43 protein-coding genes and 2 riboswitches (1 of these 45 cut by a window edge) are annotated in these 41,076 nt (G+C 63.0%); of the genes, 10 read left to right on the top strand and 33 right to left on the bottom strand.

Features of this window, described 5'->3' with window-relative positions; genetic code table 11:
- The coding region (locus ACLHZ1_RS02155) for an IS3 family transposase (RefSeq protein ID WP_427260772.1) at positions 1 to 812 on the top strand (812 nt) is incomplete at its 5' end.
- A 71-nt stretch (positions 813 to 883) separates the two neighbouring features.
- Here ACLHZ1_RS02155 and ACLHZ1_RS02150 read toward each other — a convergent pair.
- On the bottom strand, positions 884 to 2,260 hold the full coding sequence (locus ACLHZ1_RS02150; protein ID WP_427260770.1) for an alanine/glycine:cation symporter family protein: 1,377 nt from the start codon (positions 2,258 to 2,260) through the stop codon (positions 884 to 886).
- Between the two features lie 105 nt (positions 2,261 to 2,365).
- Positions 2,366 to 2,474: riboswitch (glycine riboswitch) on the bottom strand.
- A 506-nt stretch (positions 2,475 to 2,980) separates the two neighbouring features.
- On the opposite strand from ACLHZ1_RS02150, the gene ACLHZ1_RS02145 reads away from it, so the two are divergent.
- The gene (locus tag ACLHZ1_RS02145; RefSeq protein WP_427260769.1) at positions 2,981 to 4,132 is read left to right on the top strand and encodes a type III PLP-dependent enzyme; all 1,152 of its coding nucleotides are present in this window, start codon (positions 2,981 to 2,983) and stop codon (positions 4,130 to 4,132) included.
- Between the two features lie 67 nt (positions 4,133 to 4,199).
- Here the strand turns inward: ACLHZ1_RS02145 and ACLHZ1_RS02140 are convergent, their stop codons facing one another.
- From ACLHZ1_RS02140 to ACLHZ1_RS02110, 7 genes are all read right to left on the bottom strand, one after another.
- The gene (locus ACLHZ1_RS02140) at positions 4,200 to 5,165 is read right to left on the bottom strand and encodes a calcium/sodium antiporter (RefSeq protein WP_427260768.1); all 966 of its coding nucleotides are present in this window, start codon (positions 5,163 to 5,165) and stop codon (positions 4,200 to 4,202) included.
- 144 nt (positions 5,166 to 5,309) lie between these two features.
- The gene (locus ACLHZ1_RS02135; protein WP_427260767.1) at positions 5,310 to 5,783 is read right to left on the bottom strand and encodes a peroxiredoxin; all 474 of its coding nucleotides are present in this window, start codon (positions 5,781 to 5,783) and stop codon (positions 5,310 to 5,312) included.
- Between the two features lie 69 nt (positions 5,784 to 5,852).
- A complete protein-coding gene (gene yfcD, locus ACLHZ1_RS02130) occupies positions 5,853 to 6,341 on the bottom strand; it encodes an NUDIX hydrolase YfcD (RefSeq protein WP_408792395.1) in 489 nt (162 codons plus the stop codon).
- Between the two features lie 152 nt (positions 6,342 to 6,493).
- Positions 6,494 to 7,237: an amino acid ABC transporter ATP-binding protein gene (locus ACLHZ1_RS02125; protein ID WP_408792397.1), complete on the bottom strand. Its 744-nt coding sequence runs from the start codon at positions 7,235 to 7,237 to the stop codon at positions 6,494 to 6,496.
- 12 nt (positions 7,238 to 7,249) lie between these two features.
- Positions 7,250 to 8,344 (bottom strand): amino acid ABC transporter permease, encoded by a 1,095-nt coding sequence (locus ACLHZ1_RS02120; RefSeq protein ID WP_427260766.1) that lies wholly within the window; start codon positions 8,342 to 8,344, stop codon positions 7,250 to 7,252.
- A 67-nt stretch (positions 8,345 to 8,411) separates the two neighbouring features.
- A complete protein-coding gene (locus ACLHZ1_RS02115; RefSeq protein ID WP_427260765.1) occupies positions 8,412 to 9,599 on the bottom strand; it encodes an amino acid ABC transporter permease in 1,188 nt (395 codons plus the stop codon).
- Between the two features lie 63 nt (positions 9,600 to 9,662).
- Positions 9,663 to 10,682, bottom strand: a complete 1,020-nt coding sequence (locus ACLHZ1_RS02110; RefSeq protein ID WP_427260764.1) for an amino acid ABC transporter substrate-binding protein — start codon at positions 10,680 to 10,682, stop codon at positions 9,663 to 9,665.
- Positions 10,683 to 11,056: 374 nt separating this feature from the next.
- On the opposite strand from ACLHZ1_RS02110, the gene ACLHZ1_RS02105 reads away from it, so the two are divergent.
- On the top strand, positions 11,057 to 11,272 hold the full coding sequence (locus ACLHZ1_RS02105) for a DUF1107 family protein (protein ID WP_111873885.1): 216 nt from the start codon (positions 11,057 to 11,059) through the stop codon (positions 11,270 to 11,272).
- A 55-nt stretch (positions 11,273 to 11,327) separates the two neighbouring features.
- On the opposite strand, the gene ACLHZ1_RS02100 is transcribed toward ACLHZ1_RS02105, so the two are convergent.
- The 15 genes from ACLHZ1_RS02100 to ACLHZ1_RS02030 form a co-directional block, all read right to left on the bottom strand.
- Entirely contained in the window at positions 11,328 to 11,645 is a 318-nt protein-coding gene (locus ACLHZ1_RS02100) for a DUF2845 domain-containing protein (RefSeq protein WP_427260763.1), read from the bottom strand.
- Positions 11,630 to 12,643: an ABC transporter permease gene (locus tag ACLHZ1_RS02095; protein ID WP_427260762.1), complete on the bottom strand. Its 1,014-nt coding sequence runs from the start codon at positions 12,641 to 12,643 to the stop codon at positions 11,630 to 11,632. The genes ACLHZ1_RS02100 and ACLHZ1_RS02095 overlap by 16 nt, the downstream gene beginning before the upstream one ends.
- A gap of 28 nt (positions 12,644 to 12,671) precedes the next feature.
- Positions 12,672 to 13,553 (bottom strand): ABC transporter ATP-binding protein, encoded by an 882-nt coding sequence (locus ACLHZ1_RS02090; protein ID WP_427260761.1) that lies wholly within the window; start codon positions 13,551 to 13,553, stop codon positions 12,672 to 12,674.
- Between the two features lie 116 nt (positions 13,554 to 13,669).
- Positions 13,670 to 14,281 (bottom strand): FKBP-type peptidyl-prolyl cis-trans isomerase, encoded by a 612-nt coding sequence (locus tag ACLHZ1_RS02085; protein ID WP_041993599.1) that lies wholly within the window; start codon positions 14,279 to 14,281, stop codon positions 13,670 to 13,672.
- Positions 14,282 to 14,525: 244 nt separating this feature from the next.
- Positions 14,526 to 15,251, bottom strand: coding sequence for a copper homeostasis protein CutC (locus ACLHZ1_RS02080; RefSeq protein WP_427260760.1), 726 nt, complete (start codon positions 15,249 to 15,251; stop codon positions 14,526 to 14,528).
- 43 nt (positions 15,252 to 15,294) lie between these two features.
- A complete protein-coding gene (locus tag ACLHZ1_RS02075; RefSeq protein ID WP_427260759.1) occupies positions 15,295 to 16,197 on the bottom strand; it encodes an ROK family protein in 903 nt (300 codons plus the stop codon).
- Positions 16,198 to 16,303: 106 nt separating this feature from the next.
- On the bottom strand, positions 16,304 to 16,762 hold the full coding sequence (locus ACLHZ1_RS02070) for a GNAT family N-acetyltransferase (protein WP_427260787.1): 459 nt from the start codon (positions 16,760 to 16,762) through the stop codon (positions 16,304 to 16,306).
- Positions 16,763 to 16,803: 41 nt separating this feature from the next.
- Positions 16,804 to 17,610, bottom strand: a complete 807-nt coding sequence (locus ACLHZ1_RS02065) for a M48 family metallopeptidase (RefSeq protein WP_408792410.1) — start codon at positions 17,608 to 17,610, stop codon at positions 16,804 to 16,806.
- Positions 17,611 to 17,756: 146 nt separating this feature from the next.
- Complete coding sequence (locus tag ACLHZ1_RS02060; RefSeq protein WP_427260758.1) at positions 17,757 to 18,731, bottom strand: PstS family phosphate ABC transporter substrate-binding protein; 975 nt, start codon at positions 18,729 to 18,731, stop codon at positions 17,757 to 17,759.
- A gap of 184 nt (positions 18,732 to 18,915) precedes the next feature.
- Positions 18,916 to 20,226: a phosphate regulon sensor histidine kinase PhoR gene (gene phoR, locus ACLHZ1_RS02055; RefSeq protein ID WP_408792412.1), complete on the bottom strand. Its 1,311-nt coding sequence runs from the start codon at positions 20,224 to 20,226 to the stop codon at positions 18,916 to 18,918.
- A 124-nt stretch (positions 20,227 to 20,350) separates the two neighbouring features.
- Positions 20,351 to 21,040: a phosphate regulon transcriptional regulator PhoB gene (gene phoB, locus ACLHZ1_RS02050; RefSeq protein WP_041993586.1), complete on the bottom strand. Its 690-nt coding sequence runs from the start codon at positions 21,038 to 21,040 to the stop codon at positions 20,351 to 20,353.
- Between the two features lie 95 nt (positions 21,041 to 21,135).
- Positions 21,136 to 21,552: a VOC family protein gene (locus ACLHZ1_RS02045; protein ID WP_427260757.1), complete on the bottom strand. Its 417-nt coding sequence runs from the start codon at positions 21,550 to 21,552 to the stop codon at positions 21,136 to 21,138.
- A 154-nt stretch (positions 21,553 to 21,706) separates the two neighbouring features.
- A complete protein-coding gene (locus ACLHZ1_RS02040) occupies positions 21,707 to 22,429 on the bottom strand; it encodes a MaoC family dehydratase (protein WP_427260756.1) in 723 nt (240 codons plus the stop codon).
- Between the two features lie 483 nt (positions 22,430 to 22,912).
- Positions 22,913 to 23,848: a 23S rRNA (adenine(1618)-N(6))-methyltransferase RlmF gene (gene rlmF, locus ACLHZ1_RS02035; protein WP_427260755.1), complete on the bottom strand. Its 936-nt coding sequence runs from the start codon at positions 23,846 to 23,848 to the stop codon at positions 22,913 to 22,915.
- Positions 23,849 to 24,006: 158 nt separating this feature from the next.
- Positions 24,007 to 24,495, bottom strand: a complete 489-nt coding sequence (locus tag ACLHZ1_RS02030) for a C40 family peptidase (RefSeq protein ID WP_427260786.1) — start codon at positions 24,493 to 24,495, stop codon at positions 24,007 to 24,009.
- Positions 24,496 to 24,793: 298 nt separating this feature from the next.
- Between ACLHZ1_RS02030 and ACLHZ1_RS02025 the strand changes: the two genes are divergently transcribed.
- Entirely contained in the window at positions 24,794 to 25,486 is a 693-nt protein-coding gene (locus ACLHZ1_RS02025) for a 4'-phosphopantetheinyl transferase family protein (protein WP_427260754.1), read from the top strand.
- 15 nt (positions 25,487 to 25,501) lie between these two features.
- Positions 25,502 to 26,350 (top strand): tetratricopeptide repeat protein, encoded by an 849-nt coding sequence (locus tag ACLHZ1_RS02020; RefSeq protein ID WP_427260753.1) that lies wholly within the window; start codon positions 25,502 to 25,504, stop codon positions 26,348 to 26,350.
- Positions 26,351 to 26,531: 181 nt separating this feature from the next.
- Here ACLHZ1_RS02020 and ACLHZ1_RS02015 read toward each other — a convergent pair whose 3' ends face one another.
- Entirely contained in the window at positions 26,532 to 26,774 is a 243-nt protein-coding gene (locus ACLHZ1_RS02015) for an Lpp/OprI family alanine-zipper lipoprotein (protein WP_041993569.1), read from the bottom strand.
- Between the two features lie 223 nt (positions 26,775 to 26,997).
- Positions 26,998 to 27,651 (bottom strand): 3,4-dihydroxy-2-butanone-4-phosphate synthase, encoded by a 654-nt coding sequence (gene ribB / locus ACLHZ1_RS02010; protein WP_427260752.1) that lies wholly within the window; start codon positions 27,649 to 27,651, stop codon positions 26,998 to 27,000.
- A 102-nt stretch (positions 27,652 to 27,753) separates the two neighbouring features.
- A riboswitch (FMN riboswitch) is annotated at positions 27,754 to 27,901 on the bottom strand.
- A gap of 183 nt (positions 27,902 to 28,084) precedes the next feature.
- On the opposite strand from ribB, the gene purU reads away from it, so the two are divergent.
- Positions 28,085 to 28,921, top strand: coding sequence for a formyltetrahydrofolate deformylase (gene purU, locus ACLHZ1_RS02005; RefSeq protein ID WP_408792421.1), 837 nt, complete (start codon positions 28,085 to 28,087; stop codon positions 28,919 to 28,921).
- A 120-nt stretch (positions 28,922 to 29,041) separates the two neighbouring features.
- On the opposite strand, the gene ACLHZ1_RS02000 is transcribed toward purU, so the two are convergent.
- Both ACLHZ1_RS02000 and cls read right to left on the bottom strand, forming a co-directional pair.
- Positions 29,042 to 30,310: a DUF945 family protein gene (locus tag ACLHZ1_RS02000; RefSeq protein WP_427260751.1), complete on the bottom strand. Its 1,269-nt coding sequence runs from the start codon at positions 30,308 to 30,310 to the stop codon at positions 29,042 to 29,044.
- Between the two features lie 75 nt (positions 30,311 to 30,385).
- Positions 30,386 to 31,867, bottom strand: coding sequence for a cardiolipin synthase (gene cls, locus ACLHZ1_RS01995; protein ID WP_427260750.1), 1,482 nt, complete (start codon positions 31,865 to 31,867; stop codon positions 30,386 to 30,388).
- A gap of 96 nt (positions 31,868 to 31,963) precedes the next feature.
- Between cls and ACLHZ1_RS01990 the strand changes: the two genes are divergently transcribed.
- A complete protein-coding gene (locus ACLHZ1_RS01990) occupies positions 31,964 to 32,506 on the top strand; it encodes a DUF1439 domain-containing protein (RefSeq protein WP_408792425.1) in 543 nt (180 codons plus the stop codon).
- Here the strand turns inward: ACLHZ1_RS01990 and ACLHZ1_RS01985 are convergent.
- Positions 32,501 to 32,950 carry a GNAT family N-acetyltransferase gene (locus ACLHZ1_RS01985; RefSeq protein ID WP_427260749.1) on the bottom strand — a complete coding sequence of 150 codons (450 nt, stop codon included), beginning with the start codon at positions 32,948 to 32,950 and terminating at the stop codon, positions 32,501 to 32,503. The genes ACLHZ1_RS01990 and ACLHZ1_RS01985 overlap by 6 nt on opposite strands.
- Before the next feature lie 283 nt (positions 32,951 to 33,233).
- Here ACLHZ1_RS01985 and ACLHZ1_RS01980 point away from each other — a divergent pair, with 283 nt between their 5' ends.
- A complete protein-coding gene (locus ACLHZ1_RS01980) occupies positions 33,234 to 33,905 on the top strand; it encodes a lytic transglycosylase domain-containing protein (protein ID WP_427260785.1) in 672 nt (223 codons plus the stop codon).
- Between the two features lie 64 nt (positions 33,906 to 33,969).
- Here ACLHZ1_RS01980 and aqpZ read toward each other — a convergent pair whose 3' ends face one another.
- From aqpZ to ACLHZ1_RS01965, 3 genes are all read right to left on the bottom strand, one after another.
- Positions 33,970 to 34,659: an aquaporin Z gene (gene aqpZ / locus ACLHZ1_RS01975; protein ID WP_408792428.1), complete on the bottom strand. Its 690-nt coding sequence runs from the start codon at positions 34,657 to 34,659 to the stop codon at positions 33,970 to 33,972.
- A gap of 285 nt (positions 34,660 to 34,944) precedes the next feature.
- Positions 34,945 to 35,466 (bottom strand): crossover junction endodeoxyribonuclease RuvC, encoded by a 522-nt coding sequence (ruvC, locus tag ACLHZ1_RS01970; protein WP_041993544.1) that lies wholly within the window; start codon positions 35,464 to 35,466, stop codon positions 34,945 to 34,947.
- A gap of 117 nt (positions 35,467 to 35,583) precedes the next feature.
- Positions 35,584 to 37,251, bottom strand: coding sequence for a sigma-54-dependent Fis family transcriptional regulator (locus ACLHZ1_RS01965; RefSeq protein ID WP_427260748.1), 1,668 nt, complete (start codon positions 37,249 to 37,251; stop codon positions 35,584 to 35,586).
- Positions 37,252 to 37,485: 234 nt separating this feature from the next.
- On the opposite strand from ACLHZ1_RS01965, the gene exaC reads away from it, so the two are divergent.
- Positions 37,486 to 39,003, top strand: coding sequence for an acetaldehyde dehydrogenase ExaC (exaC, locus tag ACLHZ1_RS01960; protein WP_427260747.1), 1,518 nt, complete (start codon positions 37,486 to 37,488; stop codon positions 39,001 to 39,003).
- 53 nt (positions 39,004 to 39,056) lie between these two features.
- Here exaC and ACLHZ1_RS01955 read toward each other — a convergent pair whose 3' ends face one another.
- The gene (locus ACLHZ1_RS01955; RefSeq protein WP_427260746.1) at positions 39,057 to 39,851 is read right to left on the bottom strand and encodes an AraC family transcriptional regulator; all 795 of its coding nucleotides are present in this window, start codon (positions 39,849 to 39,851) and stop codon (positions 39,057 to 39,059) included.
- A 96-nt stretch (positions 39,852 to 39,947) separates the two neighbouring features.
- On the opposite strand from ACLHZ1_RS01955, the gene ACLHZ1_RS01950 reads away from it, so the two are divergent.
- Complete coding sequence (locus ACLHZ1_RS01950) at positions 39,948 to 40,835, top strand: DMT family transporter (protein ID WP_427260745.1); 888 nt, start codon at positions 39,948 to 39,950, stop codon at positions 40,833 to 40,835.
- Positions 40,836 to 40,930: 95 nt separating this feature from the next.
- Here ACLHZ1_RS01950 and ACLHZ1_RS01945 read toward each other — a convergent pair whose 3' ends face one another.
- A protein-coding gene (locus ACLHZ1_RS01945; protein WP_427260744.1) for a carboxymuconolactone decarboxylase family protein crosses the window boundary here: on the bottom strand, positions 40,931 to 41,076 show its end. It continues 259 nt past the right edge of the window; only the last 146 of its 405 coding nucleotides appear in the window; its start codon lies off the right edge, out of view; its stop codon occupies positions 40,931 to 40,933.

Raw genomic sequence — 41,076 nt, 5'->3', positions numbered from 1 at the left:
CAACGCTGCTGCATCTCGCCGGGTTGCCACGCAGCACCTTCTACTGGCAGGTGAAATCGGGTACCCGCACAGTGACCTATGAGCATGAAGCGCAACGGGTCAAGGCGCTGTTTCATCACCACAAGGGACGCTATGGTTATCGGCGGATCACCCTGGCGCTGCGCAATGAGGGATGCCCTCTCAACCATAAAACCGTGCGTAAACTCATGCGAAAACAGGACCTTGCCTCTAACCTGCGCCGCAAGAAATATCGGTCGTACAAGGGGACGTACGGCCATATCGCCCCGAACCTCTTGCAGCGTGATTTTCACGCCGATGCCCCGAATCAGAAGTGGGTCACCGATGTGACGGAGTTCAATCTCAAAGGGCAGAAGCTGTACCTGTCGCCGGTGCTGGACTTGTATAACAGCGAGATCATCGCCTGGCAGATGGCAACGCACCAGGGAATGCTGTTGATGGACAAGATGCTGGATGAGGCCCAGGCGAGATTACAGCCAGGAGATGCGCCGGTGCTGCACTCGGATCAAGGCTGGCAATATCAGATGGCCAGCTATCGGACGCGATTATCGTCAAGGGAGGTGAAGCAAAGCATGTCACGCAAAGGGAACTGCCTGGACAATGCGGTGGTAGAGAACTTCTTTGGGCTGCTGAAGAGCGAATGCTGGTTCAACGAAGAATACGAAGATACAGAGCAGTTGAAGCGTGCGGTGGATGAATACATCCACTACTACAACCACGAGCGGATCAAAGTAAAACTAAACGGCCTGAGCCCGGTACAGTACCGAACTCAGGCCATGTCATCCGCCAACTAATGTGTCCAATAAATGGGGTTCACTTCACCGAGGTCGTGGCTTTTTCATTTCCGCGTGGTGTAGAGGCAGGGTCAGGCCGTCTGCGGCTCGGACTCGGGCTCTCTATCCCGGTCCCGACGGAAGTAGGCCCGGGTCTCGGCGATCACCACATGGCGCAGGCCGATGAGGCCGATGAGGTTGGGCACCGCCATCAGGCCGTTGACGATATCGGCCAGCAGCCAGATCAGATCGAGATGGAGGAAGGCCCCGCTCGCCACCAGCGCCAGATAGACGAGGCGATAGGGTTTGATGGCTTTCACCCCGAACAGATACTCGGTGCAGCGCTCGCCGTAGTAGTTCCAGCCGAGGATGGTGGTGAAGGCGAAGAACAAGAGGCCAGTGCTCACCAGATACTGGCCGATCCAGGCATCCAGCCCCTGGGCGAAGGCGGCGCTGGTCATGGCGGCGCCGCTGAGCTCGCCGCTCCAGGCCCCGGTCACCACCAGGGTCAGGCCGGTCATGGTGCAGATGATCAGGGTATCGAAGAAGGTGCCCGTCATGGAGACCAGCCCCTGCTCCACGCAGGAGTTGGTCTTGGCCGCCGCCGCCGCGATGGGGGCCGAGCCCAGACCCGACTCGTTGGAGAAGACCCCCCGCGCCACCCCGGACTGGATCGCCAGCATGATGCCGGCGCCGACGAAGCCACCGGTGGCCGCATGGCCGGTGAAGGCGCTGTCGATGACCAACATCACCGCCTCGGGCAGGGCGCCGGCGTTGTTCACCAGCACAGCGGCGCAAGCGAGGATGTAGAAGATGGCCATGAAGGGCACCACCTTGCTGGCCACGCTGGAGATGGACCGAATGCCTCCCAGGGTCACCAGGGCCACTGCCAGGGTCAGCACCACGGCGGTCGCTTCCCGGGGCACCGAGAAGGAGAGGCTCATGGCGTCTGAGATGGCATTGACCTGGGGGAAGGTGCCGATGCCGAAGAAGGCGACGCCAATGCCGAACAGGGCGAACAGCCTGGCGAGCGGCCTGGAGCCGAGCCCCTTCTCCAGGTAGTACATGGGGCCGCCAGCCATCTGGCCGTTGGCGTCGGTCTGGCGATACTTGACCGCCAGCAGGCACTCGGCGTACTTGGTGGCCATGCCGAACAGGGCCGCCATCCACATCCAGAACAGGGCGCCCGGGCCGCCGAGCTTGATGGCGGTGGCAACCCCGACAATGTTGCCTGTGCCTATGGTGGCCGAGAGCGCGGTGCACAGCGCGGCGAAGCTGGAGACGTCTCCCTGTTGCCCCTGGCCCTGATCGCGGCCAAACACCAGCCTGAGGGCGAGCGGCAGCCGCACCAGTTGCAGCAGGCCGAGGCGAAACGTGAGATAGACACCGGTCCCGACCAGCAGGATCAGCAGGGGCGGGCCCCAGATAAAACTATCGATGGCGGTTAACGCCGAGTGAATTGATGACATGCATCCTCCTTAAAAAACATAAATTAAGGAGGAGAAGGATGATCTTCCCAAATAGCCGTGCTCGCCAGAGGCGATCGGATGCGGGCAAGGCCCGGGTACAACCATCCCATCCCCTCTGTCCTTTTGCCTGAGAGTTTCCGGCCTGAATATCATGGATAAACAAGGCCTTGCTCCTTCGGCGCCCGATTGAACGGGTCTCTCCAGAGTATCGTCCAGTAGCAGTCCACACCGGTTGCCCGGTACCTGAAAGATTCACTTCTTCGGTGGATGGTTACCCATCGCTCTCCTGCTACCTTCATCCGAACTAGTTTTGGATTAGGAAGCGGCATAGTAATCCAAAATATTGTGAGCTGTCTCGCAACAATCCCATTTTTTCGCCCTTGGCCCCCACATCCGGCCAAACGTAAATAGATTGTTAATTATCAGATGGTTAGACCGCTTCTCATCAGAGCCCGCCTCCCCCCTCTTCCTCCTCTCTTTTTTCCTAGGATATCAATTTTCCCTTTCGTCTCGACCAGAAAAACTTGCCGACATAGCCAATCAAAATGCTTGCATGACAAGTCAATAAACCGATAATTGCGCGCATATCCAAGCAGTAACCATGGATGTTATGCAGCCTGCTGGATAGGTCCCTTCCGGACCGCTCGCCTGAGCCGGCCGTTGCCGTCTCAACAAACCAAGGCTAGGGCAGACCCGCCCCCTAAGGATGATCAAAAGACAATGAAAGAGACCCTTGTGGCACAAGATTACCGCCAGCTGGTTGAACAATTCGGATCCCCCCTGTTGCTGCTCGACAAGGCCGCCGTGCGCCGCCAGTATCGGGCCCTGTCTGCCGCCCTGCCCGAGGTGCGGTTGCACTATGCACTCAAGCCCCTGCCCCACGAGGCGGTCGTTTCCGTGCTCAAGGAAGAGGGAGCCTGTTTCGATCTGGCCACCAATGGCGAGGTGGATCTGGTGCGCTCACAAGGGGTGCGGCCGGGCCGCTGCATCCACACCCACCCCATCAAGCGCGACAGCGATATCCGCTATGCGCTGGAGTATGGTTGCACCGTCTTCGTCTACGACAATCCTCTGGAGCTGGAGAAATTCCTGCCCTACAAGGACGAGGTGCAGCTGCTGCTGCGGGTCAGCTTCCCCAATCCGCACACCAAGGTCGATCTCTCCAAGAAGTTCGGCTGCACCCCGGAGCAGGCCCTGCCGCTGCTGCAACTGGCCCAGGCCAAGGGGATCAAGGTGATGGGACTCTCCTTCCACGTCGGCTCCCAGGTGCCCAACAGCGATCGCCACGTACAGGCCATCGATGCCTGCCGCGACATCATGGAGCAGGCCTGGGCGCTCGGGCTCAAGCCCTGGGTGCTGGACATCGGCGGTGGCTTCCCGGTCGACTATGATGGCGGCGAGTTCGACATCGACGGCTTCTGCGCTCCGATCCGCGCCGCCCTGGCCAAGCTGCCCACCACCGTGCAGAAGATTGCCGAGCCGGGCCGCTTCATCAGCGCGCCGGCCATGACCTCGGTCGCCAGCGTGATGGGCAAGGCCCACCGCGGCGACAAGATCTGGTACTACCTGGACGATGGCCTCTACGGCAGCTACAACGGCCAGCTCTACGATCACGTCACCTACCCGGTGAGCACCCCCTATGCCCGCGGCGAGCTGCACAATGCGGTGCTGTCCGGTCCCACCTGCGACAGCGTGGACGTGATCCGCGACGGCATCATGCTGCCCGACCTCGAGATCGGCGAGCTGGTGATCGGCAGGGTGATGGGCGCCTACACCTGGGCCTCGGCCTCCACCTTCAACTTCTTCCCCAAGGCCAATATCCTGATCCTCGACAGCGCGGCCCAGGGCCAGAAGCTGGTGGCCGTCGCCTGAGACGGACCGGCCCATAGCAAGAGGGGGAGCCAATGGCTCCCCCTCTTCGTTTCACTCATGGCGCGGATCAGAACTGGCTGGCCAGCAACCAGCCGGTGTAGCCGATGAAGACGCAGAGCAGCAAGCCCCCTTCCACCCGGTTGATGCGGCCCTGGCCCTTGCGGCCCAGGCACATCACCAGCAGCAGCAGGGTCAGCCCCATCATCAGGCTCCAGTCACGGGAGAGCACGGCTGGGTCCACATCCAGGGGCGCGATGCCGGCGGCGATGCCGACCACCGCCAGGGTGTTGAACAGGTTGGAACCGAGCACGTTGCCCAGGGCCAGGTCATGCTCCTTCTTCTTGATGGCCATCAGGGAGGAGGCCAGCTCCGGCAGCGAGGTGCCGATGGCGACTATGGTCAGCCCGATGACGAGGTCGCTGATGCCAAAGGCCTGGGCTATGGTCACGGCGCCCCACACCAGCAGGCGGGAGGCGCCGACCAGCAGCACCAGGCCGACGATCAACCAGAAGATGGCCTTCTTGAGCGGCATGGCCTCGCTGTCTATCTCCACGTTCACGTCTTCGTCAAGGGCATCTCCCTTGCCGGTGATCCCGGCCCAGATGGACCAGCCCATCAGCACCACGAACACCCCCCCCAGGATCAGGGCGTCGGTGCGCCCCAGGTGGCCGTCGATGAGCAGGGCCCCCGAGAGCAGGGTGATGCCGAGCAGGATGGGGATCTCCTTGCGCACCACCTGGGAGGAGACGGCGATGGGGCTGATGAGGGCGGTCAGGCCCAGGATCAGGGCGATATTGGTGATGTTGGAGCCATAGGCATTGCCAAGGGCCAGCCCGGGGTTGCCTTGCAGGGAGGCGAGGGCCGAGACCACCATCTCGGGGGCCGAGGTGCCAAAACCGATGATCACCATGCCGATGAGCAGGGGCGGCATGCCGGCGTAACGGGCGGTGGCGGCGGCACCATCGACAAACTTATCCGCACTCCAGACCAGCAGGGCCAGTCCGGCAATCAGGGCAACAAAAGCCAGGGTCATACGTCTTTTTTCCAGTCGGGGTTGAGCTTGGGGGCGCCGTGGTCATCACGGCATCAACAGGGGACGCCGGCCCTGAGGCCGTGCCGGCGCCAGTGTAACCGAGCAAAGCCGGTTTTCAAGGGCTAACTCAGCCCTGATTAACCGTCACACCAGGGCGAGCAGGCTGGCGGCATCCGAGACCTCGAACTTGCCCGGCGCCTCGACCCGCAGCGCCCTGACCACCCCATCCTCGGCGATCAGGGCAAAACGCTGGGCCCGCACGCCGCCAAAGGCCCCCGTCTCCTTCTCCAGTCCCAGGGCGCGGGTCCAGCCGGCATCGCCGTCCGCCAGCATGGTGATGGCCTGCGCCCCCTGGGCGTCCTGCCACGCCTTCATCACGAAGGCATCGTTGACCGAGAGGCAGTAGAGGGCATCGACCCCCCGGGCGTTGAACTCGTCCGCCAGCACCACATAACCGGGCAGGTGGGCGTTGGAGCAGGTGGGGGTGAAGGCGCCGGGCACGGCGAACAGCACCACCTTCTTGCCCGCGAACAGCGCCCGGGTATCCAGGGTCTGCTTGCCCTCGTCCGTGATGAAGGTGAATTCGCCCGCGGGCAGTGACTGGCCAATGGCTATCATGATGGGTCTTCCTGACGGTGAATGATGACTCGCAGTCTACCCCAGATGCGTGCGCCGTGCAGGCTAGACTCAGGCGCCGCCCCTCGCCTGCCAGTGGGCGAGGGCTATCAGGGAGTCGGGGGTGAACTCGGCGGCCCGGCTGGCGATCTCCGTCAGGCTCATCCAGTGCACGGCGCTCACCTCCTCGGCCTGCAATTGCAGCGGCCCCTGGTAGCGGCAGCTGTAGAGGTAGCCCCACACCCGGTAGTGGCTCCCTTCGGCCAGGAAGCGACCATGGTCATGGAGCGCCACCCCGTAGACGCCCAGCTCTTCCCCCAGCTCGCGCAAGGCGCTGGCCAGGGGGGGCTCCCCCACCGTCATGACACCGCCAGCGCAGGCGTCCAGCATGCCGGGACAGAAATCCTTGCCGAGGGTGCGCCGCTGCACCAGTATCTGATCCCCCTCCCCCAGCACCAGTATGTAACTGGCGCGATGGCGCAGATTCTCCCGGCGCACCCGCGCCCGATCCGCCACTTCGATGACATTGTCCTGTTCATCGACTACATCGACCCACTCCATTGCCGCTCTCCGAAACATGCTGCTGACGCCGCAGTATACATGGCGCGGCCCCTGGCCGGATCCGCCATCGTCCCCCTTTTCCTCGCCCTCATGGGCCAGTGCCGGCCATGAAAAAGGCGCCTGTCGGCGCCCTCGTGATCACCATGCCCGCCTCAGTTGTGCAAGATCTGGGACAAAAACAGCTTGGTGCGATCGGATTGGGGATGTTCGAAGAAGGCTTCGGGCTCGTTCTCCTCGATGATCTGGCCCCTGTCCATGAAGATGACCCTGTCGGCCACCTGCTTGGCAAACCCCATCTCATGGGTGACGCAGAGCATGGTCATCCCCTCGTTGGCCAGCTCCACCATGACATCCAGCACCTCCCGCACCATCTCGGGATCCAGCGCCGAGGTCGGTTCGTCAAACAGCATCACCTGGGGATTCATGCACAGGCTGCGGGCGATGGCCACCCTCTGCTGCTGACCGCCGGAGAGCTGCCCCGGGTACTTGAGGGCCTGCTCCGGGATCCGTACCCGTTCGAGGAAGGTCATGGCGATCTGCTCCGCCTCCCGCCTCGGCAGCTGCTTGACCCAGATGGGCGCCAGGCAGCAGTTCTCCAGCACCGTCAGGTGGGGGAACAGGTTGAAGTGCTGAAACACCATGCCCACCTCGCGCCGCACCGTCTCTATGTTCTTGAGATCCGAGGTGAGCGCCATCCCCTTGACCAGGATGTCACCCCGCTGATGCTCCTCCAGCCGGTTGATGCAGCGGATCATGGTGGACTTGCCGGAGCCAGAGGGACCGCAGATGACGATCTTCTCACCCTTGCTCACCCTGAGGTTGATGTTGCGCAGCACGTGGAACTCGCCATACCACTTGTTGACACCCTTGAGTTCGACCACATAGTTGTTTTCCATAATCGACAGCTCCTAACGCTTGTGGCCCGTGTGCAGCTTGCGCTCCAGGTAGATGGAATAACGGGACATGCCAAAACAGAACATCCAGAAGATCAAGGCGATGAACACATAAGCCTCGGTGGAGAAACCGAGCCATTGCGGATCCGCCAGCGCCACCTTGGAGATGGCCAGCAGGTCGAACAGGCCGATGATCAGCACCAGACTGGTGTCCTTGAACAGGGCGATGAAGGTGTTCACCAGGGAGGGGATGGTGATCTTGAGGGCCTGGGGCATGATGATGAGCCCCATCACCTTCCAGTAGGAGAGCCCGAGAGCATCCCCCGCCTCGTACTGCCCCTTGGGGATCGCCTGAAGGCCGCCGCGCACCACCTCGGCCACGTAGGCCGACTGGAACATGATGATGCCGATCAAGGCCCGCAGCAGCTTGTCAAACTCCACCTCTCCCGCCACGAACAGCGGCAGCATGACCGAGGCCATGAACAGCACGGTAATGAGCGGTACAGCGCGCCAGAACTCGATGTAGACGGTGGAGAGGCTGCTGATGATGGGCATGTGGGAGCGGCGCCCCAGCGCCAGCAAGATGCCGAAAGGCAGAGCCACGGCGATGCCCACCACCGCCAGCACCAGGGTCAGCATCAGACCGCCCCAGAGGTTGGTCTCCACCTGGGATAGCCCCAAGCCGCCATGGAGCAGCACGAAGGCGATGCAGGGAAACACCAGCAGGGTAAAGAGTGCCAGCCAGCCCTTGTGCGGCGTTCTGGGCCAGATCAGCAGTGCCAGCAAGCCCGCCATGCCAGCAAATACGATGTTGACCCGCCAGCGCTGATCCACCGGATAGAAGCCATAGATGTACTGGCCGAAACGGCTCTCGATAAACAGCCAGCAGGCCCCTTCCTGGCCACAGTCGGCCCGGCTGCTGCCACTCCAGGTCGCGGAGATCAGGGCCCAGTCGATCAGATGCCAGATGGCGGGCAGCAGCAGATAGAGCAGCGCCAGGGTCACCAGACCATTCCACCAGTTGGGAAACAGGTTGGCCCTCAGCCAGGCCAGCAGGCCGCGCCGACCCGAGGGTGGCGGCAGTGCCTCTTGCAACTCATTGACGTACATGGCGCCCCCCTCTCATCTGCCGAACGAGGCCAGAGGCGATGCCTTGGATGCGTGTCATGGGATCTCCTCAGCGCTCCACCAGCGCCATCTTGCGGTTGTAGATATTCATCAGGATGGAGGTGCCGATACTGATGACGAGATAGACCCCCATGGTCATGGCGATCACCTCGATCGCCTGCCCTGTCTGGTTGAGGGTGGTGCCCATGAAGACGGACACCAGATCCGGGTAGCCGATGGCGGTCGCCAGGGACGAGTTCTTGGTCAGGTTCAGATACTGGCTGGTGAGGGGCGGTATGATGACCCGCATCGCCTGGGGGATGACCACCAGCTGCAGGGTTCTCGAGGTGGAGAGCCCGAGGGCCGAGGCCGCCTCCGTCTGGCCATGGCTGATGGCCAGGATGCCGGATCGCACTATCTCGGCGATGAAGGCCGCCGTGTAGATGGTCAGCGCCAGCAGCAGGGCCACCAGCTCGGGCAGCACCGTCAGGCCACCACGGAAGTTGAAGCCCTGCAGGGTGGGCAGGCTCCAGCCTATGGGGCTGCCCGCCAGCCAGAAGGTCACCAGCGGCAACAGCAGGATCAGCGCCAGGGAACTGAGCCAGACCGGAAATGCCTTGCCGGTCAGCTCCTGGCGGCGATGGGCCCAGCTGCGAACTCCCCAGCTCAGCAGCAGCGCCAGCAGCAAGGCCCAGAGCACGTAGCCAAACCCCTCCTCAAACAGGGGCTTGGGCAGGTAGAAGCCTCGCACGTTGAGAAAGGCCAGCTCCCCCAGGCTCACACTGTCTCGCGGCGACGGCAGGGTGCGCAGCACGGAGAAGTACCAGAAGAAGATCTGCAGCAACAGGGGGATGTTGCGAAAGGTCTCGATATAGACGGTGGCGATGCGCGACACCAGCCAGTTGTTCGACAGGCGAGCCACCCCGAGCACGAAGCCGAGCAGGGTCGCCAATATGATCCCCAGCGCGGAGATCAGCAGGGTGTTGAGCAGGCCGACCAGGAAGGTGCGACCGAAGGTGTGGGTCTCATCGTAGGGGATCAGGCTCTGCAAGATGCCGAAACCGGCCGTGTTGCCGAGAAAGCCAAACCCTGTGGTGATGCCGCGGGCTTCCAGGTTGGCCAGGGCATTACTGATGATGTAGAACAGGAAACCGAGGACAGCCGCGACGGCCAGACACTGGAAGATCAGCGCCCTTACCTTCGCGTCATACCACCAGCGGCCCTGTGCTTTCCTCTGGTCGTGCGGATGTGACGCCATAGGGATTTACTCCGACAAAGCCAAGGCAAGAGGGAAAACGGGGGGCCTTGGCCCCCCGCACAGCTAGCGAATGGGGGGGGCGTACATCAGGCCACCCTGATTCCACAGCGCATTGATGCCGCGATCTATCTTGAGGGGAGATCCGGCCCCCACGTTGCGCTCGAACACCTCGCCGTAGTTGCCGACCTGCTTGATGATGTTGTAGGCCCACTTGTCATCCAGGCCGAGCACGCCGCCCTTGGGATCCTCGAGCCCCAGCAGACGCCGTACATCGGGATTGGTGGATTTGAGCATCTCATCCACGTTGGCACTGGTGACCCCGGCCTCCTCGGCGTTGAGCAGGGCATTCATGCTCCAGCGCACCACCTTGAACCAGGGTTCATCCCCCTGGCGCACCACGGGTCCCAGGGGCTCCTTGGAGATCACCTCCGGCAGCACGATGGCGTTCTCCGGCTTGGAGAGCTTGATCTTGAGGGAGTAGAGCTGGGATTGATCCGAGGTCAGCACGTCGCAGCGCCCGGCTTCGAATCCCTTGACGGTCTGATCCGAGGTATCAAACACCACGGCGCTGTATTTCATGCCGCCATTGGCGCGGAAATAGTCGGCGAGGTTGAGTTCGGTGGTGGTGCCGGACTGGATGCAGACGGCGGCGCCATCAAGCTCCTTGGCGCTCTTGACCCCCAGGGCCTTGGAGACCATGAACCCCTGGCCATCGTAGTAGTTGACCCCGGCGAAGGTGAGACCGAGGGAGGCATCCCGGGTCAGGGTCCAGGTGGTATTGCGCGAGAGCATGTCCACTTCACCGGACTGCAGGGCGGTGAAGCGCTCCTTGGCGGTCAGGGAGACATACTTGACCTTGCTGGCATCCCCGAGCACGGCGGCGGCGACGGCGCGGCACACGTCCACATCCAGCCCGGTCCAGGTCCCTTTGGCATCCGGGTTGGAGAAGCCGGGCAGGCCGTCCCCCACCCCGCACTGCACGAACCCCTTCTTCTTGACCGTGTCCAGGGTCCCTTCGGCCAGGACGTTGGCTGACGCCAGCGACAACGCAACCAATACACCAAGCTTATGTATCTGTTTCATATCACTCTTCCCTGTGGTTCGACTCGAACAGGCATCAGCGCAACCCGCCGATGACCCTCTCCCTTTCCTCACTTTTTTGCAGCTTATCCAGCCCGAAAAAAGCCTGTCAATCGGTGCAAACCGGCACAGAAATGGTGCAACAGCACAACATCACTCCCAGGTTCGATATACACCTTATGAATAAAAAATAGACCCATGTTGACCAAATAACATACCGAACTTTCCCTGCCAAACCCTGTGGATATTTTTCCCGCTATTTTTGCCCTGCCCCATAAGTGGGCAGGTTTTTTATTACAACTGACTCATATGATTCATATTTTTGTCATGGCGCGACGCCATAGTGTGCCCTGTCCAAACGAGAGGGTATGGTCGTGATGAAGGTGTTCAAGAGTTTGTCCCCCCGCCAGATAGCGCGATACGTGAAGAGTTTTCACCGCGGCAGTTTCATGGTCGAGGAGATGGGCCAGTTTGAATTTACCGGGGGCGAGATCAATCTGGAGAGCCTGAGTTGCCGGCAGACCTTGAGCCTGGCGATGAGGGTCAACCGGGCAGTTCGCAGCCTGCGTCAGGACAGCCAGCTGTTGGGATAACTTCCGCGAGTCTTATTGGTCCTTTGCTTCCATCTGATTTTTTTCGGCTCGCCGGTCACTGACCGCGCGGGCCATCTTCTATGGCGGTGATCACCCCGTTCTCGACGGTGACGAACTGCATGAACTGGCTCTTGCCGAAGTTGTAGGTCCAGCGTTCGGCATACTTGACCGTCATGCGCACGCCAAAGCCGTTCTCCTCATAGCGGGTCAACTCCTCCTTGAGCATGGGCTGGCCACAGCGCACCAGCAGCAGGGCCGTGCTGTCCCCCTCGGTCAGCAGATCGCCCTTGCAGCGCAGGGTGGCGGCGTCGGCGGTGAGCGTCAGGGCAAGACACATAGCAGAGATCATCAGTCGTTTCATGTGGCGTTCCATCTGAACAGGGCGGCACCCAGGGTGACGCAGACCAGGGTAAACAGGGCGATCTGGGCCAGGGGGCTCGCCACCTCCTGCCAGCCGGCCCCTTCCAGCATCACGGCCCGCGCCGCGGCGATGATCTGGCTCAGCGGCAAGCGGTCCGCCACCCCTTGCAACCAGGGGGGCGCCCCTTCCAGGGAGAACCAGACACCGGACAAGAACATCATGGGCAGACTGATGAGATTGAGCAAACCGCTGGCCAGCTCTTCATTCTGAAGGCGGGCCGCCACCAGCAGACCCAGGGACGCCATGGCCGCCCCACCCAGCAGGGCGATGAGCAGCAAGAGCCAGCCAGAGCCGAGCAGAGGGGCCCCCAGCAGCCAGTGGGCGACCAGAAACACCAGCAGACTCACCACCAGGGTGATGGCAAGGCGCGACAGCAGCTGGGCGCAGAGAAACTCGGCGGCGCTGAGCGGGGTCGCCCTCAGCCGCTTGAGCACCCCGTTCTTGCGGTATCGCACTATCACATAGCCCACGCCGAACAGGCCCGAGAACATCAGGTTCATGCCGATCACTCCGGGCAGCAACCAGTCCCCATAGCGTATGGCCTGGCCGGGCAGGGTATCGCGCACCAATGGGGTCAGGCTGTGTCCCTTGAGCAGGTACTCGGCCAGCCCTCCCCCCGGCGAGTCCGGATTCACCCAGTAGTTGCCCCCGGCCGGGTTGAGCAGCAGATCCAGCTGATGGTGGCGCACCTTGCGCTGGGCCGGGGCCAGGCTCTCGTACTCCACCAGCCTGAGCTGGGGAATGGCCTCCAGGGCCTGATAGGCGGGAGGCAGGGGCCCCACCACCCCGAGCTGCAACAGGGGACGCTGATTGCCCGAGAAAATAAGGGAGAACCCCAGCACCAGCAACAGAGGCACCAGCAGATTCCAGGCCAGGGCGGCCCGGTCGCGCACAAACTCCAGATTGCGGGCATGGAAAAGCGCGCCGATGCGCCTCAGGCTGTCGCTCATCTCGGACTCCTCTGTGTCAGGCCCTGGTTCATGCGCCGCTCCTCAGGCTGTGGCCGGTCAACTTGAGGAAGAGATCCTCCAGGTTGGGGGAGCGGATCTGCATGCCGGTCAGGGGCACCTGCAACGCCAGCAGGCGCGGCATCAGGCTCGCCACGTCGGGGCAGACCAGCTCCACCTGCCCCCCCTGCCGGGTGCAGGGCAGCCCCAGACTGGCCAGGGCGGGGTGATCGGACAGGCGCACCAGCACCCCCTCGAAATGCTGGTCCAGCAGGGCCTGGGGGGTATCCAGGCTGAGCAGATGGCCATGGTCGACGATGGCGATGCGATCGCACAGCTGCTGCGCCTCGTCCATGTAATGGGTGGTCAGCACTATGGTCTTGCCCTGGGCCTTGATGGCCTTGACCCTGTCCCAGAAATGGTGCCTGGCCTGGGGATCCAGCCCAGTGGTGGGCTCGTCGAGAAACAACAGCTCGGGATCCCCCAGCAGGGCCAGGGCCAGCAGCAGCCGTTGACGTTGGCCGCCGGAGAGGCGACGACTGTCCCGATCGACGAAATCCTCGAGGGCGCAGAGGTGGATCAGCAGCTCGAGGGGCAAGGGCCGGGGATAGAGGCGGGAGAAGAGGCGCAGGGTGTCGCGCACGGTCAGGAAATCCTGCAGCGCCGTGTGCTGGAACTGGATGCCGATGCGCCCACGATAATCGGCCCCCGGCGGCGCCCCGTGAAACAGGATGCGGCCGCTGTCCGGGGTGAGGATCCCCTCCAGCAGCTCTATGGTGGTGGTCTTGCCGGCCCCGTTGGGACCAAGCAGGCCGAAACAGCTACCCGCCGCTATGGCAAAACTGAGCCCATCCACCGCCTTGACCCCGGCGAAATGCTTGACGAGATCGACGACCTCTATAATGGCTGGCATGGCTTCCTCCCCTGGCTCGTTCGACTATAACGAAAAGCGGAGATCCGTCCCATCTTTGCCGCGGGCCAAAAACAAACGGCGACCCCAGAGTCGCCGTTTGCAGCAAGCAGGCTGGATCACAGGATGTCCAGCAGCTCCACTTCGAATACCAGGGCAGAGTACGGCGGGATGGAGCCGGCACCACGGGCACCGTAGGCCAGATCCTGCGGGATGAACAGCTTCCACTTGGAGCCAACCGGCATCAGTTGCAGCGCTTCGACCCAACCGGCGATGACGCCGGTGACCGGGAACTCAGCCGGCTCGCCACGGGCGACCGAGCTGTCGAATACGCCACCGTCGGTGAAGGTACCGTGGTAGTGCACGCGCACGGACTGACCGGCAACCGGTACGGCGCCATCGCCTTTAACCATGACTTCATACTGCAGGCCGGAATCGGTCACCTGCACGCCGTCGCGCTTGGCGTTATCGGCCAGGAAGGCTTCGCCTTCGGCGGCGGCGGCCTTGGCAGCCACTTCCTGCTCGGCCTGCATGCGGCTGGTGATCACCTGGAAGGCGTCATTGATATCGTCGCGGCTGACCGCGAACTCCAGACCGTTCAGGGCATCTGCCAGACCCTGTTGCAGGGCGGGGATATCCAGACCGGCGAAGGCTTGCTGTGCCAGTTGATCACCCATGTTGCGGCCGATGCCATAGCTGGCCTTCTGTTCGATAGAGTCGTATTGGGACATTGAGATTCTGCTCCGGGTCCATGTGTCAAAAGAGCGGGAATGATAACAGAGTTTTTACCCGGGTGCTGCCGTCAGGGCGCCCGCCCTGCCTCGGACCCAGCCAGCCCTCTCTCAGTCCCGATCCAGCAGGGCCCGCACCGCCGCCACCTTGGCGCCGTCGGTGATATTGACCCGGCCATCGTCCGAGGTCCCCATGTTGACGCCATGGCGAAGATCGGCACCATGCCGCCACGCCAGTCCTTTCTCAGTCCCGGTCCAGCAGGGCCCGCACCGCCGCCACCTTGGCGCCGTCGGTGATATTGACCCGGCCATCGTCCGAGGTCCCCATGTTGACGCCATGGGGTACCATGCCGCCACGCCAGCCCATGCCGGACATATGAACCTCGTTCACCCCGGTGAACTCCAATATGGTGCGCACATTGTCGGCATTGACCCCGGCCCCCGGCATCAGGCTGGCCCGCCCCGCCAGGGCCTGGGCCATGGCCTGCAGCGTCTCCAGCCCCGCCAGGGCGGTCGGGGCATGGCCGGAGCTCAGGATGCGTTCGCACCCCGCCCCCACTATCACCTCCAGATCCGCCCGCCAGTCGCTGCACAGATCGATGGCGCGGTGAAAGGTGACCCCCAGGGGACCGGCCGCCGCCACCAGTTGCCTCAGCCTGTCTCCGGGCACCCGCCCTTGCGGGTCGAGCAGGCCGACCACCACCCCCTGCAGGCCGGCGGCGCGAGCGGCGGCGATGTCTTGCAGCATCAGCTCGAACTCGAGCTCGCCAAAACAGAAATCCCCGGCCCGGGGACGGATCATGGCATAGATGGGAACACGGCCATGGCGCGCCGCCTGCTGCATCAGGCCATAGGAGGGGGTGAGCCCGCCGAGGGCGAGGGCGGAGCAGAGCTCGATACGATCGGCCCCGGCATCCTGGGCGATGAACAGGGATTCCAGGTTGTCGATGCAGACTTCGAGACGGGTCATGATATCTCCTCGTGATGGGTGAGGTGAGACCCGTGGTCGAGTCTCACAGATGAAGCAGGGCCGCGCCGCGCACCCCGCCCGCGCCGCCAAACCGGGCCTGGCGGATCTCGGGCAGGGCGACACCGGGCAACAGATGCCCCGGCAGGCGCAGCGGCAATTGTTCGTAGAGTGCGGGCAGGCCGCACAGGCCGCCACCGAGCACCACCACCTCGGGATCCAGCACGGAGAGGGCGGTGGCCAGGCCCGCCGCCATGATCTCCAGCCAGCAATCCAGGGTGGTGACGGCGTTCGGCTCCCTGGCCTCGAAGCGGGCCACTATCTGCTGGCCCGAGACGCGCTCGCCGCTCAGTTGCTGATAGAGGCGTTCGAGACCTGTGCCCGAGGCATAGGTCTCGAAGCAGGCGAGCCGGCCACAACCACAGCGCGGGCGCGGCAAGTCGGGGTATTTCATCAGGATGGTGCCGGGCAGCGGGTAGTGGCCTATCTCTCCCGCCAGCCAGTTGCGTCCCTGCACCAGGCGTCCGTTGAGGTAGACGGCGCCGCCAATCCCGGTGCCGATGGTGACCGCCAGGGCCGACTCGGTCCCCTCGGCGGCGCCTTGATGCACCTCGGACCAGAGGAAGCAGTTGGCATCGTTGTCGACCCGCACCTCGCGATCGAGCAAGGCGCCCAGATCCGCCCCCAGATGACGACCATTGATGCAGGGCAGATTGGCGGCCACTATGCTCTTGTCGCTGCGATTGAGGATGCCGGGGAAGCCGATCCCGACCATGCCGCGCACGCCATAGCGCTTGTCCGCCGCCAGCACCCTGTCGAGGATCAGCCGCTGCAGCGCCGCGTAATCGTCCCCCGGCGTCCCCAGCCGCTCCTCGTGACACAGGGTCAAGGCGCCGTCATAGATGGCGAATGCCACCTTGGTGCCGCCGATATCGAAACCGTAATACATGCCCACACTCCCTTGCAGCTTGAGAAAACGATGCTAGTCCTGAGCGGGCCATTGTATTAATTCGCAAAAAAAATAAAGTGACCCATACCGTAAAACTGGCGGCCCGTCACAGCGTGCGGCACATTTTCCGCTGCAGGCAGGGCTGGCCCTGCTGAGTCAGGGTGCGTTGCTCCCCGTCGAAACGAAAGCCGCGCCTCAAGTAGAACCCCTCCCCGACCCGATTGCCCGCCAGCAGCCAGAGGCTGACCCGCTCGAACCCCGCTCGCCGCATCTGCATCGCCACCGCCTGCCACAGGCGCTTGCCGTGGCCCTGGCGCCAGTGGGCCGGGTGCAGGTAGAGGGCGCGGATATGGGCTTCGGGCCCGGTCTCCCCTTCCTGATGCTGCCAGTAGAGCAGGCCTATCACCCTCTGCTCGATGCAGATCAGCATGGGTTTGGGGTCTTCCCCCGCGAGCCGCCGACGCCACAGCTGCAGGTGGACCCCGGGTGCCAGCGCGCCCAGCAGCTCGGGGCCCAGCACCTCGCCATAGGCCGCCAGCCAGCTGGCCCGTTGCAGCACCGTCATGGCGGCGGCGTCTTGCAGCCGGGCCAGGCGCAGGGTCGCCGTCAGCGTTTGCACTGGGGCGTCAGTCCGGCGGCGCGGGCCTGCTGATAGAGGGGGGTCGCCGTGGCCAGCTCGGCGCGCAGCTCACCGATACGGTTCGCATTGCTCGGGTGGGTGGAGAGCAGCTCCGGAGGAGCCTTGCCCCCGGCGGCGGCCCCCATGTTCTGCCACAGCGGGATCGCCTCTGCCGGGTTGAAACCGGCGCGGGCCATCAGATCCAGCCCCAACCGATCCGCCTCGCTCTCCTGCTCGCGGCCATAGGGCAGGGCTATCCCCACCTCGACCCCGAGCCCGAGCGCCGCCATGGTGGCGCCGCGATACTCGCTGGTGCCGAGGGCGATGTCCGCCGCCGCCAGCCCCAGTCCCGTGATCTGGCTGCGCGACAGCCGCTCGTTGGAGTGCTGGGCCAGCACATGGGTCAGCTCGTGACCGATGACGGTGGCCAGCTGATCCTGGTTCCTGGCCACGTCGAGCAAGCCGCTGTAGACCCCTATCTTGCCGCCGGGCAGGGCGAAGGCGTTGACCTGTTTGGAGTCAAACACCACCACTTCCCAGTCGCTGATGCCATAGCTGCTCGGCACCTGGGCGGTGACCGCCTTGGCGACGCAGGAGACATAGGCATTGAGCCTGGCGTCCTTGCTCAGCTTCTCCTGCTGCTTCATCTGGTTGAAGGAGTCCGCCCCGAGCTGGTTCATCTGCTGGGGGGAGAAGAGCAGCATCTGGCTGCGGCCCGTGGGGGATTGGGCGCAGGCACCGAGCAACAGACCGGCGGCGGCCAGCAGGCCTGCCTGGGTGAGGAGTGAGGTCATCGACGGAGTCCTTGTGACGGAGAATGCCTTATTCTCGGGAAAGCGCGCACCGGGTGCAAGTCGGTCAACATGACCTGCCGCTTGCGGCCATAAAAAAAACGAGCCCGGATGGGCTCGTTTTGGCAAGGCTTGCAGCGCTGGCGTTATTACATCAGGCCCAGCTTCTTGAGATCAGCCTGGACCACCTTGGCCGGAACCGGCACATAACCGTCCTTGGCAACGATGGTCTGACCGGCCTTGGAGAGGATCAGCTTGACGAACTCCTGCTCCATGGGGGAGAGCGGCTTGTTCGGGTGCTTGTTCACGTACAGGTAGAGGAAGCGTGACAGCGGATACTTGCCGGTGATGGCGTTGTCGGCACTTGCCTCGACGAAGGTGGTGCCATCCTTGGAGAGCGGCACGGCACGCACCCCTGAGGTGACATAACCGATGCCGGAGTAACCGATCCCGTTGAGGGAGGCGGAGACGGACTGCACCACGGAGGCGGAACCCGGCTGCTCGTTCACGCCGCTCTTGAAGTCGCCGTCACACAGGGCGTGCTCCTTGAAGTAGCCATAGGTGCCGGAGACGGAGTTGCGACCGAACAGTTGCAGATCCTTGCCAGACCAGCTGCCATCCAGACCCAGGTCGGACCATTTGCTGGCAGCCTTGGCTTCGCCGCACTTGAGGGTGCTGGAGAAGACGGCATCAACCTGCTGCATGGTCAGCCCCTTGATGGGGTTGTCCTTGTTGACGAACACGGCCAGGGCATCGACGGCGACGCGAATGGCGGTCGGCTTGTAGCCGTGGCGCTTCTCGAACGCTTCCTCTTCACCGGACTTCATGGCACGGCTCATGGGGCCGAACTGGGAAGTGCCTTCGGTCAGGGCGGGAGGGGCGGTGGAGGAGCCTGCGGCCTGGATCTGAACGTTGACGTTCGGATAGACGCGCTTAAATTCTTCGGCCCACAGGGTCATCATGTTGGCCAGGGTATCGGAACCCACGGACGACAAGTTACCCGAGATGCCGCTGACCGGCGCATATTCAGGCAGATCCTTGTCGACGCCGTAAGCCATAGAGCCGGCAGAAAACAGCACTGCCGCAGTAACACCGATCACACTGGCCAATTTGTTGAGTTTCATCCAATCTCTCCAAAATTACAGAAGGTCCGTTCTTTAAGACGGCGCCAGTATCCGACCTGGCAGTGACAAATTTATGGCGTGTTCATGACGCTTTCATGACAGCCAGCCAGATAAGCATAAAAACGGGGAGGGTCACCACTGTGGCCCTCCCCGTTGTCATCAACCGCTTGATGTTCAATGACTTCTATTTCGCCATCGCCAACTTGGCCACCACCAGTCGCGCCGGGATCAGGAAGCTGAAGCGGCTTCCCAACCCCACCCGGCTATCGATGTCGAGGTGGGTATCATGGTGACTCAGGGCGTGCTTGACGATAGCAAGGCCCAGCCCGGATCCACCTGTGTGACGGGAGCGCGCCTTGTCGACCCGGTAGAACCGCTCTGTGAGCCGCGCCAGGTGATCCGGGGTGATCCCCTCCCCCTCGTCGCTCACCGCGAACAGGGCCTGATTGCCCTGGCGGCGCCACTCCACCTGGATCTTGCGACCCGGCGGCGTGTAATGAATGGCGTTGTAGACCAGGTTGGACACGGCGCTGCGCAGCTGATCCTCGTCCCCGAGCAGCCAGAGATCCGGCTGCACCAGAAACTCGATGACATGGGCACGCTCCCCCGACAGGGCCCGCGCCTCCTGCTCGAGCAGGGAGAGCATGGCCGGCATGTCGACCCGATGGGACAGGTCGATGTCCGGCGCCGCCTCGATGCGCGACAGGGTCAGCAGCTGGTTCACCAGGTTGTCCATGCGCACCGTCTGCTCCATCATCACCCTGTGGGCCTTGGCCCACATGGCGGGCGGCGGCGGCTCCTCCGTCATCTCCAGGTACCCCTTGAGCACGGTGAGCGGGGTGCGCAGCTCATGGGAGACGTTGGCCACGAAGTGCTTGCGGGTCTTCTCCAGGCTGCGCAGCCGGGTCACGTCCCGCACCACCAGCATGGCCTGATCCTCGGCATAGGGCATGATGCGAAATTCGAGAAACTTCTCCTCATTGATGGGGGAGTGCATCTCGAAGGGCTCATCATAGTCCCCCTTGCCCAGGTAGCTGACGAAGGAGGGCTGACGGATCAGGTTGCCGATGTGCTGGCCCGCATCCTCCGGCCAGCGAAAGCCGAGCAGCTGCTCCGCCAGCCGGTTGCACCAGAGGATGCTGCCGTCGGTGCGAAACACCACGGCGGCATCGGGCAGGGCCTCGGCCCCCTCCCTGAAGCGGCGAATGAGACCTGCCAGCTCGCGCCGCCTGGCCCGGTGGCGCTGCTGCAGCTTGTAGATGCCGTTGAAGATGTATTCCCAGCTGCCGCTGCCGCTCGGCGGTACCAGGCTGCGGTCATGCCATAGCCAGTCCGAGAGCCGCTTCTGGAAGCGGTAGTGCCAACCAAGGTGCAGACAGGTTGCCACCAGCAGACAGAGGGTCAGGCTCTCCATCAGCCAGCCAAACAAGGCGAAGGGCAGGTAGAAAAACGCCATCCGCCACAACTGTCGTCGCCAGGCATAAGGTTGCAACATTAAGATCTCCTAGAGACAGCAAAGAGCAGGGCTCACTCCCAGCAGGCATGAGATTGCCCGATCATCCGGATACTGCCAATAGCAACAGGCACCGCCAGCCAGGGTGAGATTGCAGCACAGGGCCCTAGAGACGGGTGGAGAAGCGGTAGCCGGCCCCGCGCACCGTCTGGATCAATCTGTCGTGGCCCGACCCCTCGACCGCCTTGCGCAGTCGACGGATATGCACGTCCACCGTCCTGTCTTCCACATAGACGTTGGTGCCCCAGACGTTGTTGAGCAGCTGCTCGCGGCTGTAGACCCGCTCCGGGTGCGTCATGAAGAAATGGAGCAGCTTGAACTCGGTCGGCCCCATGTCCAGCGCCTTGTCCTCGGCACTGACCCGGTGGGAGACGGGATCCAGCCTCAGCCCCTGCACCTCGATCACCTCGTCCACCGAGGTGGGGGAGACCCGGCGCATCACGGCATGGAGACGGGCGGTGAGCTCCTTGGGGGAGAAGGGTTTGGTGATGTAGTCGTCGGCGCCGGCTTCCAGGCCGCGTACCTTGTCCTCTTCCTCGCCCCGGGCGGTCAGCATGACCACGGGGATCTGGCGGGTCATCTCGTCTTGCTTGAGCTGCTTGAGGAACTGGATGCCGCTGCCCCCCGGCATCATCCAGTCCAGCAGGATCAGCTCGGGATAGGGTTCACACACCTTGGCCAGACCGTCGGCGAAGTCCGCCGCCTCTATCGCTTCATAACCTTTTTGCTCCAGCACAAAGCAGAGCATTTCGCGGATCGGCGCCTCATCCTCGACCACCAGTATTCGCTTTGCCATATCCCTTCTCTCTCCTCATGAAGATTGGTGCGCCAATTATTAGAAGTTTGTATGACATTTTTATGACTTTATGACAGAGAGGATAATAAACGTTTTCAATCGCGACTGTCAGCGCGGCGCGCCAGCAGATCCCAGCGGTTGCCGCTGATGTCCTCAAACACCACCACTGTGCCGTACTCCTCTTCTCGCGGCTGTTCACAAAAATGGACACCGGCGGCGCACATCCGCTCATAGTCACCCCAAAAATCCCGGGTCTCGAGGAAGAGAAACACCCGCCCGCCTCCCTGCTTGCCGATCTGGGCGCGCTGCTCGTCATTGGCGGCCCGGGCCAGCAGCAGGGCGCAACCCGGCTGGCCAGAGGGGGCCACCCTGACCCAGCGCTTGCCGGGTTTGCCAGGTTCATCGAGGGCGCTGTCTTCGAGCAGGGTGAAGCCGAGGGCCTGGGTGAAGAAGTGGATGGCGGCATCATAATCCGCCACCAGCAGGGTGAGGGCGCCGAGGTGGGAAGCCATGGGGAGTACCTTGTCTGACGATGGGAGCTGGGCAGAGTGTGCCCACTCCTCTGCCAGATGGCAAACAGGGCCGATTGGCCCTGTTGTTTCCCTTCGGCCCGGGGCCGATGGCAGACCGTCAGCCGCCACACGTGCTCGGGCTGACGGGGGAGCCTTAGAAGTAGAGGCGGGTCACGGACTCGATGACACAGCCGGGGCGACGCACACCCTCGATCTCGACCTTGATCTCCTTGAGCAGCTCCAGTCCCCCCTTGACCGGCGTCACGCCAATCAGTCTGGTGCGGGCGCGCACCTGGCTGCCCACCTTGATAGGATAGGGGAAGCGCACCTGATCCAGGCCGAAGTTGACCACCATGCGGGCCGTGGGGAACTCGGGGTTCGCCTCATCCACGGAGCCGGTGAGCCTGGGCAGGAGCGCCAGGGTCAGGAAGCCGTGGGCGATGGTGCTCTTGAAAGGTGACTCGGCGGCGGCGCGCTCGGGATCTGTGTGTATCCACTGGTGATCGCCGGTCACGGTGGCAAACTGGTTGACCATCTGCTGGCTGATGTGGAGCCAGTCACCGACATGGGTCTCCTCGCCGAGCTGGGCCTGCAGGCGCTCGAACACCAGGGCCGCCTCCCCTTCGAGGACGATCGCCGGCGCCTGGGGGGTCATGGCCTGACCGTTCACGGCCTGACGCTGCTCACCCTGCTGCGCCACCTCGGCAACCGGTTGACCATGGGCGTCAAGCACCCGCCCCAGCAAGGGGTGAAGGTGTGCTTTTTGCTGAAACTCACGCCAATAGTCGCGGATAGCCGGTGAGAGCCAATCCTTGAGCTCGAAGGGGTGCTGCGCCAGGATTTCACGCTTGCGCTTCAGAAAATCGACCACTTTCATTAACCGATCCCTATCTCTAATTAACCAGTGAACAGGTCTAACCAGTGCTATTTTATGAAAGTTTCAACTGCAAGTGCAAAAAAATCTCAGCGTACAACTGTACCAGACGTGAGAGTGACTACTCACAGGGACTCATGGGATCGAGCCGCCACGGGCAGGCAAACGCTTGCCTTCGGGGATAAATGAAGGGAAAAGGAGCGAATGATTCTTGGGCCAGCTAGGCAAGCGCTTGCCTCTGGGGATACAGAAAGGGAAGGGAGCCGCTGGCGCCATCAGCAGGCCATGGGATGGCGGTTCACTCCCACCATCACAAAGCCGGCACTAAAGGGACCAGCCCTCATGGACAACCGCCAGGCGACGGATTGGGCAGAGGATGAAGAGGCGATAGGCAGCGGCACGGCGTCAAGGCCGCTCCCTCAGGGGACTGACGCCGGGGAGTTGAAGCCGGCCCCCGCAGGGCACGGGGGCCGCTGGCGAGCTGGCTCAGTCGGCCCAGCGGTTGTCTTCCTGAAAGCTCCAGGCCAGGATCCGGCTCTGCTTGTTGCCCAGGTTCATCTCTATCACCCGCACCCGTTTGGCCTCCACCAGCTTGAGTCCCTGCCTGGCCGCCACCAGATTCTCCTTCTTCGACACCAGGGAAGTGAACCAGAGGCACTGGCCGGCAAACTCCCGGCTCTCGCGGATCAGGGAGGCGAGGAAGGCGGCCTCGCCGCCATCGCACCACAGCTCAGCCTTCTGGCCACCAAAGTTGAGCACGGGTGCCTCGCTCTTTTCCTCTCCCCCCTTGCCCAGATTGCGCAGCTTGCGCCGGGTGCCGGCGCTGGCCTCGGCCAGGGAGGCATGAAACGGCGGGTTGCACAGGGTCAGGGTAAAGCGCTCCTTGGGCCCTATGATGCCGTGAAACACCCGGCGGGGATCGGCCTGCAGACGACACTCGATCTGCTTGCCCAGACCATTGCTGGCCGCCAGCAGGCTGGCCGCCTTGACCGAGACGGGATCGATGTCGGCCCCGACGAAACGCCAGCCATATTCTCGACTGCCGAGCAAGGGATAGATGCAGTTGGCCCCCACTCCGATATCCAGCACCCTCACCCCCTTGCCGGTGCGCGGCGCCCCCAGCCCCTCGCTGACAAGATCGGCCACGTGATGCAGGTAGTCGACCCGGCCCGGGATGGGCGGACAGAGATAGCCCGCGGGCAAGTCCCAGTGGCGGATGCCATAGTGCAGCGCCAGCAGTGCCTGGTTGAGCGCCTTGACCGCCGCCGGATCGGCGAAATCCAGGGTGCGAGAGCCATGCTCGTTGGTGAACACGAAGGGCGCCAGCTCGGGGGTTCGCTGGCTGAGCGCCGCCAGATCATAGGGGGCCTGATGGCGATTGCGGGGGTGCAAGCCGGTCTTGAGGGGAGTCTCTTTGGTCATCTGAGGCCTGATCTGTCTGACAAAAAACGGGCCCACACTATAGAGAGTCGAGCGGCAAAAGTCTAAACGGGGGCCATGAAAAACCGGGCCGCCAGTGCCCGGTTTGAGTGAGGTTGGAAAAACGGTCCGTACTGCGGGCGGTTTGTCCAGCCTGGCTCTTAGATCTCGATGCGGCGCGCCTGCCAGAACTTGTTGCGCCAGTACTGATTGTCCAGCCGGGAACGTGTGACGCCGGCCCGGGTCGAGGCGTGAATGAACTCGCCGTTGCCCACATAGATGCCGACATGGTTCAGTCGACGATTGATCTTGAAGAACACCAGGTCCCCCTCGACCAACTCCTGCCTGGACACCCGGGTTCCCTCGTGTACCTGGGAGCGGGTATCGCGGGGCAACTCTATCCCCACGGCATTGCGATACACTTCACGGGCGAAAGCGGAGCAATCGATGCCGCGCTCACTGGTCCCACCGAAACGGTAAGGGGTACCACGCCACTCTTTGAATACGGTCAGAATTTCATTTACATCGGGTGTTTGGTTGACTTCCGGTTCAACCACGGGCTCCACCATGGAGACTTCGATCTTGCTTGCGACATCCGGTTGAGGTGCCGAGGCACAACCCACCATGCCGAGCGAGACCAGCAGCAGCATCAGGTAACGCAATCCTTTATCCCCGCAAATGTTAAAACTTGTTAAAATACAGCCTTTGGCAGGCTATTGATGAAATGCAACAGTTCTCGACTATATCCAAGTATTCTATCGAGGCAAGTGAAAATCCCTATCAAGCTCACATTCTTGCAATAAAATGCGTTATTTTTCAGCATTGATGTGACGACAACCAGACAAGATGCCATGCCAGCATGCCGCACCACCTCTCTTGTTGAGTGATATTTATCCCTGTTTTATCGACTTTCTTAAGTGAATAATGATGACGATAACGGATCTGTTTTTGTTAAATAGTGCCACCCTGGCCCCTCCTCTGGTGCAGGCGCTGGAGTCCGAACTCAATCCGACTCAGCACCTGCAGTGGCAGGGCGTGGTGCAGCCCCGTCGACGCCGGGAATTTCTGATAAGCCGGGTGGTGCTTAACCGGCTGTTGGCCCAGCGTCTGGGTCAGGATCCGCAGAAACTGCAGTTTTGCAGTGGCCCCCACGGCAAGCCCATGCTCGCCAGCCAGGGGGCACCGCGCTGCCACTTCAACCTGAGTCACAGCGGCGACTGGCTGGCCATCGCCATCGGCGAGCAGGGCCCCATGGGCGTCGACCTCGAGCTCGGCCGCCGGGCACGCTCCCCGCTCCCCCTCGCCCAGCGCTTCTTCGCCCCCGCCGAATATCAATACCTGACCGCACTGCCCCAGGCGCAGCAGACCAGCGGCTTCTATCGCTTCTGGTCACGCAAGGAGGCGGTGCTCAAGGCTCATGGTGGCGGCATCGCCGCCGGACTGGATAAGGTGGAGTTCGTGCCGCAGCAAGGGTGGCGCCTGGTCAATCGGCTCGACGGGATCGACTATCGGGTGCAGGACTGGCCCTGGCAGGGGGGCTGGCTCAGCCTCGCCGGCAGCCAGGATGACGTGCGTCTGCATCGCCTCGACGAACAGCTTGAAATCGTGGCGCTGCAACCCCATCTTGATGAAAACCCTTAGCAAAGAGCCAGCCTCATGATCGTTGACATCCATCCCCAGAATTTCCAGCATGAACTGCTCGATGCGTCCATGCACAAACCGGTCGTCATCTACTTCCATGCTCCCCAGATGCCGGAGTGTCAGGGCATGACGCCGCTCATCGAACAGCTGGTGGGCGAGAACAATCCCCAGGTGACCCTGGCCAAGGTGGACATGAACGACCCCCAGCTGCAGCCGCTGGCCGGACAGCTCGGTCTGCGGGCCCTGCCTGCTCTGGTGCTGTTCCATCAAGGGCGCCCGGATGAGCAGGCCTTCCTGGAGGGCCCCCAGGACGAGGCGACCCTGCGCGGCTACTTTGCCGCCTTCTCCCCCAAGGAAGAGGAGCTGCTGCTCAAGCAGGCACAGCAGGATCTGGCCGAAGGGCGAGTCGAGGAGGCCTACGATCAGCTCGCCAAGGCCCATCAGCTCGCCGCGGATCGCCACGATATCCACCTCTGGCTGATCCAGGCCGCCCTCGAACTCAATCGCCTCGACGAGGCGGCGCAGCGGATAGCCCAGATCCCCATGGCCGCCCAGGATGAGCACTACCAGACCCTCAATGCCCGGCTGGCCCTCGCGCAGCAGGCGGCGGAGAGCCCGGAGCTGCGCGCCCTGGAAGAACGTTATCAGCAGACGCCGACCGATTTTGCCCTCGCCCAGGAGCTGGCGGTGCTCTATAACCAGGCTGGACGTCAGGAAGAGGCATTGACCCTGCTGCTGAGCATATTGCAGCGTGATCTCGCCTTCGGGGAAGCCAAGAAGACCTACCTCGACATTCTGGCCACCATGGGGGCCCATCCGGCCGCATCGGGATTCAGAAGAAAACTATACAGCCTGCTCTACTGATAACCGACCAACATGAAGTGCAACCGGGCTATGTCAGGCACCCTTGGGTGAAGGACATGGCTCTTGTTGTCGAAAGCTTGGTGCCCGCAAGAGGGTGGGCAGAGGGAGTGCAAAGCAGAGGGAGAGGCAAATTTTAGGCATAAAAAAATGGCGCAGTGACTGCGCCATTTTTTCGCATGAATTACTTCTTGTAGGAAGTAGCCATGTTGTCCAGACGCTGGTTAGCGCGCATGGCTTCTTGGTTGGCTTGAGCAACATCAGCGGCCATTTTGGATTGATCAGCACGAACAGCGCTAACATCTTGAGCCAGTTGGTCAACTTTGTTAGACAGATTCTGTACGGAAGTTTCCAGTTCGCTGGTGTTTGCACAACCGCCCAGCAGGGCAGACAGACCAACAACACCTACCAACAACATTTTTTTCATTTTTAAAGCTCCCTTGAACTCGCCAGACGTTTAGCAAGCGGCGTGATTATGGCACAAATAAATATGACTTTGGATAGGCCCCATCACAGATAAATGCATTAAAACCCTCATTTTTTTTTCCATTTGCACGAGTTGAGCAAATTTCAGTCAAAACGGGGCCCCAGTGATGGAGTTCGCACAAAGCGTAACCAAAAAAAGCCCTTATTACAATTTCGTATGGAACTTAAGCCGAACGCTCAGTCAACATCTGACGATACTGCACCAGGTCTTCGATGGTCAGCACGGGCAGCCCATGCTGACGGCCAAAAGCCACCAGATCCGGCAGACGTGCCATGGAGCCATCTTCCTTGGTCAATTCGCACAAGACGCCGAAGGGTTTGAGGCCCGCCAGCTGCATCAGATCCACGGTCGCCTCGGTATGACCACGGCGGGTCATGACGCCCCCGTTGCGGGCCCGCAGCGGAAACACATGGCCGGGACGGTTGAGGTCGGAGGGCTTGGCGTCATCGGCGATGGCGGCGCGGATGGTGGTGATGCGATCCGCGGCGGAGACCCCGGTCGTCACCCCTTGGGCGGCCTCTATGGTGACGGTGAAGGCGGTCTGATATTGGCTGGAATTGGCCTCGACCATCATGGGCAGTTCGAGCTGGCGTACCCGCGCCTCCGGCAGGCAGAGGCAAACGATGCCGGAACACTCGCGGATCATCATGGCCATCTGTTCCTGGGTCATGGACTGAGCGGCGAAGATGAGATCCCCTTCGTTCTCGCGATCTTCATCGTCGGCGACCAGTACGCCTCGACCGGCGCGCAGGGCAGCCAGGGCCGCTTCGACCCGCGCGATGGGATGACCAAATTCACTGAGTAAAGACTGATTCATGGTAAGACTCCGTTGACTTCACAAGTACCAGAATCAGGGCATGGAGCAGACAGAGAGAGGCATGCGGCGGCCACCCGAAAGGGCCACGCGTGGAACAGTCTGTCTTATCCTCTTTCATCCGGACTGTGACCGTCGGCTCCGGCATCTCACCGGATCTGCTGACCCCGGCCTGTGGCCGGGCGCTCGCGGGCTCCCCGAATCGGATCGGGATACCGCCGGTGGGGAATTTCGCCCCGCCCTGAGAATAAGCCCGGACAGACTAAAGGCATTGTGCCTCGGATGCCAGCCCGGGACGGCAAAAATCGGGATCGTGGAGATTTCGCCGCCGGGCTGTCCTTTGACTTTTCGTTTATGGCATAGTGCCTTAAAAAAGCGCGGCCAGTGGGCATCAGCCCGCCCCGGCGGCCATCACACAACGGAAACGATGACAGACATGGAAAAGAAAATACTGCTGACGGATTGCCCCGATGCCAAGGGCCTCATCGCCAAGATCACCAATATCTGCTACAAGCACCAGCTCAACATCATCAAGAACGACGAGTTCGTGGATCACGAGAACGGCCGCTTCTTCATGCGCACCGAGCTGGAGGGGCGCTTCAATGACGAAACCCTGCTGGCGGACCTCGACGATGCCCTGCCCGCCGGTGCCCAGCGTCGTCTGGTCAAGGCCGGCAAGAAGCGCATCGTCATCCTGGTGACCAAGGAGACCCACTGCCTCGGCGACATCCTGATGAAGAACTACGCCGGCGCCCTGGACATGGACATAGTGGCGGTGATCGGCAACTACGACACCCTGGCGGAGCTGACGGGCAAGTTCGACATTCCGTTCCACACCGTCAGCCATGACAACCTGAGCCGCACCGAGCACGAGGAGCAGGTACGGGCCATCATAGATGGCTACCAGCCCGACTATGTGATCCTGGCGAAATACATGCGGGTGCTGACCCCGAGCTTCGTCGAGGCCTATCCGCGCAAGATCCTCAACATCCACCACTCCTTCCTGCCCGCCTTCATCGGGGCGCGCCCCTATCGCCAGGCGTTCGATCGCGGCGTCAAGCTCATCGGCGCCACCGCCCACTTCGTCACCGACGATCTGGACGAGGGCCCCATCGTCGAGCAGGACGTGATCCACGTCGGTCACACCTTCAGCGCCGACGACATGGCCAAGGCGGGCCGCGATGTGGAGAAATCCGTGCTGAGCCGCGCCCTGGCGCTGGTCCTGAGCGAGCGGGTCTTCGTCTACGGCAACAAGACGGTGGTGTTCAAGTAAGTCAGCAGCAAGCGACCATGAAAAAAGGCCCATATGGGCCTTTTTTTGTTGAGCATCATCATCCGGATGGGCTATCGGGGGTCGCCGGCATGGGATCTATGTCCCCTTATCGGCGCGCCCTCAGAGCGGCAGCTCGTTGACCGTGAGCCTGCCTTGCTGCAGCTTGAGCTCGGCCTTGAGATCGCTCTGCTGCGCCTTGAGGTAGCCCAGCTGCTGCAGCTGCTGCAGTATGGGGGCCAGCTGGGGTACCGCCTCCCCCATCCCCTCGCTCAGGCTGAGGTGAAGCAGACCGGAGAGTGCCTTCATGCCCTCCTGCTCCCCCGCCAGAGTGGCCAGGTCGGTCGGCGCCAGGGTCAGCTCTCCCGACAGGGAGGCGGGCTCGCCATTGAGCCTTGAGCTCAATTCGGTCAGGGTCAGGGTCAGACCGCGGCCCAGCACCTGATCCAGCGCCCCCGTCAGGGCTTGCTGATCCAGACTGCTCTGGGCGCTCAGCTCCTGCAACGCCTGATAGCCCGCCAGATCCAGCCCCCTCACCTCGAGGTCAAGGCGGGCATCGGTCAGGGCGAGCCTGTCGCTGTCATTGGCCATGTCCATGGCCGCCAGCCGGATCTGGTAATGGTTGGACAGGGTTTCAGCCGCCTCCCCTTCCAGCTGGCTCTGGCTGGTCAGGCGTTGCAGGGAGAAGTTGACCCCCTCCTGGGGCTGGGTCAGGGAGAAGGCCTCCAGCGCCATCTCGCTCTGGGGCGAGAGCCAGTTGCCGTTGACCTCCCTCAGCTCGGCGCTGCCACTCAGCTGGCTCAACACCATATCCGCCTGGCTCTGGTTTTCATGCAGCGTCATGCCGGCCCAGTCGAGGGCCATGTAGCCATTGCCCGCGAGATCGCCGCTGTAATCGGCCTGCAACGGCTGGAATGTCATCTGGCCCTGCTCGTGCTTGAGGGCAAAGGCCCCTATGTCCAGCTTGCTCTGATTATCCCGGGTCCAGAGGTTGGTGAGACTGGTCAGGGTCAGGCGCCACTCCTTGAGCCCCTGGGCCGCCAGCAGGGGGGCCAGCGAGCCCTGTTCGGTATCGAGCAGGATCTCGTTTCTGACATAGAGGGGCAATATCAAGCCCTTCACCTTGAACGCCAGCACGATGGGCTCGGCCTGGTTCAACTCGTCATCGAGCCGGGCCAGGGCCGCCGGGCCTATCACCAGCTGCAGTTCCCCATCGCGTCGCCACAGGTTGCTGCGCCCGGCTTGCCACTGCAACGCGATCCCGCTCTGCTCGCGCAGGGTGACGGTCTGCTCGGCCAGCTGGCGATCGAACTCCTTGCCGGTCACCCAGCAAGCCCCCAACCCCACCCCTGCCAGCGCCGCACCGGCGACGCCCCATACCCACTTTTTCATCTCATTGTCCGTTTTCATCACGTCTTGTCAGGCACTTTACGGGGCTAACCTCGCGCCAGCAAGACCGACGCATCCTCACAATAGCGGGCTGAACAGGTAAAAGATGTTCTCCATGACCCGTTTGTACCAGGGGCGGGCGCGCCACTGGGCGAGGGCCATGGGGGTCGCCTCGCTCATATAGCCTTCCACCAGCTTGCTCAGCTCGCCGACGAACTCGGGATTGTCCACCAGCAGGGTCACCTCGAAGTTGAGCCAGAGGCTGCGCCTGTCCAGGTTGACCGTGCCCACCAGGGCAAAGTCGTCGTCCACCAGCACGCTCTTGGTATGCAGCAGGCCGGCATCGTAGCGATATACCTCCACCCCGGCCTCCAGCAGCTCCTCCATGAAGGCGTTGCAGGCATGATTCGCCATCAGGGAGTCATTGCGGGCCGGCAGGATCAGCTGCACCTGCACCCCTCGCGCCGCCGCCGAGGAGAGGGCCGCCGCCAGGGGATCATCGGGCACGAAGTAGGGGGTGGTCAGCACCAGGTGGTGGCGGGCCTGATAGATGGCGAGCAGCAGGCTCTGCTGGATGCAGTCGCCGCCGACGAAGGGGCCGGATGGGATCAACTGGGCACGATAATTGTTCTGGGGCCAGGACTCGGGCTCGTGCTGCAGGCTGTCGAGCAGGCGCTCGCCGGTCTCCATCTCCCAGTCCCAGACGAAGATGGACCACATCAGCGGCACTATGGGCCCCTGCACCCGGATCATGATGTCGACCCACTGGCCGACCCCGGCGTTCTGCTTGAAGAAGCGGGGATCCACCATGTTCATGGAGCCGGTGTAGCCCACCCTATCGTCTATCACCACCAGCTTGCGGTGCATGCGCAGATCCTGACGCTGGAAGGGGATGCGCCAGGCGCCGACCGGCAGCACCTCCACCAGCTTGACCCCGGCCTTGCGCAGCGCCTTGGGCCAGGCGGAGCGAAAGAAGCCCTTGCAGCCCACCGAATCGAGCAACAGGCGACAATCCACGCCGCGCTGCGCCACCTCGCACAGGGCCTCGCACACCTCGTCCGCCCAGCCCCCCGGGTGCCAGATGTAGAACTCCAGGTAGCAGGATTGGGTGGAATGGCGGATGTCCTGGGCTATCTCCCGCAGGATGGATTCGGGCTGACTCAGCAAGGTCATGCGGTTGCCCGAGAGCATGGGCATGGCGAGCCGCCCTTGGATCAGATCGTGCAGCGGCTGCGCCTTCTCGCCTACCTCGCAGGCGTGTTCGGGAAAGAGCCGAGCCAGCTGGCGGATCCACTTGGCATAAGGACGATACATGGCCTGGGCCCGCTCGGCGCGGCGCTTGCCCAGACGCACCTCGCCAAACAGCACGTAGAATCCCACCCCGGCAAACGGGATGGCGTAGATGAGCGCGAGCCAGGCGAGGGAGACGCCGATGGGGCGTCGCTTCATCACCACCCGCAAGGAGACGCCGGCGACGATGACGGTGTGAAACAGCAACAGCAACAGACCCAAGAAGCGGGAGAACAGCAGATGAAGGTCATATTCCAGGGTGTTGAACACGGAAGCTCCTTTGGACATGGGGTAGGTCGGCCAGGAGATCCCGCCGAGCTGGGATGATATGCTGTCGGGCCAATCCCATTCAATCAGGACACAAGCATGATCCTGCACACTATGCTGCTCAGCCTGGCCATGTTAGGGCAAGGCTCATATGACATCAATGAACAGCAGATCAACCAGTACCTGCAATCCCAGGTCCAGGTGGACAAGCAGCTGGAGCTGCCCGGCATCATCAAGGCCCACGTCCAGCTCGAGCAGAGCGACGTCCAGATAGGACGCCAGAGCCCGGACACGGCCCGGGTCTTTGGCAAGGGCAAGCTCAACGTCAGCCTGCCGGACAACACCCAGTATGACGCCCACCTCACCATGACCTATGAGGCCAGGCCAAGGTATGACAAGGCCCAGGGCGCCCTGTTTCTGGACAACATGAAACTGATCGAATACAAGCTGGAACCCTTGGCGGCGGAGCAGAAGTTCGGCTTCATGCTCAACATGCTGCTCAAGAGCATGGAGAAGCGGCTGGAGACCCAGCCCGTCTATCGTCTGGACGACAAGGATCCCCGCCAGGCCTGGCTCAAGGAGAACCTCATCGGTCTGGAGCTGACCCCGGGCACCATACACCTGCTGACCAAGGGATCATGAGGGCAGGGCGCACGCTTCGGTTTCGGGATGGCGGATCAGCAGCTCTATCTGATATCCCTGTCGATGCTGCTTGATGAAATGGGTGTGGAGGGGCCCCTTGAGCTCCTCCAGTGCCAGGTCGACAAACCCCACCTTGTGGTAGAAGGGCTGCTCGAACGGCAGGGCCTGGCAGACGATGGGTTTGCTGACGAGATCGCGGCACGCCAGCGCGAGCAGGCGCGAGCCCAGCCCAAGAGACTGATAATGGGGTAGCAGGCGAAACCCGCACAGGTGGTAATACTCTTCCTCTTCCCGCAGCCGCACGGCCCCCACCAGCCAGTGCGCGTCGCGCACCACGAAGACCCGCTCGCTCAGATCGGGCACATAGTAGGAAAATGTGGTTTCGTAGTAGTCCCTGATCAGGGAAAGATCCGCATCACAATACTCTTCGAACGTGAGCTCCATGGCTCGGCCATCCATCACACCACACTCCCCTGCCCGCTCTGCCGCTGTCGGCGATCCCAGGCCGGTCTGATCAGACCAGCCAGCGGGAGAAGATAACACGGGGCTGAGCGACAAAACAGCCGGCACTGCGTGGTTTGTGAATAAGCGCGGATCCCCCCGCGCGCGGCTGGCATCCGTGGCGCTGCCGACGACGACCCGTGCCGCGGCGAGCCCCTTGTTCTTCCCGGGCCAGGCTGCTTTACTCAACGGGCATGGATGCAAGGAGAGACCCGTGAACACAAGGATGTCGCTCACCCTCATACTCGTCATCGGCCTGCCTGTCTGGGCCCAGTCCCCTCCCCCTGCCGAAGTGGTGATGATCAGGGCCCAGACCCGGGATCCCGCCCCCGCCAAGCCGTTTCAGGTCTACAAGTCGCAACAGCGCAACGGGGTGACGCGCTACTCGGACATCAAGCCAGAAGAGGGGCACTACGAGGTGATGCAGTTCAACGACTGCTTCGCCTGCAACCCCAAATCCAGGGTCGACTGGAACACCACCGGCCTCTTCCTCCATGACTATGCCAGCACCATACAGGCCGCGGCGCACGCCTACGAGGTGGAGCCCGCCCTGATCCGTGCCCTGATCCACGCCGAGTCGGCCTTCAACCCCGTCGCCGTCTCTCGCAAGGGGGCCATGGGCCTCACCCAGCTGATGCCAGCCACCGCCCGCGAGCTGGGGGTGGGCAACCCGCTGCTGGCGGAGCAGAACATCTTCGGCGGGGTCAAATACCTCGCCGGTCTGCTCAAGCAATACAAGGGAGACGTGGCCCTGGCCAGCGCCGCCTACAATGCCGGCGCCGGCGCCGTGCAGAAATATGGCGGCATTCCGCCCTATGCCGAGACCCGGGCCTATGTGGATCGGGTGCAGCGGCTGCATCAACGCTACCTCAGCGTGATGAAGGCCAAGGGGCTCTGATCCCCCATCAAAACGAAAAAACACGCCGGATGGCGTGTTTTTTCGATACTCGGATAAATCCGGGTTATTTCTGCTCGGTCGCCACCATGCGATAGGCCAGCGCCCCCAGGATACCGCCCACGATAGGCGCCACCCAGAACAGCCACAGCTGGCTCACCGCCCAGTCACCCACGAACAGGGCCACGCCGGTGCTGCGCGCCGGGTTGACCGAGGTATTGGTCACCGGGATGCTGATCAGGTGGATCAGGGTCAGGCACAGACCGATGGCGATAGGGGCAAAGCCCGCCGGCGCCCGGCTGTCGGTGGCACCCATGATGACGAACAGGAAGAAGGCGGTCATCACCACTTCGCACACCAGGGCCGCCAGCATGGAGTAACCCCCGGGGGAGTGCTCACCGAAGCCGTTGGAGGCAAAGCCGCCACTGACATCGAAACCGGCCTGACCGCTGGCGATCACGAACAGGACGGCACCGGCCGCGATCCCGCCCAATACCTGGGCCACGATGTAAGGTGCGACACCGGAGGCCGGGAAGCGGCCACCGGCCCACAGGCCAACGGTCACCGCCGGATTGAGGTGACAACCCGAGATGTGACCGATGGCGAAGGCCATGGTCAGCACGGTCAGACCAAACGCCAGGGAGACCCCGAGCAGACCGATACCCACATCCGGAAATGCCGCCGCCAGCACGGCGCTGCCACACCCGCCCAGCACCAGCCAAAAGGTGCCCAAAAACTCTGCTGCATATGGTCTCACGATAATTCTCCTGATTGATCAATCTCTTCTATGACAAGAGCCTCACAAGAGGCCGCCATCTCAGCAAGTGTATTATCGGGATATGAAGACGAATGACGAGGCACCCAGTTTCCGACAAAAATGTGACATCCATCACAAGTTATTGTTCTTACAACGATATATCCACAATATAAAAAAGGGATTACGCAATGGGGTCGGGAGGCAGCGACAAAAAGTGTCAGAATGAATCAAAAAACCGCCAGAAGCGGGCCTGATCACCCCATCAGAAGGAACCCAAAAGAATCCCTATCGATAGCGACCCCGTGCGGCCCCGGAGACCCGGCCCGCCATCTTGATCAGACTCTGGCGCGTGTGGAAGTGGCACAGGGCGACACCGAGGGCATCGGCGGCATCGGCCTGAGGGGTGGCGGAGAGCTTGAGCAGATGGGTCACCATGTGCTGCACCTGTTCCTTGGCGGCCCCTCCCGTCCCCACCACGGCCTGCTTGATCTGGGTCGCCGAATACTCGCTCACCGGCAGATAGGCGTTCACCGCCGCCACGATGGCGCTGCCACGGGCCTGCCCCAGCTTGAGGGCAGAGTCCGCATTGCGGGCCATAAAGACACGCTCGATGGCAAATTCGTCCGGCTTGAACTGGGTGATGATCTCGCAGACGCCGTCATAGACCTGCTTGAGCCGCTCAGGCAACTCGCCACAGTCGGTGCGGATACAACCGGACCCCAGGTAGCTGGCCTTGCCGGCAACGATACGAATGACGCCGTAGCCGGTGATCCGCGAGCCGGGATCGATTCCCAAAATGATACTCATGACAGCCGTTGTTCCAAAAAACCATGATGGGCGCCAAGATAGCAAACTCGAGGCCCCCGCGCTTGTCCGAGCCATCACTCGGGTGCGCTGACAGGCGAAAATCCGGCGGCGCCTCCCCTATTCCCGCCCCTCCCTCGCGAGGTGGCGATAGAAGGTGGTGCGGCTGATGCCAAGACGGCGCGCCGCCTCGCTCACGTTGCCGCCACACTCCGTCAGGGCCTGCTGCACCCGCTGCCGGCTCTGCTCGCGCAAGGTGGTGACGCCACAGGGAGCCGGCATGGCGGCCACCTCGGGCAGATGCAGGTGGGCGAGTTCAATCCAGCCCTGCCCTTCCGCCAGCACGCAGGCCACCTCCAGCGCCTGCTTGAGCTGGCGCACGTTGCCGGGCAGGGGATGGGCCAGCAGTTGCCGCTCCGCCTGCGGCGTCAGTTGCAGGGCAGGATCCATCTCGAGGAGCAGCCGCCGGATCAGCCCCTGGCGCTCGGGCACCGGCCAGGCCCGCAGCGGCGCCAGTTGCTGGCGCCAGCCGCAGATGCGGTAGTAGAGATCTTCCCGAAACGTCCCGGCCGCCACCATGGCCGTCAGATCCCGGTGGCTGGCGCTGACCAGCCAGAAGTCCACCGCTTCGGGCTTGTGGCTGCCCACCGGGGTGACGGCACGCTCCTGCAACACCCGCAGCAGCCGGGTCTGGGCCGAGAGCGGCAGCTCGCCAATTTCATCCAGCATCAGGATGCCCCCATGGGCGGCGCGCAGATAACCCTGGCTGCCCTGGCTGCGGGCGCCGCTGAAGGCCCCGCCCACGTAGCCAAACAGCTCGGCCTCCACCAGATCGGCGGGCAGGGCGCCGCAGTTGACGCATACCAGAGGCTTGTCCCGTCGGCTCGACTGACTGTGCAGGGCACGCACCAGGTGCTCCTTGCCGCTGCCGGTCTCCCCCTCGATAAGCAGTGAGATGCCGCGCTCCAGCATCTTGAGAGGCACCCCGGCGGTAACGGCTGGCTGGGGCTGGTTTTCGGTTTGAATCACCACAGGTTCGGGCTCCAGCCGCAGGCCGCGGCGATCCCGCAGCAGCTGCTTGCCGTCAAACGGGTGCTGGCCGAGCCAGAGCCGTCCGGCCCGGTTGGCCCCGAGCAGCTCCCCACCCTCCCCCAGCAGCAGGCGGGCAGACCAGAGGCTCTGGGGATCGAGATCCACCAGCCAGCCCGGCTGACGCGCCAGCAGGGCGTTTTCCAGCGTCATGGCCAATAGCCGCACCGTGCCCAGCATGTCACCATCGTGATGGGCCGCATCGGTGGAGATGTCGAGCACCCCCAGCAGTTGCCCGTCCGGCCCGAGCAGGGGGCAGGCGCTGCAACTGAGGAAGCTGTGCTGGGCGAAGAAGTGCTGGGCCCCCAGCACCTGCACCTCGCTCTGCTCGGCGAGCGCTGTGCCTATGGCATTGGTGCCCTTGCTCGCCTCCCCCCAGCGGGCACCGCTGCGCAAAAAGATCCGCTCGGCGTGGCGGGCGAAGCCATCGTCACCGCTGGCAGCCAAAATGGCCCCCTCGCCGTCACACAGCAGCAGACGACAGGGCCTGCCCGCCAGCAACTGGGCAAACAGCGGCAGCACGAAGCGCTGGAAGCAGGTGATGAGCGTCCTGTGCTGCTCCTGACGGGCCGACAGCTCCCCCTGGGGCAGCAGATCCAGCTCGGCGCTCTGCTGGCGGAGCAGGCCCTGATGCAGGCAACGCTGCCAGGAGCGCTGGATCGGGCTGGGGCTGGGACTGGATTGAGGTAACTCGCTCATCACGCCTCCTGTTCACAAAGGGCACAGTGTCACGACCACTGTCCAGAAACGGCACAGTCTTATCGGCACCGCCGCGGTCACTGGTTAATCAAGATACGCCGCCGCACCCCGTTTGATAACGTTTTATTAACTTTCGTCCCTCTGGTCAGACCCTCTGGCACGGCCCTTGCGATACAGAGAAGCAACCGGACTGCCCGACAGGCCGGTCAGGACCACACACATAAGGATGATGAGATGATTTATACCGCTCCCGGTCAGGCAGGCGCCCTGGTCAGCTTCAAGTCCCGTTACGACAACTTCATCGGTGGCGACTGGGTGGCGCCGCGCGCCGGCCGTTACTTTGAAAACACCTCGCCGGTGGACGGCAAGGTGTTCTGCGAGGTGGCCCGCTCCGACGCCGCCGACATCGAGCTGGCCCTGGACGCCGCTCACAAGGCGTTCGCCAGCTGGAGCAAGACCAGCGTCACCGAGCGCAGCAACCTGCTGCTGCGCATCGCCGATCGCATCGAGCAGAACATCGAAGTGCTCGCCATCGCCGAGACCTGGGAGAACGGCAAGGCGGTGCGCGAGACCCTGGCCGCCGATCTGCCCCTGGTGGTGGATCACTTCCGCTACTTCGCCGGCTGCATCCGCGCCCAGGAGGGGTCGGCCGCCGAGCTGGACCAGCACACCGTCAGCTACCACTTCAAGGAGCCCATCGGCGTGGTCGGCCAGATCATCCCCTGGAACTTCCCCCTGCTGATGGCCGCCTGGAAGCTGGCCCCCGTGCTGGCGGCCGGCTGCTGCAGCGTGCTCAAGCCCGCCGAGCAGACCCCGGTCACCATCATGCTGATGATGGATCTCATCAAGGACATACTGCCCCCCGGCGTGGTCAACGTGGTCAACGGCTTCGGCGCCGAGGCGGGTCAGGCGCTCGCCACCAGCGACCGGATCCAGAAGCTGGCCTTCACCGGTTCGACCGAAGTCGGCGCCCATATCCTGCGCTGCGCCGCCGACAAGCTCATTCCCTCCACCGTGGAGCTGGGTGGCAAGTCCCCCAACATTTACTTTGCCGACGTGATGCAGCATGAGAGCAGCTACATCGACAAGGCGGTGGAAGGCATGTTGATGACCTTCTTCAACCAGGGCGAGGTGTGCACCTGCCCCTCCCGCGCCCTGGTGCAGGCCAGCATCTATGACGACTTCATGGACAGGGTGCTGGCCCGCGCCCGCACCATAGTGCAGGGCAACCCCCTGGACACCGCCACCCAGGTGGGCGCCCAGGCGTCCCGGGAGCAGTTCGACAAGATACTGAGCTACATGGAGATAGGCCGCGGCGAAGGGGCCAAGATGCTGATAGGCGGCGGCCCAGCCAGGGTGAGCGGCCTGGAGGGAGGCTTCTACATCCAGCCCACCATCTTCTCGGGCCAGAACAAGATGCGGGTGTTCCAGGAGGAGATCTTCGGGCCGGCGCTCGGGGTCACCACCTTCAAGGACGAGGCGGATGCCCTGGCCATTGCCAACGACACCCAGTACGGCCTGGGGGCGGGCCTGTGGACCCGGGACAGCAACCTGGCCTGGCGCATGGGGCGCGGCATCCAGGCCGGCCGGGTCTGGGTCAACTGCTACCACGCCTACCCTGCCCACGCGGCCTTCGGCGGCTACAAGAAATCAGGGATCGGTCGCGAGACCCACAAGATGATGCTGGACCACTACCAGAACACCAAGAACCTGCTGGTGAGCCACGACATCAACCCGCTCGGCTTCTTCTAAATCCACCCCGTGATCGACAAGGGTGCCTGTAAGGCGCCCTTTTTCATTCCGGATCAAGCCACGGGCTGGCCCAGCTGCTGGCGATAACGCTGGGGGGCACACCCCTGCTCACGCTGGAACATGGCGATAAAGGCCGAGGTGGAGGCATAACCGAGGCGCCAGGCGATCTCCTGCACCGGCATCTCCCCCCGCAGCCAGTCCAGCGCCTTGACCATGCGCAGCCGGGTGCGCCACTGGCCCAGACTCATGCCAAGCTCCTTCTGGCAACGCCGCGCCAGGGTACGCTCTGTGGTGTGCAGCGCCCTGGCCCACTCCACCAGCGTGCGGTTGTCCTCCGGCGCCGCCTGCAGCGCCGCCAGCAGGGGGGCGAGCAGGCGATCCCGGCTCTGGGGCAGGTAGCTCGGCTGGCAGCGGGTGCGGGCCAGCTTCTCGATCAAAAGCGCCCCCTGGCGGGCATCCCACTCGTCCTCCATGTGACCGACCCGGCGCTGGGTAAAGTCCTCCAGCAGGGCCCGCAGCAAGGGGGTCAATTCCAGCAGCTGGGGCTCGCTCGGCAGGCGCGGGGCCAGCGCGTCGCTCACGTAGATGGAGGTGTAATCCAGAGTCTGCTCGTTGAAGGCACTGTGGGGCAGGTTGGCCGGCACCCAGATGAGGTAGTCCGGCGGGGCCACCAGCCGCTCTCCCGCCACCTCCACCACCATGACCCCCAGGCTGATGAGGCTGAGCTGGCCCCAGGGGTGGGCATGTTCGGCGCAGGCGTTGCCCCCCTGGATCTGGCTGTAGCGAAAATAGAGGGGGTTGGGATCGGCCAGCAGGCGATCCTGCTCGGCCAGGGTGAGGCTGCCCATGCAGATTGTCCCAAAGCGGCTATGACATGTCTTATTTACGCTACTTGCCTCGTTCAAGACAAGGCTAGACTCTCGTCATCGTACCAAGGAGTGCCTATGTCTTTTCTCTTCCCCCTGCTCGCCATCCTGATCTGGGCCGCCAATACAGTGGTCTCCAAGGCCGCCGCCGACGTGCTGGATCCCGCCGCCATCTCCTTCTATCGCTGGGTGATCGCCGCCCTCGCGCTCTCTCCCTTCTGCCTGCCGCAGCTGTGGCGCCGCCGGCGCGATCTCCGCCCCTGGCTCGGCAAGCTGCTGGTGCTGGCGACCCTCGGCATGGTGCTCTTCCAGTGCCTCGCCTACTACGCCGCCCACAGCACCTCGGCCACCAACATGGGGGTCATCGGCTCCCTCATACCGCTGCTGACCCTGCTCATCGGGGCCTGCTGCTTTGGTCAGAGGCCGGGCAAACAGGCGCTGCTCGGCATGAGCCTCTCCCTGTTCGGGGTGCTCTGGCTGCTGGGTCAGGGCAACCCCCTGGCGCTGCTGCACAGCGGCATCAACCCCGGCGATGGCATGATGCTGCTGGGGGCGGCCAGCTATGCGCTCTATGGCCTGCTGATCCGCCGCTGGCAGCTGCCGTTCGGCCCCTGGCTCAACCTCTACCTGCAGATCCTGCTGGCGGTGCTGCTGCTGATCCCGGTGGCCCTCTCTGCCGACTCCCTGACCATTCCCGCCCAGGGCTGGAGCATGGTGCTGTTCGCCGGGCTCGCCTCCTCCATCTTCGCCGCCTACTGCTGGATGCGCGGCCTCGCCACCCTGGGGGCGGAGCGCACCTCTGTGTTCATGAACCTGATGCCCCTGTGCACGGCGCTGATCGCCGTCATCACCCTGGGGGAGCCCATTCACGGCTATCACCTGCTGGGGGGCGGCCTCATCCTGAGCGGGGTCATGCTCTCCCAGCTCAAGGCGAGGGTACGCCGCCCTCTGCCGGAAGGGGCATGATCCGGCCTGCACCATGAAAGAAGGGAGCCTCGGCTCCCTTCTTGTTGCCCTCGTCAGGGCAAACCTGACCTTTTCGCCATGACGGCGTCTCCTCCTTAATCCCTGCCCCCCCGCCCCTTGTCATGGGCGGCGAAGGCGCTTCGGGCCGCGCTGATGCCATTCATGCAGGCAGGGACACCTGCATAGACGGCGATCTGGAGCAGGATTTCGATGATGGTTTCCCGGCTGACGCCCACATTCA

It is taken from the genome of Aeromonas sobria (assembly GCF_050266975.1).
Classification (GTDB): domain Bacteria; phylum Pseudomonadota; class Gammaproteobacteria; order Enterobacterales; family Aeromonadaceae; genus Aeromonas; species Aeromonas sobria_B.
The sequence above is the reverse complement of the archived record's forward strand: the minus strand, read 5'-3'. Positions and strand labels throughout refer to the sequence as shown.

Bases quoted from the DNA above. Each gene is read 5' to 3' on its own strand.
- ACLHZ1_RS02120 (WP_427260766.1), bottom strand. From the start codon at position 8,344: ATGTACGTCAATGAGTTGCAAGAGGCACTGCCGCCACCCTCGGGTCGG.
- ACLHZ1_RS02135 (WP_427260767.1), bottom strand. From the start codon at position 5,783: ATGATAGCCATTGGCCAGTCACTGCCCGCGGGCGAATTCACCTTCATC.
- ACLHZ1_RS02150 (WP_427260770.1), bottom strand. From the start codon at position 2,260: ATGTCATCAATTCACTCGGCGTTAACCGCCATCGATAGTTTTATCTGG.
- ACLHZ1_RS02045 (WP_427260757.1), bottom strand. From the start codon at position 21,552: ATGGCTTCCCACCTCGGCGCCCTCACCCTGCTGGTGGCGGATTATGAT.
- ACLHZ1_RS01965 (WP_427260748.1), bottom strand. From the start codon at position 37,251: ATGAGCGAGTTACCTCAATCCAGTCCCAGCCCCAGCCCGATCCAGCGC.
- ACLHZ1_RS02115 (WP_427260765.1), bottom strand. From the start codon at position 9,599: ATGGCGTCACATCCGCACGACCAGAGGAAAGCACAGGGCCGCTGGTGG.
- ACLHZ1_RS02145 (WP_427260769.1), top strand. From the start codon at position 2,981: ATGAAAGAGACCCTTGTGGCACAAGATTACCGCCAGCTGGTTGAACAA.
- ACLHZ1_RS02140 (WP_427260768.1), bottom strand. From the start codon at position 5,165: ATGACCCTGGCTTTTGTTGCCCTGATTGCCGGACTGGCCCTGCTGGTC.
- ACLHZ1_RS02070 (WP_427260787.1), bottom strand. From the start codon at position 16,762: ATGACGGTGCTGCAACGGGCCAGCTGGCTGGCGGCCTATGGCGAGGTG.
- ACLHZ1_RS02075 (WP_427260759.1), bottom strand. From the start codon at position 16,197: ATGTATTACGGTTTCGATATCGGCGGCACCAAGGTGGCATTCGCCATC.
- phoR (WP_408792412.1), bottom strand. From the start codon at position 20,226: ATGTTGCAACCTTATGCCTGGCGACGACAGTTGTGGCGGATGGCGTTT.
- purU (WP_408792421.1), top strand. From the start codon at position 28,085: ATGGAAAAGAAAATACTGCTGACGGATTGCCCCGATGCCAAGGGCCTC.
- ACLHZ1_RS02040 (WP_427260756.1), bottom strand. From the start codon at position 22,429: ATGAAAGTGGTCGATTTTCTGAAGCGCAAGCGTGAAATCCTGGCGCAG.
- ACLHZ1_RS01980 (WP_427260785.1), top strand. From the start codon at position 33,234: ATGTCGCTCACCCTCATACTCGTCATCGGCCTGCCTGTCTGGGCCCAG.
- ACLHZ1_RS02110 (WP_427260764.1), bottom strand. From the start codon at position 10,682: ATGAAACAGATACATAAGCTTGGTGTATTGGTTGCGTTGTCGCTGGCG.
- ACLHZ1_RS02080 (WP_427260760.1), bottom strand. From the start codon at position 15,251: ATGACCCGTCTCGAAGTCTGCATCGACAACCTGGAATCCCTGTTCATC.
- rlmF (WP_427260755.1), bottom strand. From the start codon at position 23,848: ATGACCAAAGAGACTCCCCTCAAGACCGGCTTGCACCCCCGCAATCGC.
- ACLHZ1_RS02060 (WP_427260758.1), bottom strand. From the start codon at position 18,731: ATGAAACTCAACAAATTGGCCAGTGTGATCGGTGTTACTGCGGCAGTG.
- ACLHZ1_RS02065 (WP_408792410.1), bottom strand. From the start codon at position 17,610: ATGACCTCACTCCTCACCCAGGCAGGCCTGCTGGCCGCCGCCGGTCTG.
- ACLHZ1_RS02100 (WP_427260763.1), bottom strand. From the start codon at position 11,645: ATGGAACGCCACATGAAACGACTGATGATCTCTGCTATGTGTCTTGCC.
- phoB (WP_041993586.1), bottom strand. From the start codon at position 21,040: ATGGCAAAGCGAATACTGGTGGTCGAGGATGAGGCGCCGATCCGCGAA.
- ACLHZ1_RS02125 (WP_408792397.1), bottom strand. From the start codon at position 7,237: ATGGAAAACAACTATGTGGTCGAACTCAAGGGTGTCAACAAGTGGTAT.
- yfcD (WP_408792395.1), bottom strand. From the start codon at position 6,341: ATGGAGTGGGTCGATGTAGTCGATGAACAGGACAATGTCATCGAAGTG.
- ACLHZ1_RS02090 (WP_427260761.1), bottom strand. From the start codon at position 13,553: ATGCCAGCCATTATAGAGGTCGTCGATCTCGTCAAGCATTTCGCCGGG.
- ACLHZ1_RS01955 (WP_427260746.1), bottom strand. From the start codon at position 39,851: ATGGGCAGCCTCACCCTGGCCGAGCAGGATCGCCTGCTGGCCGATCCC.
- ACLHZ1_RS01990 (WP_408792425.1), top strand. From the start codon at position 31,964: ATGATCCTGCACACTATGCTGCTCAGCCTGGCCATGTTAGGGCAAGGC.
- ACLHZ1_RS02000 (WP_427260751.1), bottom strand. From the start codon at position 30,310: ATGAAAAAGTGGGTATGGGGCGTCGCCGGTGCGGCGCTGGCAGGGGTG.
- ruvC (WP_041993544.1), bottom strand. From the start codon at position 35,466: ATGAGTATCATTTTGGGAATCGATCCCGGCTCGCGGATCACCGGCTAC.
- ACLHZ1_RS02095 (WP_427260762.1), bottom strand. From the start codon at position 12,643: ATGAGCGACAGCCTGAGGCGCATCGGCGCGCTTTTCCATGCCCGCAAT.
- ACLHZ1_RS02030 (WP_427260786.1), bottom strand. From the start codon at position 24,495: ATGCTGCTGCTGGTCTCGCTCGGCATGGTGGGTTGTGCCTCGGCACCT.
- ACLHZ1_RS02105 (WP_111873885.1), top strand. From the start codon at position 11,057: ATGAAGGTGTTCAAGAGTTTGTCCCCCCGCCAGATAGCGCGATACGTG.
- ACLHZ1_RS02085 (WP_041993599.1), bottom strand. From the start codon at position 14,281: ATGTCCCAATACGACTCTATCGAACAGAAGGCCAGCTATGGCATCGGC.
- ACLHZ1_RS02015 (WP_041993569.1), bottom strand. From the start codon at position 26,774: ATGAAAAAAATGTTGTTGGTAGGTGTTGTTGGTCTGTCTGCCCTGCTG.
- ribB (WP_427260752.1), bottom strand. From the start codon at position 27,651: ATGAATCAGTCTTTACTCAGTGAATTTGGTCATCCCATCGCGCGGGTC.
- ACLHZ1_RS01950 (WP_427260745.1), top strand. From the start codon at position 39,948: ATGTCTTTTCTCTTCCCCCTGCTCGCCATCCTGATCTGGGCCGCCAAT.
- ACLHZ1_RS02020 (WP_427260753.1), top strand. From the start codon at position 25,502: ATGATCGTTGACATCCATCCCCAGAATTTCCAGCATGAACTGCTCGAT.
- exaC (WP_427260747.1), top strand. From the start codon at position 37,486: ATGATTTATACCGCTCCCGGTCAGGCAGGCGCCCTGGTCAGCTTCAAG.
- ACLHZ1_RS01985 (WP_427260749.1), bottom strand. From the start codon at position 32,950: ATGGAGCTCACGTTCGAAGAGTATTGTGATGCGGATCTTTCCCTGATC.